A 57671-nucleotide genomic window follows, 5' to 3' on the forward strand; every position below is an offset into this window, starting at 1 on the left:
ACGATGAACTTTATCAGTCTCGTAATTTTGGTCCAGCAATGCATAAGTTAGGCCGTATTATGGGCGGAGCCTATAATATGATCGACCAAAATATTTTTTCAGGCTCACTACCATTTACTATTAAAGATGAACATGCTGATCATGAGCAGCTTAAGCTGGCATCGAAATCCAAAAAGATAAGTTATCCAAAACCAGATGGTAAATTAAGCTTTGACAAACTTTCCTCTGTATTTTTATCGAATACCAATCATGAGGAAGTACAACCATGTCACCTTCAATTAAAAGATTCTGATATTCCAATCAAAGTTAATTTAGCGAAGTTTGACGAGCCAGCACAACGATACTGCCCAGCGGGCGTTTATGAAGTCAATGAAAATGAGCAAGGCGAAAAACAGTTTGTCATTAATTCGCAAAACTGTATTCATTGTAAAACCTGCGATATCAAAGATCCGAGCCAAAATATTACTTGGGTGACGCCAGAAGGCGCTGGAGGTCCAAACTATCCCAACATGTAATACTAATACCAATTTGATTTAATACTTGCTCAATTTGAAGGAGTAAATCTGACGCTAACAGTGTTAAAAATTTCTCATTTAGAACAACTAAATAGCAAAATTTTTGCCTAGTTATCGACAAGATTTTCTCGCCTCAAAATAGAGCACTTAATTAAGCAAATTGGTATAATTTATCCTAAATTGCGGGGGCGAAATGCCCCTTTCTTTCCTATACTTAGCTTAAAGTCATCGGAACTAGAGCTAAACCTATGTCGCAACAGTCCGTCACCTTCAGATTTTTAGCAGAGCCTACTGATGTCAACTTTGGCGGCAAAGTACACGGTGGGATGGTCATGAAATGGATAGATCAAGCTGGATACGCTTGCGCCGCTGGTTGGAGCGGCAGCTATTGTGTCACCGTTTCAGTGGCAGGTATGCGTTTTCATCGTCCGATTTTAGTTGGTCAAATCGTTGAAGTGTCCGCGCGCATTGCGCATACTGGCAATACGAGCATGCAGATCTTTATACAAGTCCGCTGTGGAGACCCAAAAACTCAAAGGTTGGTCGAAACTAATCACTGCATCATCAGCTTTATTGCCATGGATCAAGCAGGATACCCCATTCAGATCCCGCAATTTAAGGCGAAAACAGAAGAAGATAAAAAGTTAGAAGCGTATGCGGTAAAAATGAAAGAAATCGCTATCCAAACAGAGTCTTTACTAGAGCAAACATTGAGCGACAAATAATTCTGCTCAAAAGATGAATAATGAAGCATCAAATACTTGCTGAGTCTAGTGCCGGCAGGCATCAACAAAAAGGCTAACTATATGCGACATACCTCAGCAACACGCTGCTTATGTAAGCAAAAGCTTAATTTTGATATCACCATGGCCTTTCAGCCGATCGTTGATATTAACTCCAAGTCGATATTCTCTTATGAAGCACTAGTGAGAGGAAAAAACGGAGAGAGCGCATTCGAGATATTAAGCAATGTCAATGAAGATAACCTATATGCGTTTGATCAGCGTTGCAGAGTAACTGCGATTGAGACGTTTTCAGCGCTGAGCCAAACGGATAATCTCAACATTAATTTTATGCCGCAAGCTATTTATGAACCTCAAGCTTGCCTCGAGACTACCATAAAAAGTGCCAAACGATGCCAGTTTCCAACGAAACAGATTATTTTTGAAGTAACCGAGCAAGAGCAAGTGATTAGCCGCTCTTTTCTCACAACAATTTTCAAAACATATAGAGAGAATGGATTCAAGACTGCTATTGATGATTTTGGTGAAGGGTATGCAGGCCTTAGCTTGCTTAGTGGGTTTCAACCTGATCTTATTAAACTTGATATGTCGCTGATCACTGATATTCAAAACAATCATGCTAAGCAAGCTATTCTCAAAGGCATGATCGTCACCTGTGATATGCTCAATGTGAAACTACTCGCAGAGGGAGTTGAGACTCGGGCTGAATACGAGTATCTCAAGCAGGCTGGACTAACCTTGTTCCAAGGTTACTACTTTGCCAAACCAGTTATAGAGTCGCTTCCCACAGTTGACTGGCATAAAGTGTGACAAACCCGAGCGAGGACAACACAGAGAGTAATCACTAGAATATTTTAGCTCATATTATTTAACTAGGTATCAGTAAGTTGCTTATTTTTTGACATCATTCACGCTTAAGTTTTGTTCTTGATGCTTACTAATTAGTCATAGCTGTGGTAGGATCCGCGCCGAATTTTTTGGCTTAGGTTGGTTTGTGGTGAGAAATGTACAATTTTTAGTAGTAGACGACTGTTTAACAGTGCGCAATCTTGTACGTAACATCATCCACACTCGCTTGGGCTCAGACAAAGTCATCCTAGCGACTAATGGTGTGCATGCGATTCAAATTCTAGAGTCTCACCCGATTGATATTATTATTTCAGATTGGAATATGCCTGAAATGAATGGCGAGGAACTACTATATCATGTCCGGAACAATCACCAGCTAAAAGATATTCCATTCATCATGATGACCTCCAACGGCGGCCGCGATTTTGTCATTACAGCAATACAAAACGGAGTAAGCCATTTTGTCGTTAAACCATTCAAAGCTGAAAAACTAGAAGCAGCAGTTAACAAATCATGGAATAGTGCAAGCAAACGCCAATCTACTCGACACTCAGCGCTACCTCCACATAAGGCGCTAATATACTCGGGACGCACTCTTATCAATGGACAAATTACAAACATTAGCCGAACAGGTATGCAGCTACAAGCTCCTTATTCTGAGGCATTAAAATTATTCCAAACGACCAAGTTTGACGTTACATTCGAGCACGATACCGGCTTAACATTACTGAATTTAGCCGCTCTACACGGCACTATCGTGCGCATTGAAGTAAACGATGAGCGGGTAAAGGACTGTCTCTTTGGTGTTAGATTTGATCTAGAGGCATTTTCAGAGACAACTCAAGTTAGCGTTGACGCGTTGTTGGACTTCTTAGATAAGCAAGCACCTGACGAAGTCAATAACGATCATTAAACCCACTAGTAGCTTCCGCCTTTGGTATTAAAGTAGATTTCGCGCTAGTGTAAATATCACCTTTTCACTTGCAGCAATAGCCTCTTGCTTACTTAAATTCCCTTCTTTTAGTAGTTGTACGCTCACTTTTTCTGCTTCTTGACTGAGTAAAGTATCTAATTCTTTGGGGCTAACTACACCATCGGATAAGTTTGACACGATAGCTTGTAGTGATGCGCGACGATTTGAAATTGCGCTTATAAGTATAGGTCTGAGTGGCGACGAATGGCATAGGGCTTGTTGGCAGCTTTGATGAACTTTTTTATAAAATTCCATGACAACTATATACCATTTCTTATTTTTTGCGCTCGAAGCTTTTCCTTTAGCCCTTGAATAGGCTTAATCTCAGCGACGAGTTTTTTATATTCGTGCGCACGGGTACCAAGAATTTTATCGCACTGATGCTGTGAATTGTCATTAAGTTGGTAAAATAACTGTTGCTTATCCATAGAGAGAGAACCAATCTTATTTTGTTTACAACTTTATACTAAAAATCAAAATAAAATAATTACACCACATTACAGCGATGGCACCCTTTTGAGATTTTGTGAAAAACACAATTGATAGTAAACTCACGCTACTTAGATTTAGATAGAGAAAACGGTGGAACCTGTCAAAATTCAGCCCATTGGCTATATTCAATCACCTTACAAACAAAAATTCGCTATTCCAAGACAACCAAGGCTTGTCCCTGAAGCAAAAGCCAAGTTGCGCTTTGTCGGCGAATTTAATCGCGAAGAATTTGTTCGTGGGATTGACGAGTTTACGCATATTTGGCTGCTATTTCGTTTCCATGAAACGGCTGATAAAGGTTATTCTGCTCTCGTTCGTCCACCAAGATTAGGTGGTAATGAACGCAAAGGTGTATTTGCGACTAGGGCAACTTTTAGACCTAATGGCATTGGCATGAGTGCAGTAAAACTCGAGGGTATTGAATACAAAAATGGTCAACTAGATTTATTATTAGCTGGAATTGACCTATTAGATGGTACACCCATTATTGACATCAAGCCATACCTTCCATACTCAGATGCCTTGGTGGATGCTACCGCAGGCTTTGCAGACACCAGACCTGAAACACAAATGTCAGTCAGTTTTTCAGATGATGCTGCAACCTTTATCGAAAAGCAAAAACAATACCCAGAACTAAAACAGTTTATTACGAACGTACTTAAACAAGATCCTCGCCCTGCATACAAGAAAAAACGTGCATCACAACAGAGCTATGGTATGAGTTTATATGATTATAATATCCGCTGGAGCGTAGATGGTGAGCACAATCATGTCACTGAGATTTCGTCAGCTAAATAGTGAACGCCGCAGCTTACCAATAAACTACTAAATTATGAAAATGTTTAGGTATTAAAGCTTTTTAAGCGGCAATAGCACTGCTAGAATAGCCGCTAATAAGAGAACAATAAGTAACTTATACTGGAATAAGAATGCGTACAAGTGAATATATATTGGCGACTCAAAAAGAGACGCCGTCTGATGCCGAAGTGGTAAGCCATCAGTTAATGCTTAGAGCGGGTATGATCCGTAAACTTGCATCTGGACTTTATACTTGGCTGCCATCAGGCTTAAAAGTTTTCCGCAAAGTCGAAAGAATTGTCCGCGAAGAAATGGACAAAGCGGGAGCGATTGAGCTTCTCATGCCAGTGATCCAGCCAGCAGAGTTATGGGAAGAGTCTGGTCGTTGGGAGCAGTTTGGTCCTGAACTTTTACGTATTAATGACCGTCACGGCCGCCCTTTTGCGCTGGGCCCAACACATGAAGAAGTGATCACGGATCTTGTACGTCGCGAAATTAATAGCTATAAACAACTTCCAATCACACTTTACCAAGTGAGCACAAAAGTGCGTGACGAGGTTCGTCCACGCTTTGGCGTAATGCGTGCACGTGAATTCACCATGAAAGATGCTTACTCATTCCATATGAGTGATGAATGTCTTGAAAAAACCTATCATAAGATGTTCCAAGCTTACTGTAACATTTTTGATCGTTTAGGCGTTGACTACCGCCCAGTTATCGCAGACAGCGGTTCAATTGGTGGTAACTTATCGCACGAGTTCCATGTACTTGCAGAGTCTGGTGAAGATGCTATCGCATTTAGTGACGAAAGTGATTACGCGGCAAACATTGAGAAGGCTGAAGCGCTAGCGCCAACTGAAGCTCGTCCAGCCCCAAATAAAGAGCTCAATACATTTGACACGCCGGAAGCTTTCACCATCGCAGAGCTAAAAGCAAAGCATGGCGTGAAACCGCACCGTGGCGTCAAAACACTTATTGTGTATGGGGCACCAAATGAAGACGGTCATCGTGATCTTGTCGCGCTTATTGTTCGTGGCGACCATGAATTAAATGAACTCAAAGCTGAAAAGCTAGCACTAGTCGATTCACCACTTGAAATGGCGAGCGAAGAAGACATCGTCAAGGCAATTGGTGCAAAACCTGGTTCACTGGGCCCTGTTGGTCTCTCAATGCCTATTATCGTAGATCGCAGTGCCGCAGTAATGGCAGACTTTGTAGCTGGTGCAAACAAAGATGGTGTTCATTATAGTGGTATCAACTGGGACAGAGACGTAAACGACTATACTGTTGAAGACATACGTAACGTAGTCGAGGGCGATCCAAGCCCTTGTGGAAAGGGTAAAATCCTGATCAAACGCGGTATAGAAGTTGGTCACGTATTCCAGCTTGGTACAAAGTACTCAGAAGCGATGAAAGCCGGTGTCCTCGGTGAAGAAGGTAAAAACCAAACATTGACCATGGGCTGTTATGGTATTGGTGTTTCACGCATCGTTGCCGCGGCAATCGAGCAGAATAATGACGACTACGGTATCAAGTGGCCTGTTGCCATTGCGCCATTCGAACTTGCTATCGTGCCAATGAATATGCACAAGTCTCACCGTATCCCTGAGATAGCAGAGAAGTTCTATACAGATCTGCAACGTAAGGGTATAGATGTATTATTTGACGACCGTAAGGAGCGTCCTGGCGTTATGTTTAACGATATGGAGCTTATTGGCGTACCGTATACCTTAGTAATAGGTGAGCGCAACCTTGATGAAAATAAGGTTGAGTTGAAAAACCGCCATACTGGCGAAAAGTTAATGCTTGATATTGAGTCTGCGGTAGACACTATCGTTAATGCAATTAAAAGCAAATAAGTACGCTTGAGTTTCCAATAGAGGGGCATTCTTTTGTCTGCCCCTTTGTCATATTACCTTCTTCTAACTGCCCTGTATCTGTCACCTTTTCCTCTTAGCATTATTATTATTACGCTAAAGAGTCAGGCCATGAAAACAACGTACTATCCGAGTATTTGGATCTCAGATGTCCATTTAGGCTACAAGGACTGTAAAGCAAAGTTCTTGTTAGATTTCCTCAACAAAACAGAATGTGATGTACTATACCTAGTGGGTGATATTGTTGATCTATGGTCAATGAAACGCCAATTCTTTTGGGATCCCTCTCATTATCAGGTATTGGAATGTATACAAAAAAAAGCTGAGGCTGGTACTCGCGTTATTTACATTCCTGGTAATCACGATGAAACCTTTAGGCATTATGGCGGACAAACACTCTTTAAAGTCGAAGTACACAAAACCTTCATTCATATCACTTCGGCAGGTAAACGCTTTTTACTGCTACATGGTGATGACTTTGATTCAGCAACTCGCTACAACAAACTGATCAGCCTCATTGGTGACGCCGCTTATGACTTTTTATTGTTTTTAAATCGTTGGACCAATCGTGTACGACGGTTATACGGAGGCCATTATTGGTCGCTAGCATCTTGGCTTAAACAGCGTGTACATAAGGCGAGAGAAGCTATTGCTGCTTTTGAAAATGCCGCTATTCATGAAGCGAAAAAGCAAGGCGTTGACGGTATTATCTGCGGGCACATCCACCAGCCTGAGATCCGTGTCGTAGATGGCATCGTTTATTGTAACGATGGTGATTGGATAGAGAACTGCACAGCATTGGTAGAAAACCAAGCTGGTCGTATCGAATTGCTACATTGGTCAGACGTACAATCTGTCCTCAGTGTCGTTGAAATGGAAAGTATGGAAACCAATAATGTTAAAGCCGCTTAATTAGCGGCTTCTTTTTAATCACTCATCCTTTAATAGCTTATGCAGTAAATCGATGCGCTTATTAGTACGCTTATTTTGCATGTATGCCTGTGCGTTTGAGCTCATCATCAGGATCAGCAGTATGTATAAAACAGGTTGTTCGATAATTTTTGGATAACAATATACCAAAAATACTACTGCCGTTAGCATACCTGCACTTTGATAGAATCGCTGTTTATTGTTAGGCCGCAGCGAGTTAAATTCTCTTAGTGTCGCTTCCTTTTGCAACATTTCCTCAGCCAAAGCCTGAGGATAATCCTGATTGTGTTTCATATTTAGTGTTTATACCTAGTGTTAGCACAGTGCATTTTTTGCACTTATCCGAGCTTTTTGCCATGTTGGCTGTATTATATTAGTCTTCATGCTTGCTTAGTTTGAAAAAACGAATAAACAGCAAAGTGCTTATTTTGGCGATAGAAAATAGCTCACTTATTTAAAATGATTGGTAATACATATGTCGTCATTGCCCAAATAATTATACCTAAAATAAACACAAGCATACCATATTGAAAGTGTTTCACTATTGGGAAAACCGCTTTATTCGTATGCGCTACCGACAGCGGATACTGCCAATGCGTTAACGCTAGCAGAAGTGGCTCGGCTTCTACGCTCATGCCAGAGAGTGAGACCGTCGTGCCGTATTCTGTGTCAAATACTAACTCAACGATATGATTACGACGAGTAGAAGCGGCTAATCTATCTAGGTCACTGACCGTGAATGTATTCCAGTGCGCTTTAATACATTTAACTTCGCCCTTGTTTACCTTTCGAGGCTGTTTATCTTTAAACAGTAACGCGGGTAGCAATAGACTGTCTTTCTCAACCTCAATTTCGTTACAGGGAGAATGATAAACAAAATAGTGTTTATTACTGATAAGCACACACATCAACCAGTAGCTCAAATAGGTGAGCACCAACAATACTAAACCCGCCACATAATTTTGAGATGAGTAAAGCACAGCGCCAGTCATAAAACCAAAGCCCCCTACTACCATCCAAGCAATATGGCGCTTCTCTTGTGGTGTTGGTAGTGCGCATCGTAATACTGGAAAGCAAGCCTCAATCGCTCTATTATTTCTCATAAATGAAGGAAATAACTCAGCAAGAGTTACTGGGGTCTCACGCGCTGCTCCGTCAGTATAGGAAGCTCCAGTTTGACCTTTGTTTTGATCAAAACCTACTCCTGACAATATCTCGTCAAGTTGGCTGGTTTGCCTCAAACACGAAAACGAATAGATGGCAGGCCGCTTACCATTAGCAAGGTAGCTAATGCCTAAATAACTGAGCTGTTTATTCCCCTCCACTGACATGTCAGTTACCGTTTTAAGTGGTATTAGAGATTGATGTATTGTCCAAATATTTCTACTTAGCACCGACAGTTGCTTTGTGATCACAACTTGTTTTTTAAAAGGATCAAACGTTAAGCGATGACAGTATGAAAATAGCACCAAGGCAATGATTAAGTAGACCAGCGCTTCGATAAAACTTGAAGTGAAAAGATGCAGCACTGACGATAACAACAATAACATTGCAATGCCGCTAGTTACTGTTTCACTGACAGACTTTAGTTCTGTGGTTGATGTCATCTTTACATTCCTTGAGTGACAAATATTGAAGCTTAAAACTTCCGCCCGCTATCCTGAAACTAACTAACCTGAAGTCGGGGTAAACATTATGACGAGTTTAAGTTAACTACAACTCCGGCATGTATTAAGGCGCTAATCGTACAGAAAAACGCCATAATTCTCAATAATTACTGCTGCCTTGTACTTTATCTAAACAGTACAGTTTCTTTATTAAACCACTTGACGCAGCAGACAAGGAGACCTGCTGCTAATACTGCTGATGCACCAAATATCAGAGCAACATAGCTATAATCAACGGTGCCTTTAATGATTTCTTTTATGGCCAACGCAACATTAGTTATGGGGATCAATGCCGTCTTAGCCGTCAATTCCATATTTGGCATTAAAGACATCACTATGGGAATAAAAATCCCCATACTCAGTGGCCCCATATAGTTTTGTGCTTCTTTAAAGGTTCTTGCGTAAATGGAAATAGCCAATGTCAGTGATGACAGCATAACTGCAACTGGCAGTAGCAATGCAAAAATTAAGACAAAGTCCATCATGGCCACCGAAGAAAAAGCAGTTTTAATGACATCAAGCTCGACGAAACGACTCGCTATCCCAATCCACAACGCCATACTAGAGACCGTAATAAGGGCACAGAATATTGAACTACTCAGTACAGTTAAAAACTTTCCTAATACCAATTCAGTGCGAGAAATTGGGGTCAATAATAGCGTCTCTAAAGTACCACGCTCTTTCTCTCCTGCACCTAAGTCTATTGCCGGATAACTCGCCCCCATCAGCACCAATGGGATAAGCATGTAAGGGATAAATGCACCTAACTTTTCACCTAAGTTTTCACGCTTATCCGCAGTATCTACCTTGGTAATTGAAATAGGTTGTAAAACAGCAGCTTGCTGCTCTTGAGACAATCCCAAAGCGGTTAATTTCAATGCTCTAAGTTCATCGGAAAATGACATTGCCAGTTTAGATAAACGGTCATAAATAAAGTTAATCGATTGGGCATCATTGAACACTATTTTCCATTCGCTTTTAATGCCCGACTCTAAGTTTTTCGCAGGATCAGCTGGGATAAATATCCCCACATCAATCACACCATTACGGACAGCGTCACTGAGCGCTTCAACACTATCAAGTGCTAGTTCTCCATTATATTTTTTAAAACTTTTATGATAAAAAACTTGTTCTGAAAACTTTTCGGCAAAGGACTCGTTCACAATATAGTACGTATGCACTTCCTRTTTTGCTTCCATCGCGGCTTGTGATGCCATAAACCCTACTAATGCCATGATCACGGGAAACACGAGCATGGGTAGGGCTATCACGAAAAATAGTGTTTTACGGTCGCGCAGAAGCTCCCTGAGCTCTTTCAAAAATACTTCAAACATGCGCAGCTCCCGTTAATAAATTCAAAAATGCTTGGTTTAGCTCGTGACTTTGGCCTTTGGTTTTAAATTCTGCAAGGCTGCCATCGAAACAGGTTATCCCCTTGTCAATTACAGACACTCGGTCACACAACAGTGCCACCTCATCTAAATGATGAGTTGAGAATATAACGGGTGTGCCAGCTGATTTTAGGTCACGGATAAATGAGATTACGGTTTGCGTAGTCATAATATCAAGCCCCGTAGTTGGCTCGTCTAACACCACCACCTTGGGGTTATGCACTACTGCTCGTGCAATATTTGTTTTTTGCTTCATTCCAGTCGACAAATGCTCTGCTCTTTTATCTAGAAAAGTTTCCATTTCCAAGCGTTGAAACAGTGCATCGCATCTGGCTTTTAGCGCTTTTCCTTTTAATCCATGAAGTCGAGCAAAGTATTCTACATTTTCTTTGGCTGTAAGACGGCCGTATAGCCCCGTTGAACCAGAGAGAAAACCTATTGCCTTACGCGCCACAACTGGCTTTTTTACAATGTCCTGACCGTCAACCAAAATAGTGCCATCGTCTGGGGTTAGTGCAGTAGAGAGCATACGCAAAGTTGTGGTCTTTCCTGCTCCATTTGGCCCCAATAGACCCAGTACCTCTCCCTCACCACAGTGTAGGTTCACCTCCTCCACACTATGGAAAAAGCCATCTCGCTCTCGAGGATCTGTCTGACTCTTTTTCTTTTTATGTTCACGAGTTAGGGCAAAACGTTTTTTTAGTCCGCTAATAGCTATCATGCTATTTCCTTCTTTTCGGTCTGAAATAGTCCGTGTTTTGATAAAATGCAAGGTCTTGTGGTTCATACCAATTTGGGATCCCCAGCAGTGGAATTGGCGACATTTTGGTATTGTCCTCAAGTAAACCGTCACTAATAAGTTCAACCAGTTTGGTATCGAGCCAAATATATTGCTGAGCAAGTGAAAGCTGCCAAAAAGTAGCATCAACATTGATACACACCAGCTTTCCCGTCAACCCAATAAAGGGATCCGTTAGCATTTCATAATTTGCATGACCAAATACAAAAGGCTTTAAATTGTGCAACCACTGGGACTTGTTGTCATAAAATACACGCTGCCAATCGTGGGCTTTAAACGCATCTCGCCACATGTCATCATCTATTGCTAATACCAAACCACATTCATCAAATAACGTAAGGGCATTGCGTTTTTTACTTCTCTGCTTTAAGCCAAACTGTTCTATTTCTTCGATATGTAACGCATTTAACAGTGCTTTTGTTTTTGGGAATAAACACCAAATAAGCGCGCCAAATAAATCATGCCAATTTTGACTGCGTGTCGGTACTTGGTGAGTTTCATAGATAATTTCTTCGTAGTATTTTTCACCAAAGTCCAGCGTTTCGTCGGCCACAAACCGAGTATTATATTGTTGTGAGCTAATGGTGTTTGCGTGTGATGACAGCCATTGAGGTGTTGGCCAGTCTGATTGGCTTTTTAAATCAAACAGCTGATTCAAATGGGAAAAGGGTTCGGCCTTTAAACATGTAACCTGCCACGCCTCAGGCGCTGTAAACTTTTTCATAGGATTGAAATACTTAACATGCAATTAGCTGGCTATTTTACTTAAGCGTTCGATACTTGGCAAAAGTCAATTGTAAATGACCGTAACTGCACACAACGCAAGTAATACCAATTTTCTAAATTAAGTAGTCTATTTTGAGGCGAGAAAATCTTGTCGATAACTCCGCTACCGCGTCCTGCTATCGCTTTGGTACCTACATCCATATAGGCAAGGCAAAAATTTTGCTATTTAGTTGTTCTAAATGAGAAATTTTTAACGCTGTTAGCGTCAGATTAACTCCTTCAAATTGAGCAAGTATTAACTCAAATTGGTATAACATCGCGATGGTGATACCTGATTGAAAACGACCCTACAAGCTACTAGTAAGTCGCTTCTATAAAGTGATGAACGTCTCCTTATTCTCGAACTTTACCGTATTTTGTGTTACAAGTTACGGGTTCCTAACAAGTAAAAGAAAGGCAATTATGAAACTTAGACTGGCGCTCAGCGCACTCTCTGTTGCTGTACTTGCGGGCTGTGTTAGCACAAGCAATAGCCCTCAAGACATCGACACTGCGTATAACAGTATTAATGATGCTCAACTAAGAGCTCACATCAAAACACTCRCATCTGACGAATTTGGCGGCCGCGCACCGTCAACTAAAGGGGAAGAGCTAACACTTGCCTATTTAACCAAACATTTTAAAGCACTTGGCTATGAGCCTGGTAATGGCAATAGCTTCCTACAAGAGGTTCCCCTTGTCTCGCTGGAAGCAGACCCTAATATGACGTTAGAAATTGGTGGCAAAAGCTACGAATATAAAAAAGATATGGTGATGGGCTCTGCTCGGATCAGCGAACTTGAATCAATTACAGATTCAGAGCTTGTATTTGTTGGCTACGGTGTTAACGCGCCTGAGTACGATTGGAATGATTATGAAGGGCTAGATGTAAAGGGTAAAACAGTCGTCATGCTAGTCAACGACCCTGGGTTTGCTAACCCTGATTCAGGCAAGTTTACTGGTGAAGCAATGACTTATTACGGCCGCTGGACGTATAAATACGAGGAAGCTTCACGCCAAGGTGCTGCTGGCGCTATTATTGTTCATGAAACCGCACCAGCTTCTTACCCATGGAGCGTAGTGGAAAACTCTTGGAGTGGACCACAATTTGGTTTCCAAAAAGAAAATAATAATATGGATCGCGTGGCTGTTGAAGGCTGGGTAACCGTTGACGTTGCAAAAGAATTATTTGAAAAAGCAGGGCTTGATTTCGAGACCGCTAAGGCAAAAGCGGCGCAAGGCGCATATCATGTCGATATGGGCGACCTCAGTGCCTCTGTCACAGTCAAGAACACGATTAAAAAATCTACTTCATATAACTTTATTGCTACCCTTCCTGGCAGTAAAAAATCTGATGAGCACATCATCTACTCTGCACACTGGGATCACTTAGGGATCGACCCAAACCGTAAAGGCGACCAAATCTATAATGGTGCTCATGATAACGCAAGTGGTACGGGTGGCATGATTGAAGTCGCTGAAGCCTTCACTAAGCTACCAACACGCCCTGACCGCTCAATTACATTTTTAGCGGTGACGGCCGAAGAGCAAGGCCTGCTAGGCTCTAAGTTTTATGCTGCAAACCCAGTGATCCCTGCAAAGCAAACTGTTGCTAACATCAATATGGATAGCCTAAACCTTTTAGGTAAAGTAAAAGACATCAGCGTTGTGGGTATTGGAAAGTCAGAGCTTGACGAAATGCTAGAAACAGCTGCAAAGGCGCAAGACCGTGCAGTCTCAGGCGACCCTCGCCCAGCGGCTGGTGGTTACTACCGTTCGGATCATTTCGCGTTTGCGAACATGGGCGTACCTGCAATGTATGCAGGTGGCGGAACTGAAGCTCGAGATGCCGCTACTGAAAAGTATCGCAAGCGCATGGGGCTGGTATTGCGTGGTTGTTATCATCAGCCATGTGATCGCTACCGTGACGAATGGGATCTAAGCGGTGCGGTACAAGACCTGCAACTTTTCTTTAAAGTTGGTTATGATGTGTCTCAACAAAATGAATGGCCAAAATGGAAAGCAACCGCCGAGTTCCAAAGAAAATAATACAAATGATATTGATTTTCATTTAATTTAAATCTAAAGTGCAACTTAGATAACACACGGGTTGCACTTTATGCTTTCATCTCTTCTTCGATACTCTCAACCAGCACACATAGCTAAGGTGAGTTTATTGTTTAACAAACGTCTGGTTTTACCGATTTTCATCATCGTACTTTTGGCATTTGAAACAGCCAGACCTATTGTTCTTGGCGCACTAAGTGATGCTTTTTTTCAAGTCAGCGTCTTCGTTGCGGCCACTTTACTTATCTATTACTTTTTAGTTGATAAGATCCCACAACTCAACCTGAATTATCTCAGTGCTAAATCCCCTATTCTTGAAATTATCATGGCGTCAATATTAGGCGCTTTACCCGGCTGTGGTGGTGCAATCATCGTTGTTACTCAATTTACCAAAAAGCAAGCTAGTTTTGCCTCTGTTGTGGCAGTGCTTACAGCAACGATGGGAGATGCCGCGTTTTTGCTATTGGCTAAGGAGCCGCTTACAGCCGTCATAATCATTACAATGGGCGTCGGTGTGGGCATTGCAAGCGGAGTTGCCGTGCACTTAATTCATAAACCCGACTTTTGTGTACCACAGCGTGTTAACAAAGTCGAAGAAGAAGCCCTTCATGTCAGTCGTGCTTTCAGTGTCAGCCGTAAGGTTTGGAAATTATGTTTACTTCCAAGTCTGGTAATTGCACTGGCTATCGCGTTTAACTTTGACATGGCACCATTTGAAAACATAATAATATGGCTAGGCGCTATACTGTGCCTTTTCGCCGTCAGTGTTTGGGCACTAAGTTCAAAAGGTGTCAGTTATAAAGATATCACCTGTGAAGAGGGTGAATGCGACCCGCCTTCTAAGCTTACTCGGGTTTTACAGGACACGCATTTTGTCACCGCTTGGGTGGTTGCAAGCTTCTTACTCTACGAATTATCTACCGCATATTTAGGGCTTGATCTGGCTATGTGGTTTAAAGACTACGCCATCTATGCACCACTTGTAGCTATACTTGTCGGGTTGTTGCCTGGTTGTGGACCACAGATTGTTGTGACGACTCTGTATCTTCAAGGTGTGGTGCCCTTTAGTGCACTTGCAGCAAATGCTGTAGCTAACGATGGTGACGCGTTATTTCCTGCAATTGCACTGGCGCCAAGAGCAGCACTATTTGCTACTTTCTACTCAGCAGTGCCCGCATTTATTGTGGGCTACGGCTTATTTTATTTCTCACTGGAATGATAATGCCGAATGCCATTATCATCCACCATCACGTAACAGCTATCACGATTTTGGAACGCTTTATAAAAGGTGTCATCATACAACAGCTTTTCACTTTTTGTATCACCGCCCGCCCCTTGATAGCTGACTAACATGTGGCACTGGTGACATATTAAGGGATTAACCAAGCGTTTGTCTGCGGCTTTAATTACTGCGGTGACCTCATATACTTTGCCTTGCTCTTTACTTTTGAACCAAGTCATATACTAATTTTGCTCCTATTAAATCACTTAATGCTGTTCCTACAGACTTAAACAAAGTAATTTCATGCTCATCACTTCGCCTGAGATTATTTTTAGCCATTTCGCTAAGCTCTGCAACTATCTTTTCGGCGCTGAATTTGCCTTCACTGATCGGCAATAATAGTTCGCCGGCTTCGTTTAATACATTAGCGCGACTGTCAACAAATACTCGGCTTCTCACCACGGTTGTTGTATCGCACTCTCGACAATGCTTATGGTGATTACCAATACAATCTATGTGCGTCCCCCCGCTTAGCCACTCGCCATCAAATAGTGGCGAATGACTACCAGTCGCGCAACTGATCACATCTGCTGATGCAATAACAGATGCAGTTGCCCGCTTGTAACGCACAAACTCAATATCTTGATATTGTGATGATAGCAACTCTACTAACTGACCACTTTTGTGTTCATTACGTGCAATTATGGAAACTTTAGAATAATTTCTGACGCTTAAATGAGCGTTTATCATATAACTCGCTAAATTTCCTGACCCGAAAAAGACCAAATGCTTAGCATCCTTCGGTGCCAGATAATCTGCAGCTAATGCTGACACTGCAGATGTTCTCCATAACGTTACCTCGGTGCCGTCCACCAATGCCAGCGGTTCACCAAACTCGCGCCCGAATAGCATTATTTTAGAGTAAAGTGTCGCTTTATCATGCTGGGGATTGCTCGGAAAATACGTAAATGCTTTGACCCCTATCACGTCTGCATTCCACGCGGGCAAAACAGCAAACGCATCATGATTATTACGGCTATCATCCAACTCAAAAACTTGTCGTGCAGGGGTGCCCGCGGCTTGTGCAAAACCGTGCTTAAGCGCCTTTATTAGCGTTGAGTAGTTAAGGTTATTTATTACTTCTTGGCGAGAGATAATCTGCATCTTGACTCCTTAGTTCGCKAGCTGAAAGTTTTGCGGAGCATGKGTTAAACATTTAAACCCACTTTCTGTCACTAAGACATCCTCTTCAAGCCTTATGCCGCCATAATTTGGAATATAAATGCCCGGCTCAATGGTGATGATATTGCCAACTTCTAATTGGTGGTCAACGCCAGGTTTGATAAATGGCTGTTCATGCAAAAATAATCCAACACCATGTCCCAAACCTTCACCTGCGTATTGTGCGAATGGACTATTACTGAGCACTTGATGCGAAGCTGTATTCAACTCGCTACAATTGACCCCAGGTTTTATCAGCTCAAGCGCTGCGTGCTGAGCTGCTTGCACTGTTTCAAACATTGATTGTTGCTGTTGGTTTGATTCACCAAGTACATAACTTCTTGTCATATCAGAACGATAACCGTTTATTACAGCACCAAAATCGATGAGCACGAAGTCTCCGAGGTTGAGTTTAGTATTACTTGGGTTTCCATGAGGAAGAGATGAGCGCGCGCCGAATAGTAAAATAGTATCGAAAGCGACACCCTCAGAGCCTAATTTTTGCATCTGATATTCAAGCTCAATCGCAACTTCTCGCTCCGTAGCTCCCGCTTTGAGAAAACGCAATGTATGCGCAAGTGCAGAGTCTGCAATCTCTGCTGCCCGTTGAATACAGTGGATTTCATATTCATCTTTCACTTGTCTAAGCGATTCCACCCATAGCGGCGCGGCTATCAGCATCTGACTTTTTGAGCTGGTATTTAATGACAAAAAATCTGCGTGACTAATGTGATGCGCCTCAAATGAAACCTGACGTACCTTACCCAGCAACCTGAAAATACAGTTGGGTAAAGATTCTTCGTCACGATTTCTTAGCACAACCTCAACGCCGACGGCTTCATTGCCTGCACGCTCAAAATACCGGTAATCGGTGATCAGTTGGTGTTGTCCATTAGCTCGCACGAGTAATGTTGCTGCGTGGCCTGTAAAGCCGGTCAAATACACAATATTTTCGTAGCCATAAACAATAAGAGCATCACTTTGATGTTGTTGTAACTTCTTAATTAAACGTTGTTGTCTGGCTGAATAGTTAACCTGCATAGAAGTCAGCACCCTTTTTATTGACCTGTTTTAATAAAAGTCATGTTCACTAAAATAAAGCGAGTGAACCGTACCCGTAAGTCCACTCTGTATCAAATTTTGGTCGAGAAAATAAGCCAAACAAACCTGTTTGGCTTTGGCATCTTTAAGAAAACTAAAATGTAAACCTTGCAACTAATGAAGCGTAACGCTCTGTTTGACGCAGTGTCGCTAGGCCATAGTCGGGGTTAACCACCAATCCATTGTCTCCATCTAATGAGCGTTGCTCGTTGATGTCCAATGCCTTATCACTGTTAAGTAAGTTATAAATTGTTCCCTTCAGCAATAAATCATGCCCAAGTACGTCAGTGGAGTAACTCAATGATACATCCACTATTGTCGCCCACGGTAATTCGCCAACGCTGCCGCGAGGTATGGCCTTACCATTTTCATCATAATGAGAAACATGGCCATAATCTTTACTTACACAATCATCCCATGGGCTGCCATTTCGGCAGCTATCCACACCAACTGGGTGTTTTGAAAAATAGTTCATCGGACGTCCTGAGGTGGTACGGGCAACCAATCCCAATGTAAACTCATCAGTAATGTCGTACGATCCAGATAGCTTTATTGAATGGCGATGATCATTAGGCAAATTACCATAGCCGTTATCCATCAAATCAGCATAGTCATACGATGTTGTCCAACCGGGATCGGCTTGGTTATTGTCTGTCTTTACCAACCCCTCGGTGTTGCCGTAACTATGAGACCAAGTATAAGAGGCGTTTATTCTCAGCTTATCGGAAATATTTCCTTCCAAAGTGAATTCAAGTGCAAGATATTTACGAACGGCCTGCTGAAGTGCCAGTTCTTCAGCCGTTAGCGTAATATCATCAGCCTGCCCGTCGCCATCAAAGTCATAACTCATGGTGATAGCTTCACCTGGGTTGTTTAACACATAGTACGACCCCTGCCCTACATTGTCCTGTATACCTAGCTCTGCCAACTTCTTCGCAAGAACAGGGCCGACATCAGTATCTTCAACACTACGACCAAGATCACGATAAATTGCCCTCACACCAAAAGCCATATCATCAAAAATTGAGGTTTGATAACCCAAAGTAAATTCATCGGAATACATAGGCTTTAGAGAAGATGAAGCAATTAGCCCCGGCTCTGTGATACCCCGTTGTCGCCATCGCCTGTCACGTAGCATTTCTCCACGACTTGGTGAACCATCTTGCAACAAAACGGGGTAACCATTACCATCAATTTGGTCTAGGTCAAAATATTCAAACCACTCTACTGATGCCGAGCCTTGAGTGATATTCATATTCGCGGAAACAGGCTGAAAGTACCGTCCATAGGTTACAAACACCTTAGACTCACCGTCACCATTTAGGTCATAAATTGCTTGCAACCTTGGTGCAAGTTGATTGTCCATATCAACAAATGCGCGGCCATCTGTAACCGTATTCTCAAATTGGCTGTATCTAAGTCCTAAATTGAAAACCAGTTGCTCTGTTACTTGCCATGAATCGTTGACATAAAACGCCAATGATTTCACCTCGGAGTCAACTGTGCGTGTCCTGACCCGACGCTCAATATAGTCTTGCCCAAGTGCAGCGCCTGATATGCTATTTTCCCCTGCGGTCTTTACCGTCCACCACCCTTGTGCGTCTGCGAGTCCATTTTGTCCTTCAAAATACTCTACTTGTACTTTTGTGTAGTCAACCCCAAACAAAATTGCGTGATAATCTAAATCGATATTAAAGTCTAGCCGCGCTTGATCGCGTATAAATTCTTGTTCAGACACGCCACTGGCGGTGTGGCTCGATAGCGTTACTGTACTTCCCCGTTCGTCCCAGACCCCAGGAGCCGTTGATGCGACTATATTTTCGACATTTTCAGTCACTCGGCCTACCACTGCTGAAACCGAGAAGAAGTCACTCAGATAGCCGCTATAGTTAACACTATATACTTTACCACCATCTTCCCCCGGGGCTGCCACACCTTGCTTATCACCTATGGTATTACGCTGCCAATCATAAGTGTAAGTTTGCCTTGTCCATTCTCGCTTGTTGTTCATAGCTGAAATACCAACAGAATGGTTTTCATTAATGAACCAATCTAACTTTGTGAACCAACGGTCTTCATCTCGGCTCCTATCATTGTAGGTCGTTTGTCCTGCCCAGCGATTGTCTTCTCTGCGGGGCGCAAATAAGCCGTAAAAAAACAGGCTATCTTCAATAATCGCACCGCTTGTCCAAACTTGAAGTGCTTTAAATGAATCATAATTCTGTTGTGTATTGAGATGGATTGTGCCGTTATCTAGGTAAGTAGAATCGTGATAACTATGTGATGACGAGGGGTCTATTCGTAATTCAGCACCAAGTGTAAACTCATTATCCCCTGATTTAGATACTGCGTTCACTATTCCGCCTAATGCTCCGCCAAATTCAGGGCTGATCCCACCTGTTTTTATCTGAGTTTGCGCGATTGCTTCCCAAGGCAAGCGAATAGATCCTAAGCCTGAGCGAATGCTTGTTACATTAAGACCATTAAAATAATAACCATTTTCTGCTGACGATGAACCGCCAAAGCTTGATGCGCCTTTAAACGCATCACCACCGGGCTGCGCAGTGCCTGGGGCCAGTAAAGCGATACTCTCAAAGCCTGTGTTAACTGGCATAACTTTTAGCTCAGAGTCAGTAAACGTGACCCCCGCAGTCGATGACCCCATATCAACCCTGCGAATAGCTGTACCTGTCACTGCTATTCTTTCTATATTTTGTCCTTCTTTTAACAGTTGCGCGTCTAAAATAATTGCCTGTCCGATACTAAGCTCGACATTCTTCTCCAAAAGCGTTTCAAATCCAGCTTTATTAATAGACACAGTATAGATGCCAACAGGGAGGTTACGGATAGTATATTCACCATTAGTATTTGTCTTAACGCTAAACTTTAATCCTTTGGTGTTGTGCGTAAAAGTCAATTGAGCTTGTGCCAACTCAATACCTTGACCACTTTTGATACTGCCTTTTACTGTGCTATTACCATCAGCAGCGACAGCTGTTGATGCCCCCATTACCATTGATAGTGCGGATGCCAGGAGCGTTTTACTTAGAATGTGCGTTGTGTTTTTGTTATTACGCATTGTGTTGTCCTTATGTTCCTATTGATGAGTGTGTTTTTAGGTAACAAGCAAACAATACACAATAGATATATTGTATACAATATTAATTATTCAATTCTTGCTATTTTTATAGTTATTTGTTTTTAATGGTACTGAGGAGGACTATCCTTAGTCACGGTATTAAGAAGGAAAGGAAGACGTGTCTCATTGAACAGTGGCAGAACGAGTGAGGGGTACACGAATAGTAATTTCAACACCCTCGAACTTCGCGGTTTTACAACGGATCTCCCCTTTTAATAATTGCGTTACTAGGTTATACACAATGTGCATTCCCAAACCACAGCCACCTTGATTTCGTTTGGTTGTTACAAATGGCTCAAATAACGTTTTTTCCATTGTTTCGTCCATACCGACGCCATTATCACTATAAATAATACTCCAATGTGAACCGTTTTCCTCTACTGTTACTCGTACACACCCTGAGGCGCTATCTTCAAACCCGTGGATGACTGAGTTATTAAATAAATTTGCCATTATCTGGTAAATCGCACCGGGAAAAGTAGTAATGTTTATCGACCTATTCCCATCTATTTCCAATTGCACTTCTTTATTTTTGGCAAGTGGCTTTAATGAGTCAAAAACATCGTTGATATACTCAAGCAGGTTAATATCACGTTCTACTTCACTGGACTGATCCACTGCCACTTGTTTAAAGTTGCTGATCAAACTCTCAGCTCGTCTTAAGTTTCGTGTGACCAATAAGTAGCCTTCTTTTTGCGATGCAATGGAAGCGACTAAATCAGCTTGCTTTAGAGTTTTATTTTCTAGTTTATCAACTAGGTCAGACAAACAATCTTCATTATGAGACAGCGCTGTGATTGCTATACCCAAAGGTGTGTTAATCTCATGAGCGACGCCTGCCACAACCACACCCAAAGAAGCCATTTTCTCACTTTCAATCAGCTCTTCTTGAGTTTGCTTTAGCTCAATCATAGCTTGTTCAAGCTTTTGATTCTTCTTGTAAAGCTCATCTGTTCTCATCGCCACTTTAATCTCTAATTGCTCATTTAGCGACTGCAGGGCCTGTTGATGTGCTTTGAGATCAGCTATATCCTTCAAAGCACCTGCAATGCGAAGTGCCTTATCATTTTCATCTCTTGCCACCACTTTCCCGCGGTCAAGCACCCAAACCCACTCACCATCTTGCCCTTTCACTCGAATAGCTAACTCGTATACATCTTCATTACCATCTACACAGGCTAGTAAGCGCTCTTCCAACAATACGCAATCCTTAGGATGCACAAACTGGTCTAGCTCGCTTAGAATAAGTTTGTCTTGCAATTCGCCAAAGTTAATTTTTGGGTTGACACTATAGCGATATATGCAGCCAGACTCGACATGCCAATCCCATAGTTCATCGCCACTTGCCCACAGTGATAATTCCAAACGCTCTTGCAGGGCAGACATGGCTTGGTTATCTCTAAGCACCTTTCGATAGCGTTGCTGCCGCGCTCTAACAAACCCGACAATAATAAAAATAATAACTAGGCCGTATAATGTTTTTGAATATGTGTTCCACCAAAGCGGTGCATCAACATAAATACTGAACTCATGCACTGGGGACTGCATATTGAAACGATTGACTGTGTAAGTTTCGACCCGGTATACCCCAGGCTCTAACTGAAGTAAATTAATTTGCCGTGCGCCATTTGCAAGTTTTAACCATTTGTCACTCAGCCCCTTTATCCGATAATAGAAGCTTAATTTTTCAGAACCAAAATCGAGACTCGAATACTGTAAAGAAATAATATTTTGGTCATGACGCAAGTGCAGTTCACTGGCCAATTCCGGTGCGACTGGCAATATCCCATTTGGGCTAGGCTTTATTGGCTCCCCAAGCAACTCTATTGTTGAAACCAAAATAGGTCTCGCACTATTTGAAATAGATACATTTTGAGGGAAAAACTGGTTGAAGCCTTTGGCTCCTCCCATAAAAATTCTACCGTCAGGGGCTTTCCATGCCGCGTTATAATTAAACTCATGAGCTTGTACACCATCAATAGGTAAAAAGTTATCTATTGCAAAGTCCATCACATTCACACGGGATAACCCGCCGCTTGTACCCAGCCACATATATTCGTAGTCATCATACACAAGCCCCCAAACAGCCTGATTACCTAACCCATCTTGTTCGCCAATGGTTTTTACCACTTGCATATCTTTATCAACAAGGCTTACTCCTGCTTCACTTGCAATCCAAAGCCGTTGCCAAGGGTCTTCATCAATCATAAAAACTAAATTTGATTTCAGGCCATCTTGAGTCGTGATGTTATGTAACTGACCTTTGCTATATTTAAATAACCCGTCACCAATAGAGCCAAACCACAGGTCTTGACCTACGACTTTAAACGAAGAAACATGTGAGGGTGTATCTGGACGATTCTCAAAAAATGGTAATAAACGATTGGACTCGTTATCAAACCGCATAAGGCCGAGCGTTCTTGAGCTGACTAATATTTGTGATTGGTACTTTGTTATATCATTAAAGCTTAGTTCAGGGCCGTTTTCCGAGTCTGGCTGCAAATGCAGATATTCTCCTTGCAATAAGCCATATTTTATCACCCCGTCTCCTCTGGTCGTTAGCCACAAGGTATCGTCATAGATTTTTACTTGAGTAATAAAACTACCCTTTATCGCTGAAAGGCTAGGAAATAGCCGATAGGCCTCAATAAAACTAGACTGTTGATAAATATATAACCCTGATGAAGTGCCAATCCAAAGCCGTTCACTACTGTCCAGTGCAAAGTTGCGCACATCTGGGTGGCCAAGCGGTGCATGGGGGAAGTTTTGTTCTCCAACGTGACCAAATGACTCGCTCAATTGGCTGAAAAAATGTAACCCTTGAGATTCAGTACCAATCCATAAATCGCCATTGCGATCTCTTTGTACACTTAATATATTATTATCTTGTAAGCCATCATTTTGTTCGGCGCGACGATACCAATGACGTTTGATATTCCCCTGTAGATCCAGTACAAAAACACCATTATTTGACGCGACTAAAATCTCATTCGTACGCACTTTAACTTGGAAAATGCTAAAGTTTACTTTGTCACTAATGACTTTTTTCCAAAGCACTTTATTGAACTTAGTGTCAAAAGCAATTATTTGCTCTTCATCATCAACCGCAAATATACGTCCATGAGACAGCGATAACGTCTTAAACTCACCGTCTAAAATAACCTTTGCACCGACTTTATCTTTTGGCTGACTAACTAGGCCGTCGGCATTAAGATAAACAAATGCGTTTCTTGTTTCTTGTACATCGCGGACAAACTTGCCAGTTAGATATAACTTCTCAGGTTCAAGAGTTTGGTAGTTAACACGATAGGCATCCCCCTCTTCCGTTGACACCGTCACCGATTCGCCATAACAAGCAACTTTTTTTACTCTATCTGAGTTAATCGCATCATTGTGGGCAGCCAAAATAGATCGAAATAATCCAGCCTCCGCGTCATACACGCTAAGTCCTGTACTCGTTCCAATCCAGATGTATTTGCCGCTATGACAAAGAGAGGTGATAAAGCCTCCAGAAAGGTGATTTTTAGAGTTTTGTTTTACTTCAAATTGGATAAAATCATGGCCATCAAACCGGTTCAACCCAGATTGTGTTCCAACCCAAATGTAGCCAAGTTGATCTTGTGTGATTGCTGTAATTGTCACTTGGCTCAAACYCGAGCTGTAATCATAACGACGCATCACTTGTGCTGTATCGCTAAATTCTGGAAAGCTAGCGATGCTAGGTAAGCTCAACAACATACTCAATAGCAATACACCAATTCGGCCTATTCTATTCGTCAATGCAGTTGCTGTGAATTGATACCTAAGTCGGATCATATTTTGTTGATGTTTGCTTTCATTACACTAACTATAGCAAAAGCAAAAAAAGCGCATCATTTTTTCAAAGGTTATACCATTTACATCGCGTAAATGAGTTAGTTTGTAAACAGAAATAGCTGAAGTAGCGGCACAAAAAACTTACAACGTAATACCTATTTGACTTAATACTTGCTCAATTTGAAGGAGTGAATCTGACGCTAACAGCGTTAAAAATTTCTCATTTAGAACAACTGAATAGCAAAATTTTTGCCTTGCCTAAATGGATGTAGGTACCTTAGCGATAGCAGGACGCGGTAGCGGAGTTATCGACAAGTTTTTCTCGCCTCAAAATCGACCACTTAATTAAGAAAATTGGTATAACTCGCGCCCGATTGATTTCTTTAAATTAGGCAAGTAGTAAAAGCTTAACTGAAAAACTTAGGACTCAAGTTTTGAGCACTAAAGGTAAAATAGTTAGAGTTCAAAATGGCTATGGATCCCAGTGCCATGAAGCAGTTCGTATTTTTCAAGTAAACCGTTATCCAGTGTGACTAAACTAATTGCCGAGTCTGAGACCAAATAACCATGGTCTTTGATAGAGGAAGGATGTTTGCTAACAGACAGTTGCCAACGTTTAGTAAATAAATTTAGCGGACTATATTTGGCATACAAAATGGTATCTAGTTTGTCTAACACCTTGATCAATGGCTTTGGAAATTCATTTTTGATACCAGAAGCAGTAAGTTGCCAAATTCGGTTGTCATGACGGCCAAAACGCGCTTGAACCGAGAAACAAAATGAATAGTGTACATCACCAGATAAGATAATTGTTTCTTTCGGGGTATCAGGACGCTTGAAGATTTCAATTAGCTTTCTTGCAGCGCCTTCGTGTGCCATCCAGTTTTCAACATCCACCATTAAAGGCTCACCACAGGCATTAAAGACAGCTTGAATCGTCTCAATCGCTTTAACGCCAAATACAGGGGCTGGACTGACCATCAATACTGCACGATGGTCGATAAGCGTATCTTGCAGCTCCATCAACATTTCCCAGTCTAGAAGGCCACTTGGTTCATTAAAGTTTTGTTCGTTGCGCCAACGATGTGTACGGGTGTCTAATACCACTACCTTTGGAAAGGTATCTAGGCAATAATGCCAACGGGTAAAACGACGTACTTGCCTATCGAACGCATCAAATTGCCACTTTTTCTCATGTAAGCTGTTTTTAAAACCGTCAAGCAGCGCACGACTTTGCTCAAAAGCATCGTTTCCGATCCCTTGAAATAACCAATAGCTGATCACACCATTATTCACTATCCTGCGGCTCACTTTATGATTTGCAATGGCCTGTTCCCACTTTGCTGTTAAGTTCCAGTCATCCGTCACATCATGATCGTCGAACATCATCAGAATTGGGACATTTGCACAAAGACGCTCTGCGCTTGATAAGGTATTAACAAAGTCCTTTATGGCAATAAGCTCAGAGTCAAATACTCGTTTATTGCGCTCGTTATTTCCCTCATAGACTAGCGCATCAAAATCGACAAGCTGCCACGCAGTATGAGAAAAGTTTAATAAATAACAAGCTACAAACTCTTCGAAGAAGATAAGGTGATTAAACGCTTTCACGCTTGAGAAGTGTGCTTCATCCTTTCGAAACCAATACCCTGCAGAAAACTTTGAACGTGATTGCCAAGGCGTTTTTGGTAAGTATTGATGACGCTGATATAACTGAGCTTGCGCATCATCTGGTAGCTCAATCTCCAGTCTTGTTTCCGTGAAGAGGTCTAGACGTTGGATCAGCTGCCGGACAGCGAGGAATGTGGCTCCTGCAACGTCATCTGCATATATCTGATCACCTGAAAAAATACATAAGTCAGCCCCTATCTCTCCTAGTTCACGTTGCTGTGCTTGCCACAGATCGGCTGTATGCAAGCTGTCTTTCGAGTGGTGGTGTGGGTTGCGACAAGAGCCGTGTAAAATGTGAGTTAACTTATCAGGAACCGCAAATTGCAACGTTTCGCCATAACGCAAATACTCTGGACTAAAAGTATTTTCATTGATTAATAACACATAGCTTATGAGTGTATTTGTTGGCAAACTATTTTTTGGACGTACCAGAAGCGTGTACAAGAAGCACGCTCCGCCCAGTTGTATTTCTTCAACGTCACAATCGCTTTCAAAGCCCGTGAGTTTTACTTCAGCACTAACCGCTTCGCTGGTGGCAAATTGAATACAAACTGTACTTTTATCGACGCGCCTAAGTAAAGGCGCCATCAATACCAGTGGTAGCTGATTACGTTGTGCTGCCATGTTGGCGGTTTACCAAGTTGAACAACGAATAGAAATTATTGCTAGTCTGCTGAGCCAGTTCTTTATAGCTAACCCCTTTTAGATCAGCGATAAAATACGCCACATCTTGCACATATGCAGGCTGGTTAGTTTTGCCTCTGTGTGGAACAGGAGCCAAATAAGGAGAGTCTGTCTCAATCAGCAGCCTATCCATAGGAATTTGCTTTACCACATCTTGTAATGCTCTGGCATTTTTAAATGTCACAATACCAGAAATCGAGATATAAAAGCCCAAATCCAAAGCTTGTTTGGCCATTGGCCAGTCTTCAGTAAAGCAATGTAATACGCCACCACAATTTTGCGCATTGTGCGCTTTCATAATATCGATTGTATCGCTTTTGGCGTCACGAGTATGAATAATAAGTGGTTTTTGTAACTGATTTGCCACCTCAATATGCCCAGCAAAGCTCTCTTGCTGCACTTGATGAGTCTCTTTGGAATAATAATAATCTAATCCAGTTTCACCAATAGCAACGACCTTTTCGTTATTAGCCAAGTTACGGAGCTTATCAATATCTAGTTTATCTTTTTGGTCTAGGGGGTGTACACCACAAGAAGCTGAGACATCGTCAAATCCAGAAATTTTCTCGAGCATAGCGGGAAACTGCTCTAGAGTAACGCTAACACATAGGAAATGTTCGACCTGTTTTTGTCTCGCATTATGTAATACTTCTTCAAGGCTTAAGCCTAATTTTTCAAAATCTAATCTATCTAAATGACAGTGAGAGTCTACAATCATACTGGCTCTACATTGTGTAAGTGGGTTTATCTGAGTTCAAGGCTGCACCCAGTAATTTATTTATTTTATCGTTTAAGGCTGGCGCGTCAACAAACGCCACGCCAACTCCTGGTGGATTAGAGTTTTGTGCCCCTTGTGGAGTTAACCATGCCACAATGACCTCCACCTCATCAGCTTCTAAGGCATCAGGAAGCGTGACTCGTAGTGTTAACTCCTGTCCCATCTCAAAATGGGCATTTGACTTAATGAATATACCCCCTGACTTCAAGAACGGCATATAACAGCGATAGAGCTCATCCAAGTCTTCAAAATCCGCAAGTAACTCTTGCATGTACCACCTCTTTATAACTGTTTTTGTAAGGCAAAAAGCAAATTTGAAATGCTAAGGCTTTGATTTAACCCTAACACATTTTTTTGTTCATACATAAAACGATGTATAAGGTTTAATAACGCCTGATACTGTGTAAAGCTGAGGCCCGCTTCTGATAGCATCGCAGACTTAACACGACTTAGCAAAAAGCGTGCAAATACATCACTCAACGAAGTGTGTTTTAATAGTATCTTTTCAACTTGCAATGCACTCTCGCCATCGAGCTTATTCGCTGCATTAAATAACTGTGTTACCTCATCGATAAGCCCTTCCTTTTGCCACCCTGAAATCACAAAGGGCTGAAGTGAAAACTCCTGGATCCAAGGAAGGTTAGACCCGAGATCGTGCTCTGCTAACCATTTCGCAGCTTCTGTCAAACTCGGCGAGTGAATTGTCACTTTGTTGCAGCGGCTTAACACCGTCGCTGGCAATTTGCTATCATCATCACTGGTTATGAGTAAATATCTGTTAAAATTAGGCTCTTCCAGTGTTTTTAATAACGCATTTGCCGCAGAATGTGTCATCAGATGTGCTTGCTCGATTAGCGCAACTTTACTCCCCCCTTGCTGAGCTGAGTGGTTTAAAAAGTTGGTGATATCTCTGATCTCATCTACACCTATCGATTTACCATCAGGCGCGACAATAAGTTTGTCAGGGTGACTACCGGCAAGATTGAGGCTGCATGCTTTACAGTTCCCACAGGCAGTCAGTGTCTCAGCCCTATTGCAAAGCAAGGCATTAGCCAAATGTCTAGCTAGTACGCCTTTGCCTACGCCTTTTTTACCCGACAACAAATGTGCATGATGCAAACGGCCAGCTTGCTGCGCTCGGGCTAGTTGATTAAGGGGAGTATGATGCCAACTTGCAAGCATATTACACTCTCGAGCTTAACTTAATATGTTGATCAATAAGCTTATCTACAAGTTCAATACTCTGCGCAAGCACGGTTGATTTACTCTGACTTGCATCAATTACAGTAAAGCGCGTTGGGTCATTTTTTGCCTGTAGCAAGTAACCTTCCCGGGCACGCTGCAAAAATTGTTGCTGCTCATCTTCTAGCCTATCTAACCCTTCCCCTCTTGACTTGACTCGCTTTAGTCCCTCTTGAGGGTCAAGATCTAATATGAGGTTCATGTCTGCTTTAAAATCTCCCAACGCGAGCTGATTAATCGTCGTTATGGTGTTGAGATCCAGCCCTCGTGCGTAGTGTTGGAAACTAAACGTCGCGGCGTCAAATCGATCTGAAATAACCACTTTACCTTGTTCAATGGCTGGAATGATTTTTTCCCGCACATGCTGTGCTCGTGCCGCAGCAAACAACATCAATTCTGCCATTTCAGTCATTTCGGGTGTCGAAGGATCGAGAATGATTTCACGAATTTTTTCAGATATTTTTGTTCCACCTGGCTCTCGAGTCATCACAACTTCAATACCACGTTGTTTTAGGTGCGTTTCTATGCCTGAGWTAACAGTTGTTTTACCTGCACCATTGCTGCCATCACRGGCCAGCATAAACCCTTTATTCATAACAAGGTTGTACTCATCATTCTTATTTGCTGTGTATTTTATCGTGTTTCTGGAAATTATTCATCGCTGTTCTCATTATAATTAACACAATAACATGACTATTCAACCTGAGCTTCGGATAAGTACCTATCATCATTTCGCTAGGCAAAGCAGTGATTGAAGAACTCACTAAGACTTATAGACATAGATAAAAACCATCCCCTACTTTGCCGATTTCACCTGTATTGATTCCAAGCGCAGAAATATAGACTACACTGACAAAGAACCAATACCTGCGCGATAGAGACATACTTATACCAATTTGACTTAATACTTGCTCAATTTGAAGGAGTAAATCTGACGCTAACAGCGTTAAAAATTTCTTATTTAGAACAACTAAATAGCGAATTTTTTTCCTCGTTATCGACAAGATTTTCTCGCCTCAAAATAGACCACTTAATTAAGAAAATTGGTATTATTAAACTCACTACGGAATAGTTATTTTATGCAAGGTCGATTAATTTGTACTATTTTGCTGCTCTTGAGTCTTCACAGTGGGGCTATCCAAGCGAAAGCCAATGTCAGCATAGACATTGCAGTTGGCCTAGAAAATTTTGATTTTCAGCCACTTTTTGAAGAGTTTAGTGCGCAGACAGGCATCAAAATAAACATTTTAGCTTTCAATAATAACCAACTAAAAAGTGAGCTATTACAATACGCAGATGCCATGCAACTCCCCGATGCTGTAATTATTCCCAGTGATTATATGGGCTTGTCTGAATTACGGTTTTCAACTATACCGTCAAGTTGGCTTGCAGATAAACTCACACTGCGCGTCAAAAACACGAGTAAAGTGGGCGGAGTAATAAAAGGCATCCCCCTCATGTATGGTAATCATCTAGTACTCTACTATAATCGCTCGCTTGTACCCGAGCCAATAACAGATCTCCAACACTACATCCAGCAAGGCCACTTTAAAGCGCCCGAGTTAGGGTGGAATTTTTATGAAATGTATTGGTTTATTACCTTTGTGAACGCTCTACAGGAAGAGGTTATTTTATCTGATCAGCCTCATCTCGACACGAGAGCGATGCGTTTGGCCTTGTCAAATTACCAGTTACTGCTAAACAGTGGCATTATTGACGCAGATTGTGCATACCAGTGTTTAATGAATCGTTTTAAAAGTGCGCAATTACGCTACTTTGTGAATGGCATTTGGGCGTATCAACAACTCAAAGATACTCTAAAAGATAACTTAGCAATCGCTTCCTTACCAAGATGGGGAGGACATCAGCTCATCTCGTTTGCATCATCCCACGTTTTGGCTTTTCCTGCGAACGCAGTCGAATCGGAAAAAAAGCCGCATTTGAAATTACTAGTTGAATTTATGCAAAGCCAACGTGTTCAAGATCGTCTTTGGGATGAGTTAAAAGCGCTACCAACAAATTCTGACAGCCTAGACAAGTTAACAAAGCGAAAAGATATTGCGTTAATACAGTTAATCGCCTCACTTAATCATACTTACCCACAGCCCAATGAACCCATTATGGCCTATATTTGGGAAGCCATACTCAAAGGCCTAACACGCTATTTAGGTGGGGTGTATAGCGTTGAAGATACCACTGAGTATATGCAGTTTATTGTCACAAAGTCGCAGAAAAATGAAACAAAAGCACAGCATCGTTAAAGAAATAAAAAGAAAAATTACGACATTATTCTCAATGTTTTTATTGATTCTAGTCGCGATGGTTAGCTTTGCTCTGTTAGAACAACAAGCAGCACTCACACAGGAAGACCTTAAAAGAACAGGAAACAGTCTGGTCAACGATTTTAAAGCACAGATCAATGAATTGATCTATCAACTCGCACCGATAAGTGAAGACTACATACTGTCAAGTTTGCCCAACAACTTATTATACACTCAGCATGCGATCAAGGTACTCACACAGGTTGTTGATAATAACGCGATGATTAAATCCGCTTTGATTAATGATGGCTCTGTTTTTACAGTAGAGGGATACCCGTTTTACACCTTAAAATGGAACAGCAAAGTTTTCTCTGCATACACTAATCAAGTGCTATCAGAGCAAATGCGAACACTCAAAGTTAAAAAACGTGTCGTATCAATGGCCGATATTAACGGCTCCCAAACAAAAGAAGCAAAGTTATTCTTAGAAATACCGCTCAGACAAAAGCAGTCATCTTTGATGCGCCCGTATAACCACACTGGCGTACTCTTTCTTGAACTTGATTTACAGCCATTCTTCGAAGCGAGCGAAAATAGCGGTATTATATCGTTAAAAAGTGGCGATTTAACGTTAGAAGGGAGCGCAGAGCTGCGACATGACCAAACTGATTATCAAGATATTATATATTCTGCTGATGAGGACGGTATAAAACTAGAGCTGTTACTACATCGTCAATCCACCCCTTTTTCAAATGACATCATCAGAGCAATACTACTCATCATATCTTTTGGTTTGATTTTAGTTGCGCTACTAGTTTGGTATTTAAGAAAGTTGTCAAAACGGCTCATTAATCCAATGTTGGTGTTGGAGCGCCACTGTGATCGGTTGAAGCAAGGCAACTATGTAACGACTACTCACGACTTTGAATTTAAGGAATTGCAAACATTACAAGTTACGCTTAACCAATTAGCCAAGCAAATTAAGTTGCAAATTAGCTCTTTAGAACATGAAAAAATAAAAGCGCAAAGCTCTGAACGCGCCAAAGCCTTCTTTCTAGCCAATATGAGCCATGAATTAAGGACACCACTTAACGGTATTTATGGCGTATTTCAGCTAATGAAACATCATAGCGATGCGATCAACTCAAACGAATTGGTCACTCAAGGAATGACATCAACAAAAACATTACTCAGTTTATTAAACGACTTACTCGACTTCTCAAAAATTGAAGCGGGTGAATTAAAAGTGGAGACTGTTGCAGTTAATTTGATCCGTATCGCAACGGAAGTTAAACATGAATTTATTCACACGGCTGACAATCTCAAGGTACCCTTGATAGTTGATTGTGAAAAACTAACCTCCCCTTACAGGTTGGCAGATCCTTTGAGGCTAAAACAAATCCTCCGTAATTTGGTCTCAAATGCGGTCAAATTCACCAGTTCTGGAGAGATCCGTATAGTCATGAAAGATGCTGGAAAATTAGTATCTATACAAGTTATTGATACCGGCGCAGGCATTAATGAAGCGACCGTCGACAGCTTATTTAAGCGCTTTCAACAAGCGGATCCCTCTACAACGAGAAAATATGGTGGAACAGGGCTAGGACTTGCCATCGTAAAACAACTTACTGAGCTGATGGGTGGCACCATTTGTGTACAAAGTGAAGAAGGTGTTGGTAGTGAATTTAAGCTTGAGCTAAACCTAAGTATTTGCGCTACACCTTTGCTGCACGCACACCAAGATATACATGCCGTCCCCCAACTCAAAGATAAAAACTTATTGTTGGCCGAAGATAACCCGTTAAACCAGAAAATATTTAGCGCAATGATAAAGCCAACTCAAGCCCAGCTAGTTATCGCCAAAGATGGTGAGGAAGCGATAGAACTATATAAAAAGAGAAGGCCCGATATTTTCTTTATCGACATTCAGATGCCAAAAAAAGACGGCTTGGAGGTATGCGCAGAAGTTAGGCTTGATAACAAGCAGATTCCATTAATTGCGGTGACTGCAAATGTAATGTCAGGAGAGCTTGAAAGTTATCAAAAGCTTGGCTTTGATGCCTGCGTTGCAAAGCCTATCGATATGAAAAAGCTCTATGAAGTAATTAATACACTCATCCAGTAAAGGGCACTTTTGCCCTCCTTCAAACAAAAACATGTATTAAGATCATAATAATTTCAATATATTCACATTAGGTAAACATTGAATGTGTCACACTCCGGTAATCAACTTGTGGTGTGGCTAAAAAACAGTAGTGATATTATCGACAGGGTTTTATCGCCTCAAAATAAATCATAAAATTAAGAAACTTGGCATTCAAATTTAAAGCTTATCACGCAGCCAACGCCCAGATTCACCCCTTAGCATTCAAAATTACTAATTGACCAGATATTCAACTTCATAGGAGTCAGAAGGAATGACAACCATTGTTTATAACGCCATTACAGCAGAGGTAGCCTGTGATAGCAGAACCACTACAGACAAGATTATTGTTACAGATAATGCCCAAAAATGGTTTGACCACAATGGCTGGAGGGTATTTTGCACAGGTCAAACGTGCGATATACATAACCTAGAGCACAACTTTACCAACAGCCAGTTTGACAAAATAGAGAGTTTAGAATTTATAAAATATCATCCACGCAAAGGGGTGTGGTATGGCTATGTCAAACATGGCACCTGCAAATCAGAGCCACTAACACAATCCTATGCTATTGGCTCTGGTCAGCAAGCAGCGATGTTTGGCCTTCTCAGCGGTTTTGATACCGTTGAAATTATTGAACAGGTCAAACAGATTGATTTTCGAACCGGTGGAGCGGTTCACAATTTTAAAACCACCCTACCACTTACAACAGGTTGAGCCAATATTGAAAAAACTGGCCTAACAAAGCAGCATGGGCTTAAATCACAGATAACTCGACTGCAATATTTCCGCGCGTAGCATTTGAATAAGGACATACTTCATGAGCCTTGTCGACCAATGCGCGCGCCGTTTCTTTGTCTAATTCCCCAACTGAAACAGCTAACTTGACTGCAATCCCAAAACCGCCTTCAATCGGCCCTATAGCAACCTCGGCATTAATATACGTATCATCTGGCAATGTCACTTTTGCCTTTCYCGCAACTAGTTTTAATGCACCAATAAAGCATGCTGCGTAACCTGCTGCAAATAATTGCTCTGGATTAGTACCTTGACCGTCATCGCCACCAAGTGCTTTGGGTGTTGATAACTCGATATCAAGACGACCATCATCAGACTTCGCAGTGCCTTCTCGTCCACCAGTCGCGGTCGCGTTAGCTGTATACGCTATACTCTGAAGTGCTTTCATCTTATTCTCCTCAATTTCATACCATTTGGATAATCACTCAAATGCTAGCAAACACAGCCTGTACTCCAGATGAAGTCATGCATGTTGCCAACAATTTATTTTGCACACAAAATAATATGTGAAAGCATTTAGAATTGCAAATACTTTGCGTGCAAATTAAAATACCTTATCAATACAGTAATAAAAGAATACGATGAATTACGCACAACTAAATTTAGATAGACAAATTTGTCATCGTTTATACATGGCTTCAAATGGCATTGCCCGAGCATACCGAGAATCTCTGCTTGAGCTTCAACTCACTTATCCGCAATATGTGGTCATGATGGCGCTGTGGGAGCAAGACGAAATCAGCATTGCTGAGTTACTAAAAAAGACGGCTATCGATGGCGGCGCAATGACACAGATTTTAAAGAAAATGACCGACAAAGCGTTGCTTACTATCATTAAAGATGAGCAAGATAAGCGCAAACGGGTTGTAAAACTGCAAGTTAAAGGTAACGAATTACGACATCAAGCGGCGAGCATTCCAGAACAAATTCGCTGTAAATTTCCGAGTATCAGCGAGGACAAAGCAACAGCACTTATTGCGTTACTAGATTTGATCAATCAAGATTTAGCGAGCGCTGACTAAACGTATTTTTATGAGGAGTGTTCATCTGTGTAAGCCATAAAAGTGGTTTCAAACTGACGCTCTCTTTCTCGGTGTATTCGAATGCAGAGCATCTAAGATAGCCTTACTTCAGTGACGCAATTATCACTCAAAGATGATAACGTTTAAAAAGTCGCTTGCAAGTGCTGCAAAAATGCCGTGATTTTTTTTGCAAGGTGTTTTCGTCCCGCGTACAGCGCATAGAGCACGAGGTCTTCTGGCGGATGCTCCAAGTTTATTGGTATAAGTTCGCCTTTTTCGATTTCAGATCTACATGCCTCTACTGGTAAAATAGCAAAACCAAGTCCTTCTAGCGCTGCTAATTTGGCCACGCTTCCACTGTTTACTCTAAAGCTTGAATTAACATGTAGCGTTTTTAACTGCCCATCTTCTAATTTAAATATCCAAGGTGTTCCGTTTAACGCGGAGAGTGTTGAGATGCAAGGTAAACCCTGCATATCTGATAAAGTAAATGGAGGCACATGTTTTTTAAGTAGGTTAGGTGCTGCAACTACAACGCTTGGTAATCGCGCAAGCGCTCTTACCACCCAGTTGCTATCTTCAAGGTTACCACGATGGAAGTAGAGCACGAGGTCAAATCCATCGAGTAAACTCTCCCTTGGACTAAGGCTAGTATCACAGCTGTTTGAGACTGAAGGATAAGCGCTACAAAATGTCACGATTGCCCTACCAAGTATTGGTATATCGGGCATCAATATGCGCAAATGCCCTGTCGGCGTGCTTGCATGTCTAGTTACTTCTTGCATCGCATCTGATAATGACTCAAGCAGCGGCTTTGTACTCTCATACAGTTGCTCACCTGCTTCCGTGACAGAAATCCTTCTTGTTGTGCGCTCTAATAATCTTGTATCGAGCTTTTCCTCTAGTAAGGCGATATGTCTACTTACATTTGAAGTCGGGATCCTTAAAAGCTCGGCGGCTTGTTTAAAGCTCAAACATTCATAAACACAATGAAAACTCTTTAACCACTGATGATCTACTTGGTCAGTCATTTTATTAGCCCAAAAAGTGGGTTTATGTATCCAATATAACGCACTTTATTACCTTACTGAGGTTAATACAATCATATTCTCTTTTGTTAATTTGATTATGGATATATATGCTTTCAGCCTCGTTAAACAACTCAGTGCACTCAAGTGCCACATTTGGATTATGTTTTGCCATACATTTTCTACTCGCTTTGGATGCTTTAATCATTGTTCCTTTTAGCGCGCAAATGGCGCTTAGTACTCATACCAATCCTGCAAATTCAGGACTATTAGTTGCAGTTTATGCAGTTACTGCCTCACTCGTTTGTTTATGGGTTCGTGGCGGTGAAAACGCTGGTAACGAAAGTCGCAAACTCATTTGCCTACTACTCGCAGCCGCGTTTTTTACGCTTTGCACTGCGTTGCTCAATAGTTTTTACTCGCTTCTAGTTGTACGAGCATTAACCGGCCTTTGCGCGGGTGCAGCACTTGTACTTAATCTTAATCTTGTTGTTTTGCTCAGCGACCACCACAACCAAAAAAGAAATACAGCGATATTACTAAGCACATTTCCTTGTGCCCTTGCGATAGGAATACCCGTACTTTTATTTATCACCGAACATGTCGGCTGGCAGTCGAGTATATTTTTATTAGGCTGCTGCTTGGCTATCACTGCGCTGCTGTTTCTGTTAATTTTTATGCAAAAGCATAAGAGAAATATACCAGCGAATGTCAATCATGAGTGTCAAATAAAACAAAACAACAACCATCTATTTAATAAAAAGCTAAGCTTTGCCCTACTCTTTAGCTTTGTTGTTGTGATGAGCACATTTATCATTTCAACTCAGTTTCCCGTCATGCTAATAACCAACTTCAGCACTTCCAATACGTCACTTAGTTATTGCTACCTACTCAGCGGTGTGTGCTCATTTATTGTCATTCAGCTATATGCGAGAAGTAAGTTTAGTAATRGAACCACATCGTATTTAGTTTACTTCCTAAGTGGGGTTATGCTACTGACTGTGTTGATTGGCTTTAATACGAGTCAAAGTACATTCTCAGCGACACTTTTTGTACTTTTTATCATTGCGAGCTCTTGTCGTTCAATGATTTTGGTAACAGAACTTATTGTTGCTTTACAGGCGCAAGAGCGTAGTGCCTTTATTAGTTTACAAAATGCAATTCAACACTTTGCAATTGCTGCAAGCGGCATCTTCGCAAGTCTATTGGTCAAAACTGAAGACAATCAAACACTGAATTTTAACGCCCTAGTCGCTGTAGCTACCCTATTAATCAGTGTGACGATAGTCATGTGGAAGCATGTTAATAGATTAGGCCATAATTTCACCAGCGAGAGTCAGTAATTGAGTATTAGATAACTCGATTCTATAAGTCTTGTACCAATTATCTTGATTAAAAGGCCTATTTTAAGACAAAAATTTGCTATTTATTTGTTCTAAATAAGAAATTTATAACGCAATTAGCGTCAGATTTACTCCTTCAAATTGAGCAAGTATTCAGGCTAATTGGTATTACTCTACACGCCCCCCTATGCGATAATACTCGTGAATACGATTCCTTTATGGTGGTAACTTATTTACCACCATATACACATGACCTTATACAGTTGTGATACCATCACCGCAGATGTTGGCCAAAACAAAAATAGTTAAATAGCACCTGGACTTTATGACAAATAAAAACCAATCGGAAACACCAAATAACGCTCAGAATATCCCAACCATCTATTGGCATGATTACGAAAGTTGGGGGGCTACGCCGCAAAAAGATAGACCAAGCCAATTTGCTGGGATCAGAACGGATCTAGATCTCAACATTATCGGTGAACCTTTGATTGAGTATTGTCAACCAGCTCCTGATTACCTCCCTCACCCTCAAGCATGTTTGGTCACTGGGATCACGCCGCAACTAGCGCTAAAAAAAGGCCTCACTGAGGCAGAGTTTATGGCTAAGATCCACACCGAATTTGCAAAACCGCAAACTTGCGTTGCTGGGTACAATAGTATCCGCTTTGATGACGAGCTCACCCGTTATAGCCTGTATCGAAACTTTTATGATCCATACGAGCGTGAATGGCAAAATGGCAATAGTCGATGGGACATTATCGATCTTGTTAGAGCATGTTACGCACTGCGCCCTGAAGGGATTGAGTGGCCAACCAAAGAAGATGGTAACCCCAGCTTTAAACTCGAGCATCTAACCGTTGCCAACGGTATTGAACATGGCGCAGCTCATGATGCACTAAGTGACGTTACTGCAACCATTGCACTGGCAAAATTGATTAAAACTAAACAGCCTAAACTGTACGATTTTTACTTTAACCACAGACATAAAAAGGCCGTGTCGAGCCTTATCGATGTCTTTAATATGCAGCCTTTAGTGCATATCTCTTCGATGTTTCCAGCTCAGCAAGGTTGCACTACGTGGATTGCCCCGATGAGTTTCCATCCTATTAATAGCAATGCCGTGATCTGCTTTGACTTGACTCAGTCGCCTGAGGTACTGAACGATCTTGACGTTGAGGCGCTTAAAGAACGGCTGTACACAAAACGCAGTGAGCTGGGCGATGATGAATTGCCGGTCGGGCTTAAATTGCTTCATATCAATAAGTGCCCATTAGTGGCCCCCGCTAAAACCTTGTTGCCAGAAAACGCAGCAAGGCTAGGGATTGATCGCGAGCAGTGCCTTGAAAACTTAAAATATCTCAAAGCGCGACCAGAGTTAAGAGATAAGGTCGCTGACGTATTCAGCGATGACAAAGGTTTTGAAAAGCCGAGTAATCCAGATTATCAACTCTATGATGGCTTTACTAGCAAAGCAGACAAAGCCAAGTTTGCAATAATTCGCAATGCCTCACCACAAGAACTCGCAACTATGGAGCTAGATTTTGAAGATAACAAGTTCAACACAATGTTGTTTCGTTACCGTGCGAGAAATTGGCCAGAGTCACTATCACCTTTAGAGCTTGATAAATGGCGTAAATACTGCCAAAACAAGTTAATGCACAATGATGACAACCCATCCATTTCGGCTGAAGACTTTATGCTTGAGCTAGAAAACCTTGTTGCTGAGAATGAAGGTAATGAGCGCAATATGCAAATATTAAAAGCGCTTTATCATTACGCACAAAGCTTATAGTTGGAATAGGCGTGCCTTTGGCCGCCTATTGCTCTTGCCGATTAGCCATTTCCAAGTACTTTGGCAGGATCGGTTTTTGTAGCCTGCCAAGCTGGATATAAGCTTGCAACTACCGCCATAAAAAACGTCGCTAGTAGGCTGATGTAAATATCAGTCCAAATAATTTTACTAGGCAGGTACTCGATAAAGTAAACACCTTCCAGCGGGTTATCGTCGCTCATGCTAATCCAAGCTTTAAAAATATCGGGAATATTGATGGCGATAAAAATGCCAATTACCGTGCCTAGCAGTGCACCGATCCCAGCATAGGTCACGCCTTGTAGCGCAAATGTCGAAAAAATCGTACTGTCTTGTGCGCCCATGGTTTTTAAAATAGCAATATCGGCTCGTTTTTCTTTCACTTCCATCACCATGGAAGACACGATATTAAAGCTAGCTACCGCTATAATTAAAAATACGACAAGATAAACAATGGTGCGTACCATCTGAATATCTTGATATAGCCCACCTTGTGTTCTGAACCACGATGATACATAGACCAAATCGGGCAACGCTCTGCCCGCAGATGTCGCAATGTATTGCGCTTGGAATACGTCACTCACTTTCGCTCGTAAATCCGTTACCTGATCCTCTCTAAATCCCATCGCCTCTTGCAGTGCGCCAAGTGGCACTAAAGCTAATGTTTGGTCAACTTGCCCACCCATGGCAATCAGTCCGGCCACAGTGGCAGTTAATCGCTTTGGTGCAGCCAATGGATTGTCGGAGTGCTTGTTTGCGACCAATAGCTGCACATTATCTCCGATCGCGACGTTCAGTTTGTTTGCGATCCCCTTCCCAATAATGACTTCACCCGGCTTCAACGCTGGTAGCTGTGTTCCTTGGATAAATTCGCCAATACTTGAGACTGCGTGATGCCTATGCGGTACAACCCCCTTCAACTGGGTAGCTTTCAACGTACCTTTATACTGTACCATTGCGGTTAAATTGATTTCAGCAGTCGCACTGACAACGCCTCGTTGATCTTCCAAAATATCAACCTTTTGTTGCCATGACTGAATGGGGTCATAAGGTGCTTGATAACTCACTTGCGGGACCACAGAAAGCAGCCGCTGCTCTAGTTGTTCTTCAAACCCATTTATCACTGATAGCGCAATAATTAACACCGCCATGCCCAGCATGACGCCAAGAGTTGAGGCCCTTGTTAGAAAACCAATAAAGCCAAGCTGACGCTTAGACTCTCTAAAGCGTTTGCTCAAAAAGTAACTAAGCATCCTGATATACACCTACTTTACCGTCATCCAGTTGCACCGCACGACCAAGCTTGTCAGCTAGCTCTAAGTCATGGGTTACGACAACAAAACTGGTTTTAAGGTGATGATTAAGCTCAGCCAGGAGATCATAAATTTTAAGTGCATTGTGCTTATCGAGATTCCCTGTAGGCTCATCTGCAAGCACCAGATCAGGCTCAGTTACTAACGCTCTGGCAATTGCAACTCGCTGCCTCTCTCCACCTGAGAGCTCCGAAGGTTTGTGGTTAGCACGATGGCTAAGGCCAACTTTATCGAGCATATTTAATGCTTTTTCTTGTGCTTGCTTAGTTTTCAAACCTTTAATCAATAACGGCATTGCTACGTTTTCTAACGCACTAAACTCCATCAACAAGTGGTGAAACTGATAAATGAAGCCCAAATATTTGTTTCTAAATTCAGCTTGTTTTGCACGTGACAGCTGACCAACTTCGACACCTTTAATTTTCACACTACCTTTAGATGCTTTATCTAAGGTGCCTAGAATGTGTAGTAAGGTACTTTTGCCCGAGCCTGAGCTACCCACTATAGCTAGCATTTCGCCCTGTGTGACTGTAAGATCAACCCCTTTTAAGACAGTTACTTCGGATTTACCATCTTGGTAACTTTTAACCAAACCTTGACAGTCAATGACTAAATCACTCATATCTTAATACCTCTGCTGGCAGCACACTGGACGCACGTTTGGCTGGGTACAAAGTGGCTAAAAAGCTAAGTAAAATGCTACCCATCGCCATGATCATTAATTCTGTTTGTTCTATTTTGACAGGAAGTTCAGCGCCGCCAAGCAACTGAAGACCGGCAAGATGTAATGCTTCATTTATGTAATTAGAGAGTAATAACCCACCAAAAATCCCTAGTATCGTTCCAAAAATACCATTATACATGCCCTGTGCCATAAAGACTTTAGCAATCATTTGTGGTGTGAAGCCAAGTGTTTGTAAAATCGCAACCTCTCCTTGCTTTTCACTTACCATCATTGACAACGCTGAGATGATATTGAACACCGCCACGATCACTATCAACCCTAATAACAATGACATGATGCGCTTTTCCATCGCTACTGCAGCAAACAATGTACCTTGCTGAGTTTGCCAGTCCTGGGTATCAAGCCCTTGCAACAAATGACCTGCTTGTTGATAAAAATCTGGTAAATTAAACGCATCAAATAATTGAATATTGAGATCATATTGCTCTGGCTTTTTGCGCATTAGCCGTTGCAAGCTTTTGCCATCCGCAAATGCAAGGTAAGTATCGGCTTCGCTCTGACCATCATAAATAGCCGCAACCGTAAATAAACGCTGCGTTGGTGTACGGCCAAGTGGAGTATATGTGGTGTACTCTGGCATAATTATACGGATTTGCTGACCAATACTTACACCTAGTTTGTTTGCCAAATAACGGCTCAATGCAATTTGGTACTTGTGCTTGTGTAGCCGCGTTAGACTCCCGCCACGAATAGCATCATCTAGGACACTTTCGTACCCTTCAAACAACCCCTGTAACTGCACGCCTACCAAGTCTTGATTGGTTTGTAAAATCACATCACTGGTAACATAGGGTGATACTTGCTTGACTAATGGGTGATCTTCTATCGCCTTTAGTTTTGTCTGATCGAGTTGCTCACTTTCCCTAATTTGCACATGTGGGATCAGATCAAGCATCGCAGCTTTGAGGGTCTGCTCAAATCCATTCATAACCGAACTTACCGTGATCAAGCTCATCAGCCCAAGTGCTATACCCGCAATAGAGAAAAATGAGATAAACGATATAAACGCATTACCTTTAGCTGCGCGGCTATATCTTAACCCAACAAAGAGGCTAACTGGTTGAAACATAATCTATCTCGTAAAAAACTGCTGAACGGATACTATCATACTCAAAAACAGATTGATGGCTGGAAAACGATAAAAAATGTGACAAACTATAAATTTTTGTGGCCTTGGATAGAAAAAGTGCAGTCCTAGTTGAGGCGTAAGACCTTGCTTTGGGTTGTCGTATTATTTAAATCAACATTGTGACGTAACGGCTTTAAAGATAAAAGCTATATCTAGCCGTTTGATACATATCGGTTACTCTAACAAAAGAAAAAAGCGGAGCATAATAATGTTCCGCTTTCAAAAAATTTAGTTATAACTAGTTACTTAATGTCGTTATCTATTTTGAGTTAGGTCTTTAAAATAAGATTTGATGCCTCAAACAGACTCAATATTAAGTGGGTGAGATCTTTATTGCTCTAAGTAACAAATAACAGCAGCTTGTTTTGGGTTACTTTGCGTATCTTCAATTAAATAACTCGCTTTCTTACTGTTTTGGCATAAACACATGTCATAATGGTTGATCATGTATGCGTTACCAACAGCATCTTCATCTGTTTTTTGGATGCTGCAAGTTGGCTCTCTCCAAATTGGATCCCAGCCACTTTGACCAATTGCAACAATTTTTATATTTTGCTGTGCAACTTGTACTTTTGCTTCTTGGGTTTCTTGCGCTGATACAGATAGTGCTACGAATGCAGCAAGTGCGGTGATTAACTTTTTCATTTTGTTCATCCTTAAGTATTAATTTGGTTTACGAAGATCTAATCCCAGAACTTCGTAAACGCAGCCATTCTATTCCGAAAATAATCAAGGTCAAGAATATAATAATTAAAATTTCATTAATGAAAATGTTGCGACAAAAAATAATCCCGCTATTTTCAATAAATATCTAGCTTAATATTAGGTATTAGTAATAATGGACAACATTATTGGCTTTCAAGGTTTGCTTATCATTCATACTTAAAGATTAAGCGAGTTTACACTGTCGGCTCTTTTATCACTTCAATCTGCTTAATTGATAAACCTTGGATCTCTATTACTTTAAATTTAAATCCCTCGACCTGAAGAGACTCTCCTTCCACTGGAAAATGTTTTAGTCTATGGATCACAAATCCAGCTAACGTTTCTATCGCTTCTATTGGCTCGAACTCATATTCAATCACTGAAGTTTGAAAGTCTTTAATCGACATATCACCTTGTACCAACCAACGAGCGTTGTCTTTTTGTCTAAATTGCGCCTCTATCGCTTGATCATCCTTTAATGCAATCAGATTTAAAATACTCGAAAGTGTGACCATACCAACTACAGTAGAAAACTCATTAATCACGACAGCACAATTGCTCTCATGACTTTTCAGACCATCCAGTGCATCAGATAGACTCAATGTATCCAACAATATGACAGGCTTATGGAAGTCATGGTCGTGACCATCCAACAGTGGCCGATTAGCGAGTATATTACTTAACAATTGCTTCGCCTCAGGTGCAGCAACCACTTTATCTAACGAACCATCACAGAGTAAATACTGTTGAAAACTATGACGCTGGATCAGACTACTTAGATTCTCTTCTGACTCTTGAACATCCAGCCACACAATCGCATCACGATTGATCATCGCCTGGGTAATATTGGTTTGGTTAAGATCCAGCACATTCCCAATAATATTGTACTCATGTTCACACAGCTCACCTTGCTCTGCGCTCTGGTCAACCACAGCATAAATATCATCTCGTGTTACTTGTTCATCTCGTTCGTTAGGCAAATTAAATAATTTAATGATCCAGTCAGCAAAGACATTAAACAACCAAATAATCGGCTTAAACAACCAAACACTTGCTAACATCRAGGATATAAAGCGCATCGCAATGTTTTCAGGAATGACCATCGCTATTCGCTTGGGTAGCAAGTCAGCAAAAAGTACAAACAACGATGTGATCAATAAAAAAGAGAGCACGGTGGAAATTTGCAGCAAAACCGACGCATACACTGCAACATCAGCAAAAATAAAACTGGCTACCCAATTGAGTAATTGCAGGATATAGGGAGTGAAAACAGACTCACCAATCATACCTGCAACAATTGCCAATGCGTTCAACACAACTYGCACTGCTGCAAAAAATTGATGCGCGTTTGCCTGTAAGTACAATACTTTCTTTGCCCTGACATCACCAAGATCAAATAAAGTTTGTAATTTCACTTTACGCGCCGCAGCTAATGAAATTTCACAGAGTGCGAAAACCGCACTCAAAGTGATGAGTAAAAGTACCCAGAAAAAGTCCACAAATATGCCTAAAATTAAAACTATCATTCAGCGCGATGTATACGCTTATTTTGGCTCTTTGGCAATCTAATTTATACCAAGTGCAGTACGCTCACTAATGGATGAAAATATATTAAGTGTCTGCTTATCACAGAGTGCTATTTGCTGAACTTATCTCTCAATTTAAACTCTAGTACTTGGGCGTTGATACAATAACGGTCTTCTCCCTTTGGCCCTTCATTTTTAAAAACATGACCTAAATGGATCCCGCTACTTTTAGACCGAATTTCGGTTCTTACCATGGCGTGACTCAAGTCTTGATGATAGGTGACGCTTCCCTCTACAGGGTGAGTAAAAGAGAGCCAACCAGTACCAGAGTTAAATCTATCTCGAGTATCAAATAATGCTTTGCCACTGAGTTTATCCACAAAAATGCCATCTGGAGTATTTTTAAAAATATCGTACTGTTTACAGAATGGCCGTTCGGTTCCCTTTTGAAAGGCAATATTAAAAGCCTCAGAGCGCCCTAGTTTAAAAGCCCCTAGTGCTTTATAGAAGTCACTCCTTTTCATATAACCCTGGAAACCATATGATTCTTTACCATTCTCCGTAAAAAGAATCGTTGGCGTTGCCCAAGTTGCGGTCTTAATGGTTAAACCCTGGAGTTGATCTGCAAAGCGAAAATGCAGCGGAATATCACCTTGATAATCATTAATGACCTCTTTTTTAAGCTTTTCGCAGTATGGGCAGTAGCTCCTAGAGTCGATAATCACAATATGCTTTCCCGTTAAGAGCAAGCTGTTGTCAACCTTAGCTTTTTCAGTTTCCTCAAAGGTCACGCCAGTACTGTGATCAGGGCAATAGCCATTCGGGTTTTTAGCCAAATAGTTTTGATGGTACTCCTCAGCTGGGTAAAACTTTCTGAGTGGCTTAATAGAAGTTTGGATCTTGCCAAAACCCGCATTACTCAGGCGTTGCTGAAACTGCACTTTTAGTGCCTCAGCCGTATCACCCTGCTGCGTATCTGAATACAGTATAATCGAGCGATATTGAGTTCCCACATCATTTCCTTGCCGATTACTTTGGGTCGGGTCATGGCTCTCAAAATACGATTTCAACAAGGCTTCTGTCGTCAATAAATTTGCATTGTATGTAACTTTCACTACCTCAGCATAATTATTCTCATCAAATCGTCGACTTGCCTTGATGATTTCTTTATAAGTTGGGGTAAAGCCTTTGCCATCAGCATAACCTGATTCAGCGTCAATCACACCGGTCATTTTCTCATAACGMTTTTCAGGCCCCCAAAAACAACCAGAGCCAAGGACTAACGTTTTTATATGGTTACTCGCGCCATCTACTTTAGGCTCTGGCATACCAGTGCCCGCGTTTGCAGTGATTGCACTGCCCGCCAAAATCAATCCCCCTGCTGCCACAGCAAGATACACCATTTTCATTTTTCACCTCTCACAATACATGCGTAATTAACTAACCTTGCAATAACGAGCACCTTTCTCGATGTAAGTACACAAAGTAGATATAAACTAAATGTTATTTCTTACGTATTGGATCAGACCGACAGAAGTTAATGATTCTTTCATCTTCCCTCTGTCATGATTTGAGTATTATATTTATAGCAGCCGCTATAGCAGCCGCAATAACAAGGAAAACGGTGTGGATAAGTTCAGTGAAAGTATCTATCAAAAATTGACCAATGACGATGAAGCCCGAGCTTGTAAGGCCATCGACGACAAAGCTTGTAAAGAGGTGCCTGGCAACTATGTTCTAATTTTACTAAGTCAACTTTTTAGCAAGTTAGCGGATGCACTACTCAACCCAAAAATAACACTGCCATGGCTGATGCAATCCCTCGGAGCACCCGCTTTTATGATTTCAGCGTTAGTGCCGATTAGAGAATCAGGTTCACTTATCCCTCAACTGTTCATTGGACAATGGGTAAGACAACATGCAAAACGCAAATTGCTATGGTCACTCGGTGCACTGATACAGTCGGGTTGCGTTATTTTAATGGCAGCCTTGGCATGGCAACAAACTGAAAACTTACTGTATGCTTGGCTTGTACTTGGTCTATTGGTGGTTTTTAGTGTTGCAAGAAGCCTAAGTTCAGTATCTTCAAAAGATGTGTTAGGGAAGACGATCCCAAAACAAAAACGCGGGCAATTAAGTGGTCAAGCCGCATCCATTAGTGGACTTGTCACCGTCACTTTTGGCGTTGGCTTATTTTACGCTGCAACCGAGTTTGGCAACATTAACTTTGTCCTCACTTTGCTGCTTGCAGCCGTTTTTTGGATTATTGGCGCATTTATTTTTGCGCAAATTAACGAGTATGCAGGTGCGACAGACGGTGGTGAAAATGGCCTACACAAGATCAAACAAGAGCTGACACTACTGAAAACAGACCGTATGCTCAGAAATTTTATATTTGCGCGGGGATTATTATTAAGCTCTGCACTTATACCTCCTTACTTCACTGTGTTGGCGCAACAAAATATCAGTAATGCAGTCTGGGTGTTAGCAATTTTGTTAGGTGTTTCAGGAGTTGCAAGCCTAACCAGTGGTGCCTTTTGGGGGCGTCTTGCAGATAAGTCGAGCAAACAAGTCATGATACTCGGTGCAATACTCACCGTTGTCGTAACGCTAACAGTACTCATCGCCTCTGTACTCTACCCTAGCGTTTTAACACAAGTATGGTTTATTCCAATTTGCTACTTTGTAATTGCAATTGCTCACCAAGGCGTCAGGGTTGGCCGAAAAACATATGTTGTAGACATGGCCGACGGCAATAAACGGACTAGTTATGTTACGTTGAGCAATACGATGATCGGTATCATATTATTATTAACAAGCCTACTTGGGATTATCGCTTCAGTATTCTCAATTAATGCGTTACTTGGTTTATACATAGTTATTACGCTCTTGGGTATTGGAATGACAAGCCGCTTACCAAATGTCACTGAACGGTAAAACCTGTTACTTCAACGACAAATAGTGTCTAATTTTATCTATTTAAGGTAAAAACGGCGCAGTTTTAGTTATCTGAGGATAAAAATATGTCATTGACTACGCGCCTTTCTGCTCTAGCGCTAGCAGTTGCCAGCCTAGCTTCAGCAAATGCTGCTGACTTTAAGTTTAACTCAACACTTTCAGACGCTGATGCTCTGGTTATTTTTCAAGCAGGTGAAAATCAAAGTAACTTAAAGTTTTTAGACAAAGATACTCGCAAGCAATTACAGCGTGCAATTGCTGCTGAAGATTTCAAAGGTGCTTATGGCAAAACGGTAGAGGTACTAGCTCCCGTAGACTCTGATTATAAACGCATCTTCATCGTTGGTTTGGGTGAATCTGAGCAACTTGATGCAAGTAAGTTGACCAAGCTTGGCGGTAACTTGCATGCTAAGTTTGAAGCTAAAAAGCTTGAAAATGTTGCAATCGCTTTTGATGAGGTGAACGGCAAACTCTCTAATGCTGAACTAGCTGCACAGTTTGCGCACGGTGCAAACTTACGTGACCATACTTTTGAAGTTTATAAAAAAGAACCAAATACCTTCAACGTCAGCTATCACTTAGATGTTGCAGATAAAAAAGCTGCTCAATCGCATTATCAAAAGCTTGCACACATTCAACAAGGCGTATTTTTAGCGCGTGATTTGACGTCTGAAGTTGCCACTGAAATGACTCCTGTTGACTTTGCAAATGCGGCAAAAGAGCTTGAGCAATACGGTGTTGAAGTAAAAATTCTTGCACCTGAGGCGCTAAAAGAGCTGGGCATGGGCGCACTTGAAGGTGTCGGTCGAGGCAGTGAGCACGGTTCACGTTTGGTAGTTGCGCATTACAAAGGAAACAACGAAACGCCGATTGCCCTTGTGGGTAAAGGGATCACCTTCGACTCTGGTGGTTACAGCATCAAAACGGGGGCCTCTATAGCACGCATGAAGTCAGATATGGCGGGTGCTGCAGCGGTACTTGGCACCGTAAAAGCAATGGCACTTAGCAAAGCAGATGTTAACGTTGTAGCCGTAATGGGTATGGCTGCTAACATGGTTTCTCAGTATGCAATCGCACCTGGAGATGTACTTCGCACCGCTGAAGGGATCAGTGTAGAAGTCGTAAACACTGACGCTGAAGGCCGATTAGTGCTGTCTGATGCGATGTGGTACGCACGTAAATTCTATAGTCCGGAGATCATGGTTGATGTTGCAACACTAACAGGCTCAAAGATCCGTGCAGTAGGCAATGATTACTCTGCGATATTCTCTGAGGATGATGCGTTAATCACTCAATTCACTAATGCTGGTAAAGTAGTTAACGAGAACGTATGGCGCTTACCGCTTGGCTACAAAGAAAAACTAAAGTCTGACATTGCAGACTTCCAAAACGTGGGCTCTGGTGGCCCAGGTGCCACAACTGCTGCTACTTTCTTACAGCAATTTGCTGGTGATACTAGATGGGTTCACCTTGATATTGCTGGAAACGCATTATCAAGCTCAGCTAAAGATGAAATCCCAACCGGTGGTACTGGATATGGCGTTCGTCTTTTAAGCCAATGGTTACTTAATAATAAATAGCCTTACTTCTAGTTAAGCTAAAGTAAAGCCGCGAATATCGCGGCTTTACTATTTACCCTAATTTACTAATAATTAAAGCTTTTTTAGAAAAGTTGTATCTCTAACCGCGTAGAGTTCACTGCCAATAGGCTAGCTATTGGCAAATAAGTTTGCCTTATATTAGTCTGGCTAAAGCGGCATTACGCCTTTTGCGCTTTGGTATCCTAGCTAATTCACTCACTTCTCACCCCAAGTTCAGGTTATTCATCGAAAAGTACTCAGTAAACGTAATCGCTTCGTTTAAATTACAAGGTGTGTTATAAGAAACATAATTTTTACTAAAGTAATACTTTGTTTTCCATGACCAATCTCAGCTGTTATCTATTGGGGGAGCGCGCGATTGTAATTGATGTGGCTTGCCACATAGCGACGCAACCAAAGCTTAATCAAAAGCTTTTTGCATTAAAAAAATGGCTAGATAGTAGCGATGCCTTTATTGATGTCGTTCCCGCGATGTCTTCAATTACGGCATATCTAATCAACCCAGAAAAAATAAAGCAATGGCAACAAGTAATCGTAGAAAAATGGAATGACCTTGAGATGGATTCGTTCGAGTCCAAGCTGCACCATATCTCCGTGAATTATGGGGGTGAATTTGGTCAAGACTTTGACGATGTAGCAAACCGATTAGCACTGACGCATGAACAACTTATTCGCCTCCACACCAGTGTCGATTATCAAGTGCAATTTATGGGGTTTTTACCCGGATTTGCTTATCTTTCGGGCCTGCCAGCTCAACTCCACCTTCCCAGAAAATCAACCCCTATAACTCATGTTCCCAAAGGTAGCATTGCAATTGCAGACAGTTACACTGCTGTATATCCTTGTGGCTCACCTGGCGGGTGGCATCTGTTGGGGCAAACAGACTCAACATTATTTGACGCAGAGTCAGAATCAGTGTGTTTGTTGCAGCCTGGTGATACAGTGCGTTTTGTGGAGAAGTCATGTTAGAAGTTATTAAACCAGGGCCACTGTCGAGTGTACAAGATCTTGGTAGGCGTGGAATGCGCCACCTCGGCGTTAGTCAAGCTGGCGTATTAGACCCTCTAGCACTACGTCTTGCTAACGCTTTACTAGCAAATCATGAAAATACAGCGGCCATTGAGATCACAATAGGGTTATGTGAATTTATATTTCACGCTCCGGCTAATTTTGTTATTGCTGGCGCAGATCTTAATGCTTGCTTGAATGATACAGATATATATCCATGTTGGCGCTACAGCGCCAAGGCTGGCGATAGACTAAGCTTTAAGCAAAGTAGAGATGGCGTACGTGCTTACCTGCTGGTTGAAGGTGGGTTTCTTAATATTGACCAGCAGCTTGGCAGCTACTCCACCGATCTCATGGCAGGCTTTGGTGGGCTGCATGGTCGAGCATTAAAGGTGGGTGATAAATTGTATTATCAACAAGCGCAGGCAAAGCCCGCTCTTGGTGCATTGCAACCGAGCTATGAAAAGCTCATTCATTTTACTCCTGGCCCCCATGCACAACTAGTCTCACCTCACGTCTTTGATATATTGAACCAAACCATCTGGAAAGTGCATCCAAACAGTAATCGTATGGGTATCAGGCTCAGCAGTCACAAGGCACTAACACATAATCACAGCATTGCGACACAAGCTGTTCACCCAGGCGTCATTCAGCTTCCTCCAAGTGGTGAGCCTATAATTTTAATGAATGATTGCCAGACTACAGGTGGTTATCCAATTATTGGTGTGATCACAGAAGCAGATATGCGCCATCTCAGCCAACTGAGTGCCGGTGATTGTCTGCATCTAAAATCAACGTCTACAACTCATGCTGCCAAGCAGCGACATAGAGTAAAATCACACCTTAATCAGCTAAAGTTAGCACTCAACAAAAAAGAATAATAATATGAATGAGATTAACTTTCTTCCCCTTTCTGGTATTGCAGTCATTGTTCTTGGCTTTGCAATGCGTTTTAACCCTCTGTTGGTTGTCACTGCCGCTGGTTTAGTGACCGGATTTGCCGTTGGTATTGATTTTATCGCCTTAATAGCCACATTTGGTGAAAAGTTTATGAACTCTCGTCAACTGGCAAGCTTCCTACTTATTTTACCCGTCATTGCTATTCTTGAGCGCTATGGGCTTCAGCAACGCGCTAAAACTTGGGTAGCCAGTATCAAAGGTGCCACGACTTCGCGGATCTTAAGTATCTATTTTGTTGTACGTGAATGTGCAGCAGCACTTGGACTGATTAATTTAGCTGGTCAAGCACAAACCGTACGCCCTCTACTTGCGCCTATGGCAGTAGGTGCAGCAGCAAACCAGTATGGTGACTTACCACAAGCCGTTAAGGATATGATAGGTGCCCATGCTGCAGCCTGTGATAATATTGCCGTATTCTTCGGCGAGGATATTTTTATCGCCTTTGGCGCCGTATTGCTAATGGACGCGTTTTTAAAAGAAAATGGTATCGCCGGAATAGAGCCATTACATATTGGTCTTTGGGCAATTCCCACTGCGATTGCCGCGTTAATGGTTCACTTATTTCGCCTTGCGCGATTTGAGGCAAAAATTCGTACCGAAATCGCCCGTTGCCAGCAGCAAACTGAGCAAGCCAGTGCTTCTGACGATAGCACCACTATGTTTGAGGAGGGCTCGTTATGAAGCCTGTAGAGCAAGCGCCAGAGCCTCTAGCACTCCTATCTATTAACAATATTTATTTACTCATCGGTTTTATCGTCATGTTTTTGGTGATAAAAACCCTACAAGATAGCGCCCACCCAAAGCGTTTAAGCACTGCGCTGTTTTGGTTTCTTTTTGGCTCTGTTTTTATGTTTGGCGATGTTTCTATCACTTTAATTGGTGAACAGATCACCTATTTATGGGTTGGTGTGAGCGTGATTGTTATTGCCCTGTTAGCGGGAATGAATATGGTCTCAATGGGCACCTACGACGTACCTGATGAGCAGATCAAGGCGCTAGATGCCAAACGCTTTGGCAACAAATTATTCATCCCAGCTGTAATTATTCCAATTGTTACTGTGATCTGCACCATTATTCTTGATGATCTTCACTTAGGTACGCTGTACTTTTTTGACCAAAGTCATGTGACACTGTCTGCGTTAACACTGGCTTGTACTGTAGCATTATTGATAAGTTGGAAAATTACTAAGGGCAGTCCTTTGCAAGCGCTGTCTGAATCTCGCCGTTTAGTCGACTCCATAGGCTGGGCTGCTATTCTGCCGCAAATGCTTGCTATGCTTGGCGGTGTCTTTATTGTTGCAAATACAGGCACGGCAATTCAAGATTTAGTTACACTGTTTATCTCCCCTGATAACCGGTTTATGCTGGTTGCCCTGTATTGCGTGGGTATGGCGTTATTCACTATGATAATGGGAAATGCGTTCGCGGCATTTCCTGTGATGACAGCAGGCGTTGCCTTACCTTTTTTAATTCAAGGCCACGGAGCAGCCCCTGCGCCTTTGGTTGCAATTGGCATGTACTCAGGGTATTGCGGTACACTCATGACCCCTATGGCTGCTAACTTTAATATCGTGCCAGCGGCACTGCTAGATTTAAAAGATAAATACCAAGTCATTAAAGTGCAAATACCCACTGCTATAACTTTATTGATAATTAATATTTTCCTGATGTATGGAGTGGTTTTTTAATGTCCAGTTACAGTAAGCCGTGTGTCCTCGTCACCGGATTCACCCCTTTTGACGGTGAGTCAATCAATCCTTCATGGCAATTAGCACAGCAACTTGAGGGGGAAACCCTTGAAGGGCACATAATACACACAAAAGAACTCCCTTGTGAGTTCGATACCAGTATTGCCTCATTAACCAAAGCGATTGATAAGTATCATCCAAGTGTCGTGATTTGCTTGGGGCAAGCTGGTGGTCGCTGTGATATTTCTATCGAACGCATCGCTATAAATATTAATGATGCAAGGATCGCTGATAACGCAGGTAATCAGCCCATAGACACCCCTGTTGTTGCACACGGTCCAGATGCTTATTTTACAACACTGCCTATTAAAAGCATGCTTAAGAGCGCAATACAGGCGGGCGTTCCTACAAGTATTTCTCACACTGCCGGAACATACGTGTGCAATCATGTTATGTATGGATTATTGCATTACTTAAGCACGCACGATTTGGCTTGTCGAGGAGGCTTTGTCCATATCCCTTATTTACCATCTCAAGCTGCGCACCACAGTGGTGCACCTAGTATGGAAATCGACACTCTCGTTAAAGGAATAAAAATACTTATAACTAGCGCTATCACACAGAAGCAAGATATAAAGCTTGTTGCAGGCACAACACACTAACCCCCTCTCCCCTAAATGGTGCAATATTGCACCATTTTAAATCACAAAAAATTCACATATTCCCTATTTCATTGTGTGACTTATCAATTTATTTTTGATAGAACAGAGAAAGCCCAATGTGATTTTTCAGCATTGGTAATAATAATTTGTTATTAAAATCAACACATCAATAGGAATGAGGAATTATGTGTTCAATTTTTGGCGTACTTGATATCAAGACCGACCCCTTAGCGCTGCGCGAACAAGCGATTGAGATGTCCAAGAAGCTTCGACACCGCGGTCCTGACTGGTCTGGTGTTTATTCAAGTAAAAAAGCAATATTGGTGCACGAGCGCTTAGCAATTGTTGGAGTATCTAGTGGCGCACAGCCATTATTTAACCCTGAAAAAACCAATATTTTAGCGGTCAATGGTGAAATTTATAACCATAAAGAACTCGCAGCATCACTCACTGTGCCATTTGAATTTCAAACAGAGTCCGATTGTGAAGTCATCTTGGCACTATACAAACAAAAGGGGCCTGAGTTTTTAGACGACCTAAATGGGATTTTTGCGTTTTGTCTTTACGATGAGACCAAAGATGCTTTTTTAATCGGTCGCGACCACATTGGTATTATTCCACTGTACACTGGAAGAGATCAAAGTGGAAACCTCTATGTTGCAAGTGAAATGAAGGCACTCACACCAATTTGTACACAAATCGAAGAGTTTCCTCCCGGACATTACTGGTATTCTAAAGAAGGGGGAGCTAGACCTTATTATCAGCGCGACTGGCAAGATTTTAAAGCAGTTAAAAGCAACGATGCTAGCCCTGAAGCGGTTAAAAATGGATTAGAGGCAGCTGTTAAACGTCAGCTTATGTGTGATGTTCCATATGGTGTGCTGCTATCAGGTGGTCTTGACTCTTCTGTCATCTCAGCAATTACACAACAGTTTGCGGCAAAGCGTATTGAAGACGATGGCGCTTCTGATGCGTGGTGGCCAAAACTCCATTCTTTCTCTATTGGTTTAGCCGGCTCACCCGATCTGGCCGCGGCACAAAAGGTAGCCGATAAAATCGGCACGATACACCACCCTATTCACTTTACTGTACAACAAGGGATCGATGCCCTTAAAGAAGTGGTCTATCATCTTGAAACGTATGATGTGACCACAATTCGGGCTTCTACACCTATGTATCTAATGGCTCGCTATATCAAAGCTATGGGTATTAAAATGGTGCTGTCAGGCGAAGGTGCTGATGAGCTATTTGGTGGTTATTTATATTTCCATAAAGCGCCAAACGCTGAGGAGTTCCACAACGAACTCAACCGTAAAGTTTCTAAACTCCACATGTTTGACTGTTTACGTGCAAACAAATCAATGGCCGCTTGGGGCGTAGAAGCACGAGTGCCATTCTTAGATAAAGAGTTTATCGATATTGCAATGCGTACGAACCCTGACTATAAAATGTGTAAAGATGGGCGGATCGAGAAGCATATTATTCGTGAAGCCTTCGACGGCTACTTGCCAAATGAGGTGCTTTGGCGTCAAAAAGAGCAATTCTCTGATGGTGTAGGATACAGTTGGATAGATTCGCTTAAAGACTATGTCGCTCAACAGGTAAGTGATTCTGATCTGGAAAACGCGCATTACCGTTACCCAATTAATACTCCTGACAGCAAAGAAGCTTACTATTATCGTACTATTTTTGAATCACATTTTCCTGGAGAGGCTGCGGCCAAATGCGTGCCACATGGCAAATCAGTTGCATGCTCAACCCCTGAAGCCCTCGCTTGGGATTCGTCATTTCAACATAATGCAGACCCTTCTGGTCGCGCAGCAAGCTCGCACAATGACGCGTACAAGCAACAGTAACAGAGTAATAAACTGGTAAATAAAAAGGGACGAGCGTCCCTTTTTATTTATGTAGACTGTAATGTGATATAACTAAAAGCTAATCAAATAAAACGCTTAATAATAAAGTCTACCTTCACCCGCTTCGCTTGCCCTAATAACTTTTTAACGGGCGCTGGGTAGTCTGCTATCGTTTCTAGATCCTCATGACCATTGAGACGTCGACAATGTTGCAGAACTGCTTGCTTTTCTAGCTCGATTTGAGGAAGAATTGCCTGCTCAGGGTCTTCAATTAAAATACCGTTTTCAATATCTAGCCCCCATGCCCGCGGGTTGAGGTTATGGCCACTCATTAAATGCGTATTGCCATCTCTGCTTACACCTTTTAGGTGGAATGAATTCTTTCCGTCTTGCCAGAGGTAAACATCAAGCAAGCCTGAATTGATATAACGACGCTGCGATTTTACGAACTTATACAAAATCGTCTCGTATAAATATGGCAATGCGGCAATACGGTTAAATGGCTGATCAGGGCTAATGTAAAAATCATTTGCAGTCTTGTCACCCACAACAATCGTTACCTTTTTACCTGTTTTTAACAAACGTCTTAATGAGCGCAGTAAAGGCGCAGGAAAGTTAAAATATGGTGTGTACAGCACCAACTCTTGCTCTGTGGTGTCAAATAACGCTTTGATTAAACGGTTTAGTTTATTTGTTCTGCGGCCAAAACCCAAAAAAGGCCTCACAGTTAACCCGCTCCAACTTGTTGCTTTAGAAACATCGTAACTGGCTTTTTTAAGCTGCTTCATCAATTGCTTTTGCTCAGTTCGAATATCAAGCAGCGTCGGTAGAGGTCTAATATCCAATCTTGGTACCGCATCCGAGGCAATCAGTACTTTATCCGTAAAATCACAAAAGCTATCAGCCAACTCAGGATGTTGAATTAAGAAGTAACGATCAAGTCGATATTTATCGTCTTGATGCAAGTAAACATTGTTCAAACTTGCACCGCTATACAAAACGGTATCATCTAAAACAAAGCCTTTAAGGTGCAACACACCAAATAGCTCTTTTGCTTTTACAGGCACACCATACACTTCAACTTGCGTGCCTAACTGCGCTTTCAAATCGCAATATAGTTTGGCATTGCCTTCTGACTTTTCAGCTCCGATTAGACCACGCTGGGCTCGATGAAAATCAACCAAAACTTTTACATCTAAAGCTGGATTTTGTTGTGCGGCCTGATGCAACGCATGTAGCACTTCCCGGCCCGCTTCATCATCCTGAAGATAGAGTGCAGTTATGTAGATGCGCGTCTTTGCCTGTGAAATTAATTTTAAGAGTGTCTGATGATATTGTTTAGCATCAGTTAGCACCTCACAATCTTGCGCACTTAGCCCAAAGCCTGGGGTATTTTGCCAAAATGCCATATGTACCTTTTCAATTAGACTATCAACTCGTGATAGCAAAACAAAATTCTCTAAAACATATCAAAAAAACCTCCAGAGGTCATGAAATAGAGATGTTTTTTGTTTGCTTTAGTTAAATCTGTCTACTCAATAGACGATTTAAAAACAACACAGTACAAATTTTTTGACAAGTTGCCAATTTCTTTCAAATCTGTTTGCTGTTTTTTATTTACTTCGCTATTGAATTACATAGAATCGAACAAACTTCTGCTTTATAGCAATTTTTAGAATATATAGTTAGGAAAATTACATGAGCGACGCAAAACACTGCAAACTGTTGATTTTAGGTTCAGGCCCTGCAGGCTATACAGCGGCAGTTTATGCTGCACGAGCTAATTTAAACCCAGTGCTAATTACTGGTATGCAGCAAGGTGGTCAGCTGACAACCACAACCGAAGTTGAAAACTGGCCTGGTGATGCACACGGCTTGACGGGTCCTGCGTTAATGGATCGTATGAAAGAGCATGCGGAGCGTTTCGAAACTGAGATCATTTTCGACCATATCAATAAGGTTGATGTCACAAAGCGTCCGTTCACGCTAACAGGAGACCAAGGTACGTACACCTGTGATGCGCTTATTATCGCGACTGGCGCATCAGCTAAGTACTTAGGACTTGAATCAGAAACCGCATTCCAAGGTCGTGGTGTATCAGCTTGTGCTACCTGCGACGGTTTCTTCTACAGAGGCCAAAAAGTGGCAGTGGTAGGTGGTGGTAACACTGCAGTTGAAGAGGCGCTTTACCTTTCAAATATCGCGGAAGAAGTACATGTTATTCACCGTCGCGACTCATTTCGCAGTGAGAAGATTCTTGCCGATCGCCTAATGGATAAAGCAGCGAACGGTAATGTTGTGCTTCACCTAAATCGTACACTAGATGAAGTATTAGGTGATGAAATGGGTGTAACAGGTATCCGCATTAAGG

The 57671-nt window shown here is 41.8% G+C and carries 50 protein-coding genes (2 of these 50 cut by a window edge); 24 read left to right on the forward strand and 26 right to left on the reverse strand.

The genetic code is table 11. The features are described 5' to 3' along the window. From EAG18_RS05625 to EAG18_RS05640, 4 genes are all read left to right on the forward strand, one after another. Positions 1 to 515 carry the final stretch of an electron transfer flavoprotein-ubiquinone oxidoreductase gene (locus EAG18_RS05625; protein WP_125251421.1) on the forward strand. It extends 1135 nt beyond the left edge of the window, so the window shows 515 of its 1650 coding nt (coding positions 1136-1650); the start codon falls outside the window, past its left edge; the stop codon is at positions 513 to 515. A gap of 248 nt (positions 516 to 763) precedes the next feature. Further along, the gene (locus EAG18_RS05630) at positions 764 to 1240 is read left to right on the forward strand and encodes an acyl-CoA thioesterase (RefSeq protein ID WP_125251422.1); all 477 of its coding nucleotides are present in this window, start codon (positions 764 to 766) and stop codon (positions 1238 to 1240) included. An 81-nt stretch (positions 1241 to 1321) separates the two neighbouring features. Next, positions 1322 to 2068: an EAL domain-containing protein gene (locus tag EAG18_RS05635; RefSeq protein ID WP_125251423.1), complete on the forward strand. Its 747-nt coding sequence runs from the start codon at positions 1322 to 1324 to the stop codon at positions 2066 to 2068. A 187-nt stretch (positions 2069 to 2255) separates the two neighbouring features. Continuing rightward, entirely contained in the window at positions 2256 to 3020 is a 765-nt protein-coding gene (locus EAG18_RS05640; protein WP_125251424.1) for a response regulator, read from the forward strand. 27 nt (positions 3021 to 3047) lie between these two features. Here the strand turns inward: EAG18_RS05640 and EAG18_RS05645 are convergent, their stop codons facing one another. Continuing rightward, a complete protein-coding gene (locus EAG18_RS05645) occupies positions 3048 to 3335 on the reverse strand; it encodes a hypothetical protein (RefSeq protein WP_125251425.1) in 288 nt (95 codons plus the stop codon). Between the two features lie 5 nt (positions 3336 to 3340). After that, positions 3341 to 3508 (reverse strand): hypothetical protein, encoded by a 168-nt coding sequence (locus EAG18_RS22135; protein WP_185745558.1) that lies wholly within the window; start codon positions 3506 to 3508, stop codon positions 3341 to 3343. Positions 3509 to 3662: 154 nt separating this feature from the next. On the opposite strand from EAG18_RS22135, the gene tsaA reads away from it, so the two are divergent. From tsaA to EAG18_RS05660, 3 genes are all read left to right on the forward strand, one after another. Further along, positions 3663 to 4370 carry a tRNA (N6-threonylcarbamoyladenosine(37)-N6)-methyltransferase TrmO gene (gene tsaA, locus EAG18_RS05650; protein ID WP_125251426.1) on the forward strand — a complete coding sequence of 236 codons (708 nt, stop codon included), beginning with the start codon at positions 3663 to 3665 and terminating at the stop codon, positions 4368 to 4370. 131 nt (positions 4371 to 4501) lie between these two features. Continuing rightward, positions 4502 to 6229, forward strand: a complete 1728-nt coding sequence (locus EAG18_RS05655; RefSeq protein ID WP_125251427.1) for a proline--tRNA ligase — start codon at positions 4502 to 4504, stop codon at positions 6227 to 6229. Between the two features lie 129 nt (positions 6230 to 6358). After that, on the forward strand, positions 6359 to 7159 hold the full coding sequence (locus EAG18_RS05660) for a UDP-2,3-diacylglucosamine diphosphatase (protein WP_125251428.1): 801 nt from the start codon (positions 6359 to 6361) through the stop codon (positions 7157 to 7159). Between the two features lie 18 nt (positions 7160 to 7177). On the opposite strand, the gene EAG18_RS05665 is transcribed toward EAG18_RS05660, so the two are convergent. The 5 genes from EAG18_RS05665 to EAG18_RS05685 all read right to left on the reverse strand — a co-directional run bounded on the left by EAG18_RS05665 (position 7178) and on the right by EAG18_RS05685 (position 11758). Next, positions 7178 to 7471 (reverse strand): hypothetical protein, encoded by a 294-nt coding sequence (locus tag EAG18_RS05665; protein ID WP_125251429.1) that lies wholly within the window; start codon positions 7469 to 7471, stop codon positions 7178 to 7180. A gap of 152 nt (positions 7472 to 7623) precedes the next feature. Then, a complete protein-coding gene (locus EAG18_RS05670; protein WP_125251430.1) occupies positions 7624 to 8784 on the reverse strand; it encodes a hypothetical protein in 1161 nt (386 codons plus the stop codon). A gap of 185 nt (positions 8785 to 8969) precedes the next feature. Continuing rightward, positions 8970 to 10178, reverse strand: a complete 1209-nt coding sequence (locus tag EAG18_RS05675) for an ABC transporter permease (protein WP_125251431.1) — start codon at positions 10176 to 10178, stop codon at positions 8970 to 8972. Further along, positions 10171 to 10956 carry an ATP-binding cassette domain-containing protein gene (locus EAG18_RS05680; RefSeq protein ID WP_125251432.1) on the reverse strand — a complete coding sequence of 262 codons (786 nt, stop codon included), beginning with the start codon at positions 10954 to 10956 and terminating at the stop codon, positions 10171 to 10173. Before EAG18_RS05680 ends, EAG18_RS05675 begins: the two co-directional genes overlap by 8 nt. Position 10957: 1 nt before the next feature. Beyond that, the gene (locus tag EAG18_RS05685) at positions 10958 to 11758 is read right to left on the reverse strand and encodes a DUF3025 domain-containing protein (RefSeq protein WP_125251433.1); all 801 of its coding nucleotides are present in this window, start codon (positions 11756 to 11758) and stop codon (positions 10958 to 10960) included. Positions 11759 to 12222: 464 nt separating this feature from the next. Here EAG18_RS05685 and EAG18_RS05695 point away from each other — a divergent pair, with 464 nt between their 5' ends. Together EAG18_RS05695 and EAG18_RS05700 are read left to right on the forward strand one after the other, a co-directional pair. Further along, positions 12223 to 13848, forward strand: coding sequence for a M28 family metallopeptidase (locus tag EAG18_RS05695; RefSeq protein WP_125251434.1), 1626 nt, complete (start codon positions 12223 to 12225; stop codon positions 13846 to 13848). Between the two features lie 70 nt (positions 13849 to 13918). Further along, positions 13919 to 15085 (forward strand): putative manganese transporter, encoded by a 1167-nt coding sequence (locus EAG18_RS05700; RefSeq protein ID WP_125251435.1) that lies wholly within the window; start codon positions 13919 to 13921, stop codon positions 15083 to 15085. Here the strand turns inward: EAG18_RS05700 and EAG18_RS05705 are convergent. The 10 genes from EAG18_RS05705 to tmk form a co-directional block, all read right to left on the reverse strand. Continuing rightward, positions 15067 to 15327: a hypothetical protein gene (locus EAG18_RS05705; protein WP_125251436.1), complete on the reverse strand. Its 261-nt coding sequence runs from the start codon at positions 15325 to 15327 to the stop codon at positions 15067 to 15069. The genes EAG18_RS05700 and EAG18_RS05705 overlap by 19 nt on opposite strands. Further along, the gene (locus EAG18_RS05710; protein WP_125251437.1) at positions 15308 to 16252 is read right to left on the reverse strand and encodes an ornithine cyclodeaminase family protein; all 945 of its coding nucleotides are present in this window, start codon (positions 16250 to 16252) and stop codon (positions 15308 to 15310) included. The genes EAG18_RS05705 and EAG18_RS05710 overlap by 20 nt, the downstream gene beginning before the upstream one ends. A gap of 9 nt (positions 16253 to 16261) precedes the next feature. After that, complete coding sequence (locus EAG18_RS05715) at positions 16262 to 17350, reverse strand: Xaa-Pro peptidase family protein (RefSeq protein ID WP_125251438.1); 1089 nt, start codon at positions 17348 to 17350, stop codon at positions 16262 to 16264. A 154-nt stretch (positions 17351 to 17504) separates the two neighbouring features. Further along, a complete protein-coding gene (locus EAG18_RS05720; protein ID WP_125251439.1) occupies positions 17505 to 20489 on the reverse strand; it encodes a TonB-dependent receptor in 2985 nt (994 codons plus the stop codon). 183 nt (positions 20490 to 20672) lie between these two features. After that, positions 20673 to 24287 (reverse strand): ATP-binding protein, encoded by a 3615-nt coding sequence (locus EAG18_RS05725; RefSeq protein WP_125251473.1) that lies wholly within the window; start codon positions 24285 to 24287, stop codon positions 20673 to 20675. Between the two features lie 534 nt (positions 24288 to 24821). After that, a complete protein-coding gene (locus EAG18_RS05735) occupies positions 24822 to 26660 on the reverse strand; it encodes an alkaline phosphatase D family protein (protein ID WP_125251440.1) in 1839 nt (612 codons plus the stop codon). After that, entirely contained in the window at positions 26644 to 27438 is a 795-nt protein-coding gene (locus tag EAG18_RS05740) for a YchF/TatD family DNA exonuclease (protein WP_125251441.1), read from the reverse strand. The genes EAG18_RS05735 and EAG18_RS05740 overlap by 17 nt, the downstream gene beginning before the upstream one ends. Positions 27439 to 27445: 7 nt before the next feature. Further along, complete coding sequence (locus tag EAG18_RS05745) at positions 27446 to 27769, reverse strand: PilZ domain-containing protein (protein WP_125251442.1); 324 nt, start codon at positions 27767 to 27769, stop codon at positions 27446 to 27448. An 11-nt stretch (positions 27770 to 27780) separates the two neighbouring features. Further along, positions 27781 to 28680 (reverse strand): DNA polymerase III subunit delta', encoded by a 900-nt coding sequence (gene holB, locus EAG18_RS05750; RefSeq protein ID WP_125251443.1) that lies wholly within the window; start codon positions 28678 to 28680, stop codon positions 27781 to 27783. A 1-nt stretch (position 28681) separates the two neighbouring features. Then, positions 28682 to 29335 carry a dTMP kinase gene (gene tmk / locus EAG18_RS05755; RefSeq protein ID WP_125251444.1) on the reverse strand — a complete coding sequence of 218 codons (654 nt, stop codon included), beginning with the start codon at positions 29333 to 29335 and terminating at the stop codon, positions 28682 to 28684. A 484-nt stretch (positions 29336 to 29819) separates the two neighbouring features. Between tmk and EAG18_RS05765 the strand changes: the two genes are divergently transcribed. From EAG18_RS05765 to EAG18_RS05775, 3 genes are all read left to right on the forward strand, one after another. Beyond that, positions 29820 to 31001 carry an extracellular solute-binding protein gene (locus EAG18_RS05765; protein WP_125251446.1) on the forward strand — a complete coding sequence of 394 codons (1182 nt, stop codon included), beginning with the start codon at positions 29820 to 29822 and terminating at the stop codon, positions 30999 to 31001. Next, positions 30976 to 33126, forward strand: a complete 2151-nt coding sequence (locus EAG18_RS05770; RefSeq protein ID WP_125251447.1) for an ATP-binding protein — start codon at positions 30976 to 30978, stop codon at positions 33124 to 33126. The genes EAG18_RS05765 and EAG18_RS05770 overlap by 26 nt, the downstream gene beginning before the upstream one ends. A 292-nt stretch (positions 33127 to 33418) precedes the next feature. After that, complete coding sequence (locus EAG18_RS05775) at positions 33419 to 33862, forward strand: hypothetical protein (RefSeq protein ID WP_125251448.1); 444 nt, start codon at positions 33419 to 33421, stop codon at positions 33860 to 33862. A gap of 40 nt (positions 33863 to 33902) precedes the next feature. Here the strand turns inward: EAG18_RS05775 and EAG18_RS05780 are convergent, their stop codons facing one another. After that, the gene (locus EAG18_RS05780) at positions 33903 to 34331 is read right to left on the reverse strand and encodes an organic hydroperoxide resistance protein (RefSeq protein ID WP_125251449.1); all 429 of its coding nucleotides are present in this window, start codon (positions 34329 to 34331) and stop codon (positions 33903 to 33905) included. A gap of 193 nt (positions 34332 to 34524) precedes the next feature. Between EAG18_RS05780 and EAG18_RS05785 the strand changes: the two genes are divergently transcribed. Beyond that, on the forward strand, positions 34525 to 34965 hold the full coding sequence (locus EAG18_RS05785) for a MarR family transcriptional regulator (protein ID WP_125251450.1): 441 nt from the start codon (positions 34525 to 34527) through the stop codon (positions 34963 to 34965). A gap of 143 nt (positions 34966 to 35108) precedes the next feature. Here the strand turns inward: EAG18_RS05785 and EAG18_RS05790 are convergent, their stop codons facing one another. Beyond that, entirely contained in the window at positions 35109 to 35996 is an 888-nt protein-coding gene (locus tag EAG18_RS05790; RefSeq protein ID WP_125251451.1) for a LysR family transcriptional regulator, read from the reverse strand. 107 nt (positions 35997 to 36103) lie between these two features. On the opposite strand from EAG18_RS05790, the gene EAG18_RS05795 reads away from it, so the two are divergent. Next, positions 36104 to 37336 (forward strand): MFS transporter, encoded by a 1233-nt coding sequence (locus EAG18_RS05795; RefSeq protein WP_125251452.1) that lies wholly within the window; start codon positions 36104 to 36106, stop codon positions 37334 to 37336. A 325-nt stretch (positions 37337 to 37661) separates the two neighbouring features. After that, entirely contained in the window at positions 37662 to 39131 is a 1470-nt protein-coding gene (sbcB, locus tag EAG18_RS05800) for an exodeoxyribonuclease I (protein WP_125251453.1), read from the forward strand. Between the two features lie 41 nt (positions 39132 to 39172). Here the strand turns inward: sbcB and EAG18_RS05805 are convergent, their stop codons facing one another. The 6 genes from EAG18_RS05805 to msrA all read right to left on the reverse strand — a co-directional run bounded on the left by EAG18_RS05805 (position 39173) and on the right by msrA (position 45976). Beyond that, on the reverse strand, positions 39173 to 40402 hold the full coding sequence (locus EAG18_RS05805) for a lipoprotein-releasing ABC transporter permease subunit (RefSeq protein WP_125251454.1): 1230 nt from the start codon (positions 40400 to 40402) through the stop codon (positions 39173 to 39175). Further along, positions 40395 to 41084, reverse strand: coding sequence for a lipoprotein-releasing ABC transporter ATP-binding protein LolD (lolD, locus tag EAG18_RS05810; RefSeq protein ID WP_125251455.1), 690 nt, complete (start codon positions 41082 to 41084; stop codon positions 40395 to 40397). The genes EAG18_RS05805 and lolD overlap by 8 nt, the downstream gene beginning before the upstream one ends. After that, positions 41077 to 42276, reverse strand: coding sequence for a lipoprotein-releasing ABC transporter permease subunit (locus EAG18_RS05815; RefSeq protein ID WP_125251456.1), 1200 nt, complete (start codon positions 42274 to 42276; stop codon positions 41077 to 41079). Before EAG18_RS05815 ends, lolD begins: the two co-directional genes overlap by 8 nt. Positions 42277 to 42666: 390 nt before the next feature. After that, on the reverse strand, positions 42667 to 42981 hold the full coding sequence (locus tag EAG18_RS05820) for a hypothetical protein (RefSeq protein ID WP_125251457.1): 315 nt from the start codon (positions 42979 to 42981) through the stop codon (positions 42667 to 42669). 254 nt (positions 42982 to 43235) lie between these two features. Next, positions 43236 to 44540 (reverse strand): hemolysin family protein, encoded by a 1305-nt coding sequence (locus EAG18_RS05825; protein WP_125251458.1) that lies wholly within the window; start codon positions 44538 to 44540, stop codon positions 43236 to 43238. A 137-nt stretch (positions 44541 to 44677) separates the two neighbouring features. Further along, positions 44678 to 45976 carry a peptide-methionine (S)-S-oxide reductase MsrA gene (gene msrA, locus EAG18_RS05830; RefSeq protein WP_185745559.1) on the reverse strand — a complete coding sequence of 433 codons (1299 nt, stop codon included), beginning with the start codon at positions 45974 to 45976 and terminating at the stop codon, positions 44678 to 44680. Positions 45977 to 46193: 217 nt separating this feature from the next. On the opposite strand from msrA, the gene EAG18_RS05835 reads away from it, so the two are divergent. The 8 genes from EAG18_RS05835 to asnB all read left to right on the forward strand — a co-directional run bounded on the left by EAG18_RS05835 (position 46194) and on the right by asnB (position 55300). After that, positions 46194 to 47504, forward strand: coding sequence for an MFS transporter (locus EAG18_RS05835; protein WP_125251459.1), 1311 nt, complete (start codon positions 46194 to 46196; stop codon positions 47502 to 47504). A gap of 86 nt (positions 47505 to 47590) precedes the next feature. Next, positions 47591 to 49105 (forward strand): leucyl aminopeptidase, encoded by a 1515-nt coding sequence (locus EAG18_RS05840; protein WP_125251460.1) that lies wholly within the window; start codon positions 47591 to 47593, stop codon positions 49103 to 49105. 339 nt (positions 49106 to 49444) lie between these two features. Then, a complete protein-coding gene (pxpB, locus tag EAG18_RS05845) occupies positions 49445 to 50095 on the forward strand; it encodes a 5-oxoprolinase subunit PxpB (protein WP_125251461.1) in 651 nt (216 codons plus the stop codon). Beyond that, positions 50089 to 51015, forward strand: coding sequence for a biotin-dependent carboxyltransferase family protein (locus EAG18_RS05850; RefSeq protein WP_125251462.1), 927 nt, complete (start codon positions 50089 to 50091; stop codon positions 51013 to 51015). The genes pxpB and EAG18_RS05850 overlap by 7 nt, the downstream gene beginning before the upstream one ends. 4 nt (positions 51016 to 51019) lie before the next feature. Further along, on the forward strand, positions 51020 to 51775 hold the full coding sequence (locus EAG18_RS05855; protein WP_125251463.1) for a DUF969 domain-containing protein: 756 nt from the start codon (positions 51020 to 51022) through the stop codon (positions 51773 to 51775). Continuing rightward, a complete protein-coding gene (locus EAG18_RS05860; RefSeq protein WP_125251464.1) occupies positions 51772 to 52782 on the forward strand; it encodes a DUF979 domain-containing protein in 1011 nt (336 codons plus the stop codon). Before EAG18_RS05855 ends, EAG18_RS05860 begins: the two co-directional genes overlap by 4 nt. Then, positions 52782 to 53444: a pyroglutamyl-peptidase I gene (pcp, locus tag EAG18_RS05865; protein ID WP_125251465.1), complete on the forward strand. Its 663-nt coding sequence runs from the start codon at positions 52782 to 52784 to the stop codon at positions 53442 to 53444. The genes EAG18_RS05860 and pcp overlap by 1 nt, the downstream gene beginning before the upstream one ends. A gap of 185 nt (positions 53445 to 53629) precedes the next feature. Continuing rightward, positions 53630 to 55300, forward strand: a complete 1671-nt coding sequence (gene asnB, locus EAG18_RS05870; protein ID WP_125251466.1) for an asparagine synthase B — start codon at positions 53630 to 53632, stop codon at positions 55298 to 55300. 83 nt (positions 55301 to 55383) lie between these two features. Here the strand turns inward: asnB and pssA are convergent, their stop codons facing one another. Then, positions 55384 to 56709, reverse strand: coding sequence for a CDP-diacylglycerol--serine O-phosphatidyltransferase (pssA, locus tag EAG18_RS05875; protein WP_125251467.1), 1326 nt, complete (start codon positions 56707 to 56709; stop codon positions 55384 to 55386). Positions 56710 to 56998: 289 nt separating this feature from the next. On the opposite strand from pssA, the gene trxB reads away from it, so the two are divergent. Then, positions 56999 to 57671, forward strand: the 5' portion of a protein-coding gene (gene trxB, locus EAG18_RS05880) for a thioredoxin-disulfide reductase (RefSeq protein WP_125251468.1). It continues 281 nt past the right edge of the window; 673 of the gene's 954 nt are visible here — the first part of the coding sequence; the start codon lies at positions 56999 to 57001; its stop codon lies off the right edge, out of view.

This window comes from Pseudoalteromonas sp. J010 (genome assembly GCF_003934235.1).
GTDB classification, from domain to species: domain Bacteria; phylum Pseudomonadota; class Gammaproteobacteria; order Enterobacterales; family Alteromonadaceae; genus Pseudoalteromonas; species Pseudoalteromonas peptidolytica.

Excerpts from the sequence above, each read along its gene's own strand:
- EAG18_RS05630 (WP_125251422.1), top strand. The coding sequence starts at position 764 with ATGTCGCAACAGTCCGTCACCTTCAGATTTTTAGCAGAGCCTACTGAT.
- EAG18_RS05635 (WP_125251423.1), top strand. The coding sequence starts at position 1,322 with ATGCGACATACCTCAGCAACACGCTGCTTATGTAAGCAAAAGCTTAAT.
- EAG18_RS05645 (WP_125251425.1), bottom strand. The coding sequence starts at position 3,335 with ATGGAATTTTATAAAAAAGTTCATCAAAGCTGCCAACAAGCCCTATGC.
- EAG18_RS22135 (WP_185745558.1), bottom strand. The coding sequence starts at position 3,508 with ATGGATAAGCAACAGTTATTTTACCAACTTAATGACAATTCACAGCAT.
- EAG18_RS05655 (WP_125251427.1), top strand. The coding sequence starts at position 4,502 with ATGCGTACAAGTGAATATATATTGGCGACTCAAAAAGAGACGCCGTCT.
- EAG18_RS05660 (WP_125251428.1), top strand. The coding sequence starts at position 6,359 with ATGAAAACAACGTACTATCCGAGTATTTGGATCTCAGATGTCCATTTA.
- EAG18_RS05665 (WP_125251429.1), bottom strand. The coding sequence starts at position 7,471 with ATGAAACACAATCAGGATTATCCTCAGGCTTTGGCTGAGGAAATGTTG.
- EAG18_RS05670 (WP_125251430.1), bottom strand. The coding sequence starts at position 8,784 with ATGACATCAACCACAGAACTAAAGTCTGTCAGTGAAACAGTAACTAGC.
- EAG18_RS05680 (WP_125251432.1), bottom strand. The coding sequence starts at position 10,956 with ATGATAGCTATTAGCGGACTAAAAAAACGTTTTGCCCTAACTCGTGAA.
- EAG18_RS05685 (WP_125251433.1), bottom strand. The coding sequence starts at position 11,758 with ATGAAAAAGTTTACAGCGCCTGAGGCGTGGCAGGTTACATGTTTAAAG.
- EAG18_RS05700 (WP_125251435.1), top strand. The coding sequence starts at position 13,919 with ATGCTTTCATCTCTTCTTCGATACTCTCAACCAGCACACATAGCTAAG.
- EAG18_RS05705 (WP_125251436.1), bottom strand. The coding sequence starts at position 15,327 with ATGACTTGGTTCAAAAGTAAAGAGCAAGGCAAAGTATATGAGGTCACC.
- EAG18_RS05710 (WP_125251437.1), bottom strand. The coding sequence starts at position 16,252 with ATGCAGATTATCTCTCGCCAAGAAGTAATAAATAACCTTAACTACTCA.
- EAG18_RS05720 (WP_125251439.1), bottom strand. The coding sequence starts at position 20,489 with ATGCGTAATAACAAAAACACAACGCACATTCTAAGTAAAACGCTCCTG.
- EAG18_RS05735 (WP_125251440.1), bottom strand. The coding sequence starts at position 26,660 with ATGGCAGCACAACGTAATCAGCTACCACTGGTATTGATGGCGCCTTTA.
- EAG18_RS05740 (WP_125251441.1), bottom strand. The coding sequence starts at position 27,438 with ATGATTGTAGACTCTCACTGTCATTTAGATAGATTAGATTTTGAAAAA.
- EAG18_RS05745 (WP_125251442.1), bottom strand. The coding sequence starts at position 27,769 with ATGCAAGAGTTACTTGCGGATTTTGAAGACTTGGATGAGCTCTATCGC.
- holB (WP_125251443.1), bottom strand. The coding sequence starts at position 28,680 with ATGCTTGCAAGTTGGCATCATACTCCCCTTAATCAACTAGCCCGAGCG.
- EAG18_RS05765 (WP_125251446.1), top strand. The coding sequence starts at position 29,820 with ATGCAAGGTCGATTAATTTGTACTATTTTGCTGCTCTTGAGTCTTCAC.
- EAG18_RS05770 (WP_125251447.1), top strand. The coding sequence starts at position 30,976 with ATGAAACAAAAGCACAGCATCGTTAAAGAAATAAAAAGAAAAATTACG.
- EAG18_RS05775 (WP_125251448.1), top strand. The coding sequence starts at position 33,419 with ATGACAACCATTGTTTATAACGCCATTACAGCAGAGGTAGCCTGTGAT.
- EAG18_RS05785 (WP_125251450.1), top strand. The coding sequence starts at position 34,525 with ATGAATTACGCACAACTAAATTTAGATAGACAAATTTGTCATCGTTTA.
- EAG18_RS05790 (WP_125251451.1), bottom strand. The coding sequence starts at position 35,996 with ATGACTGACCAAGTAGATCATCAGTGGTTAAAGAGTTTTCATTGTGTT.
- sbcB (WP_125251453.1), top strand. The coding sequence starts at position 37,662 with ATGACAAATAAAAACCAATCGGAAACACCAAATAACGCTCAGAATATC.
- EAG18_RS05805 (WP_125251454.1), bottom strand. The coding sequence starts at position 40,402 with ATGCTTAGTTACTTTTTGAGCAAACGCTTTAGAGAGTCTAAGCGTCAG.
- lolD (WP_125251455.1), bottom strand. The coding sequence starts at position 41,084 with ATGAGTGATTTAGTCATTGACTGTCAAGGTTTGGTTAAAAGTTACCAA.
- EAG18_RS05815 (WP_125251456.1), bottom strand. The coding sequence starts at position 42,276 with ATGTTTCAACCAGTTAGCCTCTTTGTTGGGTTAAGATATAGCCGCGCA.
- EAG18_RS05820 (WP_125251457.1), bottom strand. The coding sequence starts at position 42,981 with ATGAAAAAGTTAATCACCGCACTTGCTGCATTCGTAGCACTATCTGTA.
- EAG18_RS05840 (WP_125251460.1), top strand. The coding sequence starts at position 47,591 with ATGTCATTGACTACGCGCCTTTCTGCTCTAGCGCTAGCAGTTGCCAGC.
- pxpB (WP_125251461.1), top strand. The coding sequence starts at position 49,445 with ATGACCAATCTCAGCTGTTATCTATTGGGGGAGCGCGCGATTGTAATT.
- EAG18_RS05850 (WP_125251462.1), top strand. The coding sequence starts at position 50,089 with ATGTTAGAAGTTATTAAACCAGGGCCACTGTCGAGTGTACAAGATCTT.
- EAG18_RS05855 (WP_125251463.1), top strand. The coding sequence starts at position 51,020 with ATGAATGAGATTAACTTTCTTCCCCTTTCTGGTATTGCAGTCATTGTT.
- EAG18_RS05860 (WP_125251464.1), top strand. The coding sequence starts at position 51,772 with ATGAAGCCTGTAGAGCAAGCGCCAGAGCCTCTAGCACTCCTATCTATT.
- pcp (WP_125251465.1), top strand. The coding sequence starts at position 52,782 with ATGTCCAGTTACAGTAAGCCGTGTGTCCTCGTCACCGGATTCACCCCT.
- asnB (WP_125251466.1), top strand. The coding sequence starts at position 53,630 with ATGTGTTCAATTTTTGGCGTACTTGATATCAAGACCGACCCCTTAGCG.
- pssA (WP_125251467.1), bottom strand. The coding sequence starts at position 56,709 with ATGGCATTTTGGCAAAATACCCCAGGCTTTGGGCTAAGTGCGCAAGAT.